We start from the raw sequence: 57,671 nt of genomic DNA on the forward strand, positions 1-57,671 counted from the left end.
TTCTCGCCGTTTGGCCGGCGCGATTACAACGAAGACATGATCCGCGGCCATCAGTCGCTGCTGCATGTACTCGATCACGCCGGCATTTCCACGCTGTGGCGCGACAACCAGTCTGGCTGCAAGGGCGTGTGCGATGGCCTGGAGCTTCAGAAGCTGGACGATGCCACCACACCTGGATTATGTGCCGATGGCCGCTGCATGGACGAGATTCTACTCAGCGACCTTGCCACACAGGTCCGCGCCAAGCCCGGCGATCGCGTCGTAGTGCTGCATCAACTGGGCAGCCATGGACCAAGTTACTTCGAACGCTATCCGGCGCATTTCGAACGCTTCAAACCGGTGTGTAAAACCGCCGATCTGGGCAGCTGCAGCCGCCAGGACATCGTCAATGCCTACGACAATTCCATCGGCTATACCGACCATTTCCTCAATCAGGCCATCCACACGCTGCGCGGTTTGCAGGACTACGACACCGCGATGATCTACGTCTCCGATCACGGCGAATCACTCGGCGAAAAAGGGCTGTATCTGCATGGCGTGCCGTATGCGATCGCGCCCAAGGAGCAGACCCACGTGCCGATGGTGATGTGGTTCTCTCCGGAGTTCGCGCGCGATCGCGGCCTGGATGAAACCTGCCTGCGTCACCGCGCCGGTCAGTACACCGATCACGATGCCTTGTTCCCCTCGATCCTGGGTCTGATGCAGGTCAAAACTAGTGTCTACGCACGCGAGCGCGATCTGTTTGCACAATGCGCAGGATGAACGCAGTTTCGATATTTCCAAGCGGAACCGGTGAGAAGATCACGCCTGCCGCGTTGGTTCGCGTAGGGATAGACGAGTCCAGAGCCCAAAGCAATGAGTCGAGGGCGCGGTGCCCTCGCCGCTCGCGGGACACGCCGCAAGTACGTCCATGTAGGCTCGGTGGCGGCATCCATGCCGCCACACGGTCCCGCAAGCGGCGAGGACACCGCACCAGAAAGTGAGTCGGCTGCTTGTTGAAAGCCTGCCTGTTGATCTCGTTGCGTTGCGAAGCTGATCGGATGCACAGTTATCCAGACAACGCTTGTCATGCCTTGCTTGCAAACATGCACACCGACCATCTCGACTGGTCCTTGCCCGCTCACCGTCGCGGGACCTTACGCGGCATGGATGCCGCGTAAGAGCCTACATGGACGTACTTGCGGCGTGTCCCGCGACGGTGGGCGGGCAAGGGCCCTGCAGCAAACCCGCAGATCTTCGCTCCACAAGTGACCTATCCAAATTGTCCAAGCACTCCGAGACAACCCATATCTCACTGTCTTATCAGTAGTTGATAAGTAGCTGACAAAACGTCGCGCGCAATGAGCAGGTACGTGTGGACGACACGCTCAGAGTCGCAAGGCCCGCGTGATACATCCCGCACCGAGCACAGGCCGCGCCCGTCTGGCAGTGAGCCAGTAGTTTTGTTGGCTGCTCCAATCGCCACACATGGATTGGCAGCTATCCGCATCGCATGCACGGCGACACCGCTTGCCCTGAGTCGCGGCGCGCTCTAGCCTTCGTCGGACTTCACCGCAAGGACCATCCGTGAATCCTCGTTTGCTTTTGCTGGCATTGACTGTCGCTGCCGGCACCCTGTCGTTGTCGGCCTGCCGCCAGGATGCGGCACCGCCGGCCAAACCCGCCGCCACCAAGGCCGCCCCTGCCGAAAGCGCCGACCAGTTCGTTGCGCGCATCAGCGCCGAATACAAAGCCGCATATCCGGAGCTCACCGCAGCGCAGTGGCTGTCGTCGACCTATATCAATGGCGACTCGCAGTTGCTGGCCGCCAAGGCCAACGAACGCCAGCTGGCGCAGCTGGATCGCTGGATCGAACAATCCAAGCAATACGCCGGCCTGCCGATGTCGGCCGACAGCGCGCGCGCGTTGAAATTACTGACATTGATGAGCGCCCTGCCCGCCCCACACGACCCGACCAAGCTGGCCGAACTAACCCAGATCGCCGCCAAGATGGAAGGCGATTACGGCGCGGCGCGCTACTGCATCGGCGAGGGCGAACAGCGCCGCTGCCGCCAGCTGGGCGAGCTGGAACAGGTACTGGCGCGCAGCCGCGACTACAACGAACAACTCGACGCCTGGCAAGGTTGGCACGCCACCGCGCAACCCATGCGCAAGGATTACCAGCGCTTTGTCGAGCTCGCTAATGAAGGCGCACGCGGGCTCGGTTTTGCCGATGTCGGCGTGCTGTGGCGCAGCGGTTACGACATGCCACCTGCGCAGCTGGCCAGCGAAACCGACCGCCTGTGGGAGCAGGTCAAACCGCTGTACGCGCAACTGCAATGCTACGCACGCGGCAAGCTCGATACGCAGTATGGCAAGGACAAGGGCGAGATCGCCGGCGGCATGTTGCCCGCGCATCTGATGGGCAACATGTGGCAGCAGGACTGGAGCAACCTGTGGGATCTGCTGCAACCGTATCCGGGCGCCGGCAGTCTGGACATCACCGCTGCGCTGGAAAAACAGTACCAGGGCAATCTGAGCGCAGTACTGGCACGCAACGTAGCCAATACCGGCGAAGGCGGTAGCGGCGCACGCTTCCAGGCCGAACGCGAAGCGCAACTGCGCACTGCAAAACAGATGACCGAACGTGCGCAGGAGTTCTACACCTCGCTCGGCATGCCCAAACTTCCCGACACTTATTGGCAACGCTCGCAGTTCATCAAACCGCTGGATCGCGACGTGGTCTGTCACGCCAGCGCGTGGGATATGAACATGGGCGGCGAGGCGAACCAAAACATCGGCGCGGACGTGCGTACCAAGATGTGCATCAACCCGACCGAAGAAGACTTCACCACCATCTATCACGAGCTTGGCCACATCTATTACGACCTGGCTTACAACCCGCTGCCGCCGCTGTTTCAAAATGGCGCCAACGATGGTTTTCACGAAGCGATCGGCGACACCATCGTGCTGGCGATGACGCCCAAGTATCTGCAGTCGATCGGCATGGTGGGCGAACAACAAACCGGCCGCGAGGCGCTGATCAATTCGCAGATGCGCATAGCGCTGAGCAAGGTCGCCTTCCTGCCGTTCGGCTTGATGATCGACCGCTGGCGCTGGGGTGTGTTCGATGGCTCGATCACGCCCGAGCATTACAACCAGGCCTGGTGGGAACTCAAGGCCAAGTACCAGGGCGTCGCGCCGGCAAGCGCGCGCGGCGAAGAGTTCTTCGATGCCGGGGCCAAATACCATGTGCCCGGCAATACGCCGTACACCCGTTATTTTCTTGCGCATATTCTGCAGTTCCAGTTCTACAAGGGCCTGTGCGAAGCCGCCGGCCATCAAGGCCCGCTGTACGAATGCAGCTTTTACGGCAACAAGGACGCCGGGCAGAAATTCTGGTCGATGCTGCAGCGTGGCTCCAGCCAACCCTGGCAGACCACGCTGAAGGAACTCACCGGCAACGACCGCCTGGATGCCGGCCCGATGCTGGAGTATTTCGCACCGATGAACGCGTGGTTGAAGCAGCAGAATCAAGGGCAGCTGTGTGGCTGGCAGGCGACTGCGCCCGCTGCCCCCGCCAACGCGCCTGCGCCTGCGCCTGCTGCGATGCACTGACGCGCCGTTTTCCCTGCGGCGTGCGTCACCTCGGCCGCCGCATAACATTCATTTGATAAACGTACAAAACGCCGGCGATATACTGCGCGCCCGCTGCACAGGCGCAGCATGCAGGACGCATCCAATGAACAACGCCTCCACCGGCCCGGACCAGCAGAACCTGGACCCCAACAAACAGTTCATCGACGACGCGAACGATCGCGCGTTCGACCCGATCTACAGCAGCAAGAACACTGAATACTCGGCAGAACTGGGCAGCAGCACAGTCGCGTTGAACTCGACAGAGCAGTCGGTTAAGTATTCGCAGACCAGCGAGCAGAGCAACGGCAGTAAAACCCAGTCGCTGGGCGAGAGCAGCCTGCGCACCAACAGCGCGCTAGGCCTGGGCAAGATCAGCGATGCCGACGCCAAGACCACCACCTTCAACCTTGAGGCCGACGCGCGCACCGGCCAGCAGCAAAGCCTGCAGACCAAGCTCGGCGACGGCAAGTTGAACATCGAAGCCAGCGTCAGTGCCGGGCAGCGCATGCGCTATTCGCTGACGCTGCCCGGTGTCGACCAGCCTGCAGAGGCTGCCACCCGCATCAATCCGCTGCAGCCGGAAAGCCTACCGATCGGCGCGCGCGCAGTGATGGACACGCAGACCTACACCCAGCGCGATACCTCGGCGAGTCTGCACAAACTCAGCATGCAGAGCGAGATCACCGAAGCCAGCGGCCGCAGCTACCTGATCGAGCGCGTGGACGAGCGCCACGTGCGTGTGGTGACCGGGCCCAACGCAGCCATCGAGGCAGTGAACGCGGTTGGCGTCAAGGTGGGACCGGCGCAGGCCCTGCTTGGGCGTGCCGACGCGCTGGGCCAGTCGCAGGTGCACAGCGCGCAGTTCGACCTCGCCGATCCGCGTGCACTCGCGGCCATGGGCGACTTCGTGCGCGAGGGCAAGATTGCACCGGGCGTGCCGGGCGTCGATGAGCTACAGACGGTGGAGCGGATCAGTTTCAGCTCGCAGCAGCGTCTGCAGCTGGAATTGGGCCCGCTCAGTGCCGATCTGGCCGGCAACCGCAACGAAGGCAGCCAGGTGCGCATCAGCACACCGGGCCAGGACGGCTACACGGTGGTACAACAGCTGCAATACGGCGGCAACGTGCCGCTGACGATCGTGCGCCAGTACGACGGCAACGAGACCGAACGCGTGCAGGAACGCAGCTACCGCTTCGAGATCGACGGCGATGTCGCCGCGCCCGGGCTGATGCAGCGCCTGGGTGGCCGCAACGAGGCCAGCGAGGAAAAGGCGATCGCGCAAAATCTCAACAGCGCGCTGAGCGGCGAGATGGTGGGCACCGGTGCGATCAAGCCGGGGCAGAAGACCACGCTGGCATTCAGCGAGGTGCAGATGCAGGCGCTGATGGAGCAGACCCAGGCCAGCGTCGAGGCCAGCAAGATCGGCGGCAGCTCGCTGAGCTCGCTGGTCGGCGACCGCAACGCCCCGCCGCAGTCGCCCGAACACTTCGCGATCGCAATGGCCCGCAATGTGGGCGGCGAGCCTTATGCGTTCGTCGAGCGGCTGCAGCGCATTGCCGACGGCGCCGATGGAAAATACGACGGCCAGTTGCAGCGCATCGACACCGAAGCGCTGCCGCGCCAGGCGCCTGCGACAACCGCGGCTTCGGATCCGCGCCATCCGGCCAATCCGGACCATGCGCTGCTGAAGCAATGCACCGCAGCGGTAGAGCAACTGGAGACCGCGCGCGGCCGCGTGCCCGATGCGGACAGCGAGCGCCTGGCAATGGGAGCGCTGGTCACCGCGCGCGAGCATGGGCTGAAGCGCGTGGACCATGTGGTGCTCGGCCATGACCCGGCCCAGGGCTTCGTGGTCCAGGGAGCGCTGGATTCGCCTGCGCACCTGCGCGCAAGCTTCGATGCCCAGGCCGCGCAGCAAACACCGCTGGAAAGCAGCGTGCAGCGCTTGCAGGCCGTACAGGCCGAGCAAGACCGCCACGCTCCCGTACGCGAGCAGGCGCCGCAGCAGGAACCGTCGCCGCATGCGCCTTCGCGCTGAGACCTACGGTTATTCCCGAAGACCATCCGGCAGCGCCAGCTGGGCTGCCGGATGCGGCGACAACGAGAGCAACCGCTCCGGCCTGACCCAGCTCGGCGCTGCGTCAGGCGTTGCATCGATGGCTCTGGCCACCTTACAGCTGCACCTCAAGAGGCGACCGTCAGGAGGCCGTCATTGCCTGCATCGATGAGCACACCGGCGCGGGCCCATCGCTGGCCCATCATCCGAACACCCCAGTGCGTACGCCCTCAGTGCGTACGCGTCGGCGCCAGCCTCTGCGAGAACTCGATCCGGAATGCCTCGAAATCCCTGCCGTCGGCGGCGGCTTCGGCATGCGCGGCGTCCTTGAGCGCATCCGAATAGGTCAGCCGCACCGGCGTGCCCTGGCGTTCGTGCAGTTCGGCCGCGCGCATGATCAAGGCCAGGACCTGCGCGGCGCTGGTGCTTTCGCCGGCGATGCGGCCGTCCATGCCAAGCACCCATTCGCCGTCGCGGCGGACAATACCGGCCAATAGCGTGCGTTGCTGGTCGCGCAGTTCGGCATGCGCTTCGATCGGCGATTCGGCAGTGACCTTGGCGGCGGCCTGGTTGCGCTGGCGCTCGGCGGCGCGCTTGCGGGCGTCGCGGCGCAGCTTGGAATCGGTGGACATGCAGGCTCCTGTGAGGTCAGAGGTGGTCGGCCGGCTCCAGAGGCACTGCCTCTGCGGCCTGGCGGCGGCGAAGACGGCGGCCGCTGCGGCGCTCCCAGCGCCAGAATAGCCAGCCCAGCAAGAAAAAACCGGTCATGCCGATCGCCAGATGGCGCGGGTGTTCACTCAGCAGCGGCGACAGCACCCCGGCCACCAGCGTGTTGGTCATCAGCTGGGTGAAGGCCTGCAGCGAAGAGGCCAGGCCGCGCTGATGCGGGTACATGTCCAGCACCGCCAGTGCCAGGATCGGGAAGATCAAGGCCATGCCCATACCGGCCAGGAAGATCGGCAGCACCGCCCACGGCAGGCTGATCTGCGCCACCGACAAGGTGTAGCCAAGATTGGCCAGCGCCGCCACGCCGCAGCAGATGAAGCCGATACGGATCTGCCGCACCGGGTCCATGCTGCCGGCCATGCGCCCGGACAGGAACGAGCCCAGCGTCATGCCGCCGATGGTGGGGATGAACAACCAGGCGAAATCGCCCTCGCCCATGTGCAGGTGGCGCATGATCAACACCGGCGCCGAGGCGATGTACAGAAAAATGCCCGCGAAGTTGAATGCGCCGGCTGCGGCCAGGCGCTGGAAACGCGGGTTGAAGCCGATCCGCACGTAGTCGTGCATCAAGCTGCGCAACTGCAGCGGCGTGCGCGCTTCCAACGGATGGGTCTCCGGCAGCCAAGTCACCGTCGCAATCAGCAGCACCAGCCCGAACGCCACCAGAAACCAGAAAATCAGCGGCCAGCCCGCGCCGCTGAGCAGGATCCAGCCGCCGATGATCGGCGCGATCGCCGGCGCGATGCCGAAGATCATCGACACCTGGCTCATCAGCCGTTGCGCATCCGCACCGTGGAACAGGTCGCGGATCACCGCCCGGCCGACGATCATGCCGACACCGGCCGACAGCCCCTGCAACGCGCGGAACGCCAGCAGCGTGGGAAGATCCTGCGACAGCGCACAGCCCACCGAGCCGGCGATGAACAGCACCAGCCCACCCAGGATCACCCGCTTGCGGCCCCACGCATCGGACAGCGGCCCGTGCGCAATGCTCATCACCCCGTAGGCGAGCAGATAGACGCTGATGGTCTGCTGGATCGCCACCTCGTCCACCGCCAGGCTGCGGCTGAGCCGCGAAAACGCCGGGAAGATGGTGTCGATGGAAAAAGGGCCGAACATCGCCAACCCGGCGAGCAGCAGCGCCATGCGACGGGTGGAAGGCGTGGTGGGGGTCATGCAGGAGTCCGAAACGTGGTGCATCGGGGACACACACCAGCATCCGCGAGTCGCGGCGCCGGGATGAGCATAAGGGCGACGATGATAGGCGCTCGCCGTTGCAAGGTTAAGCGGACCCAAGCACAACAGCCGTGACGCGGCAGGCGCGGCGGGTGCGCCCGGTGGCGTGGACGCACGCTATAATCGGCCCGCAACACGGTGGGAGAAGCGGCACTGCCGCTGCCGAAGGCGCAACAGCCCGTAATCGCTCAGGCCCGATACCATCCGCAGTACAACTCTGGAGAGACCGGCCGATGCCGGCGCCGAAGGGGCACGGAACGCAGGCAGGCCCAGCGCCACGCCGCGTTTTTAAACTCTCAGGCAAAAGGACAGAGGGGCGCGAGGAAGACTCTCGCTGCGACAGGAGGTGATGCGCTGTGCGCGTCACACCGGTCGTGGTGCTTGTCGACCATTCGTCTGCCCCTGCCCCGGATGCCCGCCATGTCCCAGACCACGTCTTCCCTGCGCGACCTCGAACACCACAGCGCGTTCGTCGAACGCCATATCGGCCCCAACGACGCAGAAATCGCACAGATGCTGGGCGTGGTCGGCCACGCCTCGCTGGATGCGCTGACCGACGCCATCGTGCCCGGCAACATCAAGTCGCCTGCAGCGCTGGCGCTGCCCGAGGCGATCACCGAAGAAGAAGCGCTGGCCAAGATCCGCGCCATCGCCAGCAAGAACCAGGTGCAGCGCACGTTTATCGGCCAGGGCTATTACGGCACCCATACGCCCAAGGTGATCCTGCGCAACATCCTGGAAAACCCGGCCTGGTACACCGCATACACGCCGTACCAGGCAGAGATTTCGCAGGGCCGCATGGAAGCGTTGATCAACTTCCAGACCCTGTGCGCCGACCTCACCGGTATGCAGATCGCCAACGCCTCGCTGCTGGACGAAGCCACCGCCGCGGCCGAAGCGATGACGCTGGCCAAGCGCTCGGCCAAGTCCAAATCCGACACCTTCTTCGTGCACGACGCGGTACATCCGCAGACGCTGGAACTGCTGCGCACCCGCGCCGAGCCGCTGGGCATCGTGCTGCGCGTCGGCACTCCGGAAGAAGCGCAGCAGGCCGAGTGCTTCGGCGTGCTGCTGCAGTACCCGGACAGCTTCGGTCACATCGGCGACCACGCCGCATTGGCCGATGCCGTGCATGCGCAAGGCGGATTGGTGGCAGTGGCCACCGACCTGCTCGCACTGACCCTGATCGCCGCGCCCGGCGAATGGGGCGCCGATATCGTGGTCGGTAACTCGCAGCGCTTCGGCGTGCCGTTCGGTTTCGGTGGCCCGCATGCGGCCTTCATGGCCTGCCGCGATGCCTACAAGCGCTCGATGCCGGGCCGGTTGATCGGCGTGTCGATCGATGCCGCCGGCAACCCGGCGTATCGCCTGACCTTGCAGACGCGCGAACAACATATCCGCCGCGAGAAGGCCACCTCCAACATCTGCACCGCGCAGGTGCTGCTGGCGGTGATGGCTTCGATGTACGCCGTCTACCACGGCCCCGAGGGCCTGACCCGCATCGCCCGCCGCACGCATCGTCTGGCCGCGATCCTGGCCGCTGCATTGCGCGGCGCCGGCGTCAACGTGGGCGAGCGTTTCTTCGACACCTTGCACGTCAAGGCGATCGATGCCGATGCCATCCACGCCAAGGCCCGTGCAGCCGGCATCAACCTGCGCGCGATCGACAGCGAAGCGGTCGGCATCAGCCTGGATGAAACCAGCACGCGCGCCGACGTGGTTGCACTGGCCGCGTTGTTCGGCGCGCAGGCAGATGTGGATGCACTCGATGCCGCCACCGCCGATGCGTTGCCGCAAGGGCTGCTGCGCAGCAGCGCCTTCCTGACCCACCCGGTATTCAACACCCACCACAGCGAACACGAACTGCTGCGTTACATGCGCTCGCTGGCTGACAAGGATCTGGCGATGGATCGCACCATGATCCCGCTGGGCAGCTGCACCATGAAGCTCAACGCCACCGCCGAAATGATCCCGGTGACCTGGCCCGAGTTCGGCGCGATCCATCCGCTGGCACCGGCCGAGCAGTCGGCCGGTTATGCGCAGTTGATCGACGAGCTGGAAGCCATGCTGGTCGAGTGCACCGGCTACGACGCGGTGAGCCTGCAGCCCAATTCCGGCGCGCAGGGCGAATACGCCGGCCTGCTGGCGATCCGTGCCTATCACCGCGCGCGTGGTGAAGCACATCGCGATATCTGCCTGATTCCCGAATCCGCGCACGGCACCAACCCGGCTTCCGCGCAGATGTGTGGCATGACGGTCGTCGTGACCAAGTGCGATGCCAATGGCAATGTCGACGTCGAAGATATCCGCGCCAAGGCGGAGAAGTATTCCGAGCGCCTGGCCGCGTTGATGATCACCTACCCGTCCACCCACGGCGTGTTCGAAGAGGACGTGGTGGCGATCTGCGAAGCGGTGCACGCGCACGGCGGCCAGGTCTACACCGACGGCGCCAACATGAATGCCCTGGTCGGTGTGGCCAAGCCCGGCAAGTGGGGCTCGGACGTTTCGCACCTCAACCTGCACAAGACCTTCTGCATTCCGCATGGCGGCGGTGGCCCGGGCGTGGGCCCGTGTGCAGTCAAATCGCATCTGGCACCGTTCCTTCCGAAAACGCTGGGCGGCGAAGGTGACGTCGGCATGGTCAGCGCGGCCAGCTACGGCTCCGCCTCCATCCTGCCGATCAGCTGGATGTACGTGACCATGATGGGCAGTGGCGGTCTGCGCAAGGCGACCCAGGTAGCGTTACTCAATGCCAACTACATCGCCAAGCGTCTCAGCTCCCACTACAAGACGCTGTACACTGGGCGTAATGGGTTGGTTGCGCATGAGTGCATCCTCGACATCCGCCCGCTGGAGAAGACCAGCGGCATCGGCGCCGAAGATATCGCCAAGCGTCTGATCGACTTCGGCTTCCACGCACCGACGTTGAGCTTCCCGGTTGCCGGCACGCTGATGGTGGAACCGACCGAAAGCGAATCGCAGCACGAACTGGACCGCTTCATCGACGCGATGATCCAAATCCGCGAAGAGATCCGCGCCATCGAAGACGGCCGCCTGGACCGCGACGACAACCCGCTCAAGCACGCCCCGCACACCGCAACCCAGGTCTCGGCCAGCGAGTGGACCCACGCCTACCCGCGCGAACTGGCCGCCTTCCCGCTGCCCAGCCTCAAGCAGCAGAAGTACTGGCCGCCGGTGGCGCGCGTGGACAACGTCTACGGCGACAAGAACGTGATGTGCGCCTGCATTCCGGTGGATGCGTACAAGGACGACGTGGAGGCGTAAGCGCTGCCCTTTCGCGTTTACGTGTGGCATTGAAACCCAGCCCAGGGAATCCCGGGCTGGGTTTTTCGTTTTTAGCGGCAGCGGCTGCAGTGAAGTGTTTTAGAGACATCACGCGTTCGAGGCAAGCGCCTGCGCCGTACTCGGCCACAGCTCGGGTCGGGAACATCACACGACGCTAAAACGCACTATCCCGGTCGCCTCGATAGGTGATTGAACGGCGTGGAGGCGTCAGTTGCAGAGCGGATGATCTGCGGCCTGGCTGCAGGGTCCTTGCCCGCCCACCATCGCAGGACACGCCGCAAGTACGTCCATGTAGGCTCTTCTGCGGCATCCATGCCGCATAAGGTCCCGCGACGGTGGGCGGGCAAGGACCTGTCGGAATGGTCGGAATGGGCGGTGTGCATGATTGCAAGCACTGCATGACGTGCATTGCTCGGATAACGGCGCGTCCGATCAGAGTTCTTCGATCCGACCAATGTCACTGCCATTGCTGACATCACTCCACTCGTCAGGCAGCCTCCTCGTTTTCCTTCCCTACACGTGCACTCGCGATGATGTGCGTCTGAGATAGGACACAACAGACAGTGATCAAGCTCGACAGACGCTCATTGAGACGCAGCCTGGCCTGCCTGCTGCTTGCAGGCCTGGCGTTGACTGCTTGCACGCCGCGCCGCCCTGGCGAGGTGCCGGCGCTGGTGCATGCGGCGGATGCGCAGGCCGAGGTGGTGCAGACCGATGCCGGTGCGCTACGCGGTGTGCGTAGTGCGCAAGGGCGGGTGTTTCTGGGCGTGCCATTCGGCGCGCCGCCGGTGGGTGCGTTGCGCTTCCGCGCGCCACAAGCTGCGCCAGCCTGGAAGGGAGTCCGCGATGCCACGCAGGCCGGGCCGGCGTGCCTGCCGCGTCATCGCTTCGGGCAAAAGCAGGTGTCCGAGGATTGCCTCACCCTCAACGTCTATGCGCCACCCGGGCCGGCGCCAGCGCATCCGCGCGCGGTGATGGTGTGGATCTACGGCGGCGCGCTGGAGTTGGGCAGCAATGTCGACTACGACCTGAGTGCGTTGGCAGCCCGGCAGAACATCATCGTGGTGGCGCCCAATTATCGGCTGGGGGTGTTTGGTTTTTATGCGCATCCCGCGTTAGGTGGTGAAGGCGAAGGGGCGTACGCGTTGCTCGATCAACAGGCGGCGTTGCACTGGGTGCAGCGCAATATCGCCGCCTTTGGTGGCGATGCGCACAACGTCACCGTGTTCGGCGAATCGGCCGGCGCATGGAGCATCTGTTATCAGCTCGCTTCACCGGGCGCGGCGGGTCTGTTTCAACGTGCGATCCTGCAAAGCGGCAGTTGTCTTGCGAGCGATTCCAGCGTGCCGCGCAGCGAGGCCGAACGTGGTGGCGTGCGCATGGCGCAGACGCTTGGCTGCGAGCGTGCAAGCGAGGTTGCCGCGTGCCTGCGCGCGCTCCCTGCAAACGCATTGGCCGATGCAAAACCGCAGCGACGTGGCTTGACCGGCAGCGATGCGTGGGCACCGATGTCTGGTGGCGACGTCTTGCCATTGCCGCCTGCCGAGGCGATCACCAATGGGCAGCACGCGAAGGTGCCGGTGCTGATCGGCAACAATCGCGACGAAGGGCGCCTGTTCGCGCAACTGCTGTCCTATTTCGGCGCACTCACGTTGCGCAGCGGCTATGAGGCGCGCGTGCAACGCATGCATACCGATCCGACAGCGATCATGACGCAGTACGCAGATGTCGCTGCGCAATCGCGCTGGCACGCCTATGCCGACATCGTCACCGATGGTGGCTTCGCCTGCCCCACGCGTCGGCTAGGCCGGGCGTTGCGCAATCACACAGCGGTCTATGCATACGAGTTCGACGACCCGCAGGCGCCGTACGGTTTGTTGCGCTTGCCGTTTTCGCAGCCACTGGGCGCTTATCACGCCTCCGAACTGGTGTATCTGTTCCAGCGCCCGTGGGTGCTCAGTGGCAAGCCGCAGTTCAGCCCGCCGCAGCAGGCGCTCGCCGATACCTTGCAGGATTACTGGGGCGCGTTTGCGCGCACCGGCGATCCGAATGGTGGCGGCCGGCCGCCGTGGCCGCGCTTCGATGGCGACACGCCGTTGACGTTGTCGCCGGGCAGGATCGGGGCAACGCCCGACTTCGTGCAACGTCATCGCTGTCCGTTCTGGGATGCGCAAGCGCACGCCGCGTCCACATCCGTGCAGCCACCGTTGCATTAGGGCGACCCGCACAGATGGCAAATGGTCGTTACACCAATCCAGCGTTATAGGAGTCACACATGTCCGAATCCACCTTGCAGCACTGCCCGGAGGTGCGCCTGCGCAATGGGCGCAACGTGCCCGCGCTCGGCCTGGGCTCGTGGAATCTGGGCCAGGGTCGACATGCGCCGCAGCAGGAAATCGATGCGCTGCAGACCGGCCAACAGCTGGGCATGCGCTTGATCGATACCGCCGAGATGTATGGCAACGGGCGCTCCGAGCAACTGATCAGCCAGGCCATCGGCAGCGCGCAGCCGCCGTATCTGGTGTCGAAAGTATTGCCAAGCAACGCCAGCACGCGCGGCATTGCGCGTGCCTGCGAAGCCAGCCTGCAACGGCTGGGCGTCCGCACGCTGGATCTGTATCTGCTGCATTGGCGTGGCGGCAACGATCTGCGCGAAGTGGTCGATGCGTTCGAGGCCTTGCGCGATGCCGGCAAGATCCGCGACTGGGGCGTGTCGAATTTCGATGTCGAGGATATGCAGGAGCTGTGGGACATTGAGGGCGGACAGCATTGCCTGGTCAATCAAGTGCTGTATCACGCCGGCAGCCGCGGGATCGAATTCGATCTGCTGCCGTGGTGTGCACAGCACGAGGTCACAGTGATGGCGTATTCGCCGTTGGGAAGCCGCGCGTTGCTGGATCACCCGGTGCTGCACGCCATTGGCGAGCGACGTGGCGTGGCCGCAACTGCGGTGGCGTTGGCGTGGGCGATTCGCAGCGGCAAGGTCATCGCCATTCCCGAATCGGGAACACCTGCACATGTGCGTGTCAATGCAGCAGCGTGCACGTTGCAACTGGATGCCCAGGATCTTGCCGAGCTGGACCGTGCATTTCCACCGCCAACGCGCAAACAGCCGCTGGATCTGTTGTAGCCAGCTCACAACAGTCGGGCTCGTTAGATGTGAGCACGTGCACTGCATCGGCACGTTGCGTGACACACGCAACATCTCGCTGCGATGCATCGCAAACTTCTGGTTGCATGTGAGTATTCGTTCGCATGCAGACACGTGCAATTAACAGCGCCGCTCCCAAGCTCGTTGATCAGCCCGCATCCCAAGAGCGACTAACAACACCACTGCGCAGCCATCAGGCGGGCGCGGCCGGTGCTCCGAATCGGCATGTACCATTCGTACACTCCAGTTCTCCGCGCCGTTCGCATCACCTGACGACCGCTCGCCACCTGTTGTTGGCCGCTCTACGCCCGCCAGAGTGGAGTCCCATGCCCAAGTCCCCCAGCAAGCCCGCGCAAGTTCCTTCCATTGCTCCCGTCAGCGCAACACCCGAAACATTGCGCGGTACGGGCGATGAGTTGCATCAGAAAGCCGGCGGCACGCATCCGCAACTGACCACCAACCAGGGCATTCCGGTTGGCGATAACCAGAACTCGCTGCGCGCAACGCCGCGCGGCCCGACGTTGCTGGAAGACTTCATTCTGCGCGAGAAGATCACCCACTTCGATCACGAGCGTATTCCCGAGCGCATCGTGCATGCGCGCGGTAGCGCAGCGCACGGCTATTTCGAGCTGACCAAGTCGTTGAGCCAGTACACCACGGCCAAGATCTTCACCGAGGTCGGCGAAAAGACCCCGTTGTTTACGCGTTTTTCCACCGTCGCCGGCGGCGCCGGCTCGGTGGACACGCCGCGCGATGTGCGCGGATTCGCGGTGAAGTTCTACACCAAGGAAGGCAACTGGGATCTGGTGGGCAACAACATCCCGGTGTTCTTCATCCAGGATTCGATGAAGTTCCCGGACCTGATCCATGCGGTGAAGATGGAGCCGGATCGCGGTTTTCCGCAGGCCGCCAGCGCGCACGACACGTTCTGGGATTTCATCTCGCTCACGCCCGAATCGATGCACATGATCATGTGGGCGATGAGCGACCGCACGATTCCGCGCTCGCTGCGCATGATCGAAGGCTTCGGCATCCACAGCTTCCGTTTCCTCAACGAAAACGGCGACAGCACCTTCGTCAAATTCCATTGGCGTCCCAAGCTCGGGCTGCAGTCCACGATCTGGGATGAGGCGGTGAAGATCGCCGGTGCCGATCAGGATTTCCATCGTCGCGATCTGTTCGAATCGATTCAAAGCGGCGATTTCCCCGAGTGGGAACTGGGCGTGCAGTTGTTCACCGAGGCCGAAGCTGAGGCATTCCCGTTCGACCATCTGGATTCGACCAAGGTCATTCCCGAAGAGCTGGTGCCGCTGCAAATCGTGGGCCGCATGGTGCTGGACCGCTGGCCGGACAACTTCTTCGCCGAGACCGAGCAGGTCGCTTACTGCCCGGCCAACATCGTGCCCGGCATCGACTTCAGCAACGACCCGCTGCTGCAGGGCCGCCTGTTCTCGTATTTGGATACGCAATTGAGCCGTCTGGGTGGACCCAACTTCCATCAGATCCCGGTCAACGCGCCCAAGTGCCCGTTCGCCAACAATCAGCGCGACGGCCATATGCAGATGGGCGTGCCGAAGGGGCGTGTCGCGTACGAGCCCAGCTCGCTGCAAGCCGATGCACCGCGTGAGGCGCTGCGCGGATTCCCGAGCCATGCGACATCGGCTGAAGACGGCGCGAAAGGCCGCGTGCGTGCAGAAAGTTTTGCCGATCATTACAGCCAGGCGCGCATGTTCTTTCGCAGCCAGACGGCGCCGGAGCAGGCGCATATGGCGTCGGCGCTGGTGTTCGAACTATCCAAGGTGGAAACCGCGCACGTGCGCGAAGCCATCGTGGGCCATCTGCGTCACATCGACCCAGCGCTGGCACAGCGTGTGGCCGATGGCATGGGCATGACCACGTTGCCGCCGGCACCTCCGACTGCGGTTGCGCCAACCGACATGCCGTTGTCGCCGGCCTTGCAGCTGATCGGCAAGATGAAGGACACCTTGCAGGGCCGCACCGTGGGCATCCTCATTCACGATGGCTCGGATGCCGCTGCAATCAAGGCGGTGCGCAAGGCTGCCGAAGCTGCGGGTGCCACAGTGAAAATCGTCGCGCCGAAAGTGGGCGGCGCCAAGCTCAGCGACGGCAAGCAACTGGCCGCCGACGGTCAATTGGCAGGCACACCATCGGTGGTGTTCGATGCGGTGGCGGTGCTGTTGTCCTCGGAAGCGGCCAAGCTACTGACGCGCGAATCGGCTGCACTGGATTTCGTCAGCAACGCGTGGGCGCATCTGAAGGCCATCGCCTACGACGATGGCGCGCAGCTGCTGCTCAAGGCTGGCAATGTCGGCAAGGACGCGGGCGTGATTGCAGCTGCAGATACCAAGGCATTCATCACTGCCGCCAAGACACGCCAATGGGCGCGCGAACCGAAGGTGCGCATGCTGGCGTAACCGCACCAGCGCCATCGAAAGCTGCCTTGGGCGCGAGCGACTTTCCATGTCGTTTCGCGCCCATTGCATTTCATCCGCTACCTACTAACCGTTCTGCTTTGGCGAGGACACCGTGCCACGGCTCACTTAGCTTCTAAGCGCATTTAGATGCCGCTATGACTTTAAATCTTGGTCGTCTCGGAATGGCTGGTTGGATAGCGAGGAGAGATCAGTTGTAGAGCGGATGATCTGCGGCTTGGCTGCAGGGCCCTTGCCCGCCCACCATCGCGGGACACGCCGCAAGTACGTCCTTGTAGGCTCTTACGCGGCATCCATGCCGCGTAAGGTCCCGCGACGGTGAGCGGGCAAGGACCAGTCAAGATGGTCGGTTTGCATGGTGCAAGCAGTGCATGACGTGCGTTGTTCGGATAACGGCGCGTCCGATCAGTGTCCCAAGGCAAGCCGAATAACACGCAAGCTTTCAACAAAGCAACCGACTCACTTTCTGGAGCGGTGTCCTCACCGATTGCGGGACCGTGTGGCGGCATGGATGCCGCCACCGAGCCTCCACGGACGGATTCACGGCGTGTCCCGCGAGCGGTGAGGGCACCGCACGCTCGACCAACTCAGCTTTTGACGCAACTCTCTGCTGCTGCATTGAGGGCACCAGCATTGAGGCACCACACACTCAACTAACTCAGCTGCTGCGCAGTCGTCTTGTTTAGATATTCTCAGACGTTTCGGCAGGAAACTGCGCAGCGTTAGCCAGCGCGCGGTACTCGCGTGGCGTCATGCCGACCGCCAGCTTGAATTGCCGTGCAAAGGCGCTTTGATCGCTGAAACCGCAGGCATGCCCGATTTCGGTGAGGCTCTTGTTTCCGTGCAGCAGATGCATCGCCATCTGCAGGCGTAGTTTGGCCAGCACCTGTTGCGGCGTGAGCTGGAATACCTTGCGAAACGAGCGTTGCAGTTTGGACATCGAAAATCCGGTGATTTCCACCAGCGCCTGCATCCGGACGTTCTGTGCGTAGTTGGCGTTGAGATACGCCAGCGCAAGCCGTAGTTTTTCGTACTGCGATTCATGCCCATCCTGCGGCCCCAGATCGCGCGAGATGCCGATGATGCCCTGTACCTTGCCGTCCACCAGCAGCGGACGTTTGCAGGTCAGGCACCAACCCGGTTCGCGGTTGGCGAACAGATGCAGCTCCAGCAGGTTGTCGATCACCGCACCGGCCAGCACTTGCTCGTCCTGATTGGCGTAATTGGCGCCCAAGCCGCTGGGATAGACCTCGGCAACGCGCTTGCCGATCAGCTCCTTGCGCGACTTCAGCCCCAGCCGCCGCAGCATGGTCTGGTTGACGTGGGTGTAGCGGCCCTCGCGATCCTTGACGAAGAACAGCACGTCCGGCACGGCATCGAACAGCGCTTCCAGATCGGCAGGATCGATGCTCTTCATGCAGGAGGATTCATGCAGGCCAATGGACTCAGGATCAGGAAAGACGCGACTGTGCTAAGCGCACCATCAGTGCACATCGCAACGCACGCAGCGCCATGATACGCCGCGCGCCTGGGCTCTACGGGACCACGCTCAGCGCGGCGTGTCGGCCACGTTTGCCGCCGCCGGTGCGGCCTTGGCATCCACGGCCGATGCCGTGGGGTTGCCGATGCGATTCAACGGCACCTGCCGCGCTTGCCAGCTGCTCGCCACGGCTGCGCCGGCCTGCGACCCGACCTGCACGCGCAGCCGCGCACTCCCGCCGGGGGCAACGAATTCGACAACGCAATCGCCTGCGGCCATGCAGCTGTCGGCGGCCAGCGGGTCCACCGGCTGCCAGCCCTGCTCCATCACCGTCTGCGCGAACGCGCGGTAGCCCATGCCGGACTTCAGCGTGGCCGGCAACGGCACGATCGGGTCGCTGGCCACAGTATCGCCACCGACGGCGGCGGCACCATTCGCAGGCGCCGGCGCCGAAACAGGCGCACGCACAGCCGCAGGCCGCGATGCGGCATGCAAGGCAGGACTACAGAGTAGGACGACTGCCAACAACGAGGGGCGGAATAACGTGCGCATGCAAACGGTCCTTGCGATCCTGGCAGGGAACTGAAGAAGTTAAAGAATCGCTATTTTGACATGGCTTGGGTGCGCTGCGGCAGCCGTGGCCTGCCGGCAGTTAACCGGCCTTCGGCCCCCGAATGGGCTGCCGACCCGGGCCAAGCAGCCCATTGACTCAACGGGTTTCATCGACATGGCCGATCCGCAGTTTGGGCAAGGCCGGCTGCACCTGCGAATGGCGCAGCCATTGCCGTTGCAGGATCGATCGCGCCGACCGACCACAGGATCCAGGCAGTGATCACCCGGCACCCCGCACCAGGCGGGGTGCCGGGTGAAGCATCACTGGCCGATATGCTGCTTCAGCCAGCTGTTGACGGTGTCGTGCCACAGCACGCTGTTGTCCGGCTTGAGCACCCAGTGGTTCTCGTCCGGGAAATACAGGAACTTGGAGTCGATGCCCTTGCGCTGCAGCGCGGTGAACGCGGCCAGGCCTTGTTCGACCGGGATGCGGAAATCCTGCTGGCCGTGGATCACCAGCATCGGCACCTTCCACTTGTCCACGTGCAGCACCGGGTTGAACTTCTCGTAGCCGGCCGGGTTCTGCCACGGCGTGCCGCCGTTTTCCCATTCGCTGAACCACAATTCTTCGGTGGCGTAGCCCATGGTGCGGTTGTCGAACACGCCGTCGTGATCGACCAGGCACTTCCACGGTTGATTCCAGTTGCCCGCCATCCAGTAGACCATGTAGCCGCCGTAGCTGGCGCCCAGCGCACAGGCCTTGTCGCCGTTGAGGAAGCCGTACTGCTTCTGCGCGGCGGTCCAGCCCTTCTGCAGGTCTTCCAGCGGGCGGTCGCCCCAATGCTGGCTGATCGCATCGGTGAAGTCCTGGCCGTAACCGGTAGAACCGTGGAAGTCGATCATCACCACCGCGTAGCCCTGCCCGGCATAGGTCTGCGGATTCCAGCGGTTGCTCCAGCCATTGCCGAAGCTGCCCTGCGGCCCGCCGTGGATCAGGAACGCCACCGGATAGGTCTTGCCTTCCTGATAGTTGTAGGGCTTGACCACGTAGCCATGCACGGTGTCGTTGTTCCAGCCCTTGAACTGGAACTGTTCGTAGTCGCCGAACTGCACGTCGGGCAGCAATTCGCCCGCGTTTTGGGTAATCGCACGCAGGCCCTGGCCCTGCACATCGCTGACAAATACCTGATCGCCGCTCTTCAACGAATTGCGTGTAAACGCCAACGTGTTGCCGGCCAGCGTCGGCGCATGCACGCTGCCCTCGCCTACCAGCTTGGTCGCATCGCCGCTGGCAATATCGATCTTGAACAATGGGTGCTCGCCGAGGTCGTCGGCGCTGGTGTAGAGGCTGGCGCCGTCATCGCTCAATACGATTTCGCCGGCCGAGCGGTCCCATTTGGGCGCGATTTCGCGGGTCTTGCCGCTGGCGACATCCATCGCGATCAGGCCGAAGCGGTCGGCTTCGAAACCGGGGCGTTTCATTGCGCGGTAGTACAGCGTCTTGCCATCGCTGCTGAACACCGGGCCGGCATCCCAGGCCGGGTTGGACGCGGTCAGATTGACCGGTGCGGACTTGCCGGCCGCATCCAGCCGGTACAGATCGAAGTTGGTCTGCCACGGCTCGTCGTTGCCGGTGGGCTTGCTGCCGGCCTTTGCATTCTTGCCTGCCTCAGGACCATGCGGCTGCGGCACGCGCACGCTGGCCACCACGCTGCTGCCATCGGGCGACCAGGTGTAATCGTCATTGCCGCCGAACGGCTTGGACGGCGCATCGCCGGCCAGCGTGGCGCTGATCGCCGAGGCACCGATCACCGCTTTGGCGCCGGCGGCAGGCAGGTCTGCGACGAATAGCGTGTTGCGGCGGCCGTCGTTCCAGGTGTCCCAATGCCGCACGAACAACTGGTCGTACACCACGCCGCTGGCCTTGGCGTTCTTGACGCTGGCGAGCTTGGTCTTGGTGCAACCCAGATCCGAGCCGCAGTCCTGGAACACGCCGGCACTGAAGGCAATGCGCTTGCCATCGGGCGAGAGCTTGTAGCTGTCCACGTCCACCGCAAACGCGGTGAGTTGCTGCGGGGTGCCGCCGGTCAGCGGTTGCGCGTACAGCTGCTGGGTGCCGGATCTGCTGCTGAGGAAATACACCGTCTTGCCATCCGGCGACAGCGCCGGGCTGTTGACATTCCAGCCTTCCGGAGTCAGCCGTTTGGGCGGCGCTGCATCGCGGGTCCGCAGGTTGCGCATCCACAGACCGGTGGCCGGTTTGCCGTTGCTGCTCTTGGCCTGCCGCTTGGCAAATACCAGCACGCTGCCATCGGGGCTGAGCGTGGGTGCGGACACACGGTCCAACGCCACCATGTCGCGCACATCGAAACCGCGCGCGGCGGCAAGACTTGGCAAGGCGGCCAACAGACACAGGGGCAACACGGCGTAACGAAGCTTCATCGAGAGTTCCCGCAACGGCAAAACGTCGATGGTAGGCGTTGCCGTAGCGAGCGCGCAAAGGCTTGCGGTTGGGTCTGCCTGTGTGGCGGCATGTGCATGCCGGACTAGCTGGAAAAATGCGCAGCTAGCGATGCATGTAAAAGTGGAGTGTGCTGCATTGAAGCAAAATCTTGCAGCGGTATCGATATGCGATCGGCCGGGACGCAGGGGTGTCACTGCGCAGCAGAGGCAGGCGGTTAGTCGTGAATCGCACGATGCTTACAGCACGCAGGCAACGTGGTGCCGGTCAACCGGCACCACGCAATGTCTTATCGCACCGCTGCTACCCACGCGGTTTTTATAGCGCAGTGATACTCCGCTTCAACACATCAGAAGCGATGCGACATCCCCACATACACCTGCGCGTCCGGGGTGCGGTCGTTGAGGCCGAAGTTGGCGCCCACATCCAGTTGCAACAGCGGGTTGAGCAGATACGCAGCCGCGATGTCGGCCGAATACTGTTCGATGGTTTCCGCGGGGTCGCGATTGATCGAAGACCACACTTCTACCGCCATCGACAACTTCGAGGTGAGCGGATGCGCCAGGTTGATCGCATTGACGATCGCGACATGGTTGCCGCTGCCATCGCTGTCGGCCAGCCAATCCACCTCTGGCCCGAGGGTCAGCGAGAAGCTATTGGGCAACACGAAATTGATCGGCAATGCGACGCCGCCTTCCCACTCGTCGTTGCCCAAGCCGGTACGCGCGGTCGGTGCCTTGACGAACGGCAGCAGCGCCACGCTGGCGGTGTCGCTTTCGTAGAAACGCGCCTTCATCCGTAGAAAGATATCGCCGCCGCCGCTCAGGCTGCTGCGTGCACCGGTAGCGCGATCGGTGGTTTTGACCTGCAGCTGCGGCGCCCAGTTGAGCTGCAGATCGATGCGGTCGCTGACGCCGTACTTGAGCGTGGGATTGGTGAAATAGGAGGTTTCGATGCGCGTGCCGGGCTGGCTGTCGCGGGTATAGCTGCCGATGTCGGTTTCCAGCTGCCACGCGCCGGTGGGCACGGTACAGGTGGAATTGGCCTTGGTCGGGCGATCGGTACACAACGCCGCCTCGGTGGCGTCTTGTGCCTGCGCCTGCAGCGCCAGGCTGCACAGCACGCCGGCCAGTGCGATGGTCAACAACGGTGCGCGTGGCGCGCGGGTGGAGCGCTTGGAGATAGCAGTCAGCATTGCAGTGGTTCCATGGCAAGACGCTGGACAGATCGTGTGAACGGTCAGCGTTAGGGAGGGGGAAATGCACGTGGAGGTAGAACGACTGCATGGCCGCCGACGGGCGACGTCCTGCCAATCGATCTTATAGGCGTCTGCAGGCCCATAGGGGCCAACCATGACAAAAGCGACCGCAACCGCAAGCCGATGTTGCACAGCGTGATGTGAGTAGCACTTTCACTGACATCCATCGCAGCGTTACGCGGTGCGAGAACCTGCGTCGCGGGGTGTCATCGGGATCGATCGAGGCATGCAGTAGCCGTGGCGCACCATCCGTGCGGGAAACGGCACGATACGGAGCAGCGGCATAAAGTCGCTATGCATGGCGCCTGCGTGTGGCGTAAAGCCGACGCAAAGGAAACGCAATTGCCGAAGCGCTGACAGTCAAATGAGGCCCACTGCCATGCGGTTGCAGCGGTGATTCGATACGCCGTGTCGCGTGGGACTGCTGATGCACGCGCAGTTCCCTGGCAATGCGCTTGCAGTCGACCAGCGTATATCGCGATGTAATCAGCACAGCGGCAAGGCGATCGCAATGCCACAACGAAAAACGGACACGCATCAGCGATGCGTGTCCGTCGGGATGAGGCATGCAAGCGCATGCCTCAATGCTGCATCACGCTCAGGCAGTCTGTTCGCCGCGCTTGCCGACGCGATACAGCAGCCAGCCGACCAGGGCGAGGATCGCCAGGCCGAACCATTGGTTGAGCTGCAAGCCAGCCGGCAATGCCAGCACATCGGCGCGGCTGGACAGCACGATCGGCACCGCAATGGCGATGCCCATCAGCGCCTCGCCGGTGATCAGGCCGGCAGCGAACAGCACGCCCGGGCGGTGCACGCGATCGCGGCCGTCTTCGTCGTCGGCGCGGATCTTGTGGAAGCGCTCCACCAGGTGCGCGATCAGGCCACCGATGAAGATCGGCACCATCAGTTCCAGCGGCAGGTAGATACCGATCGCCGCGGCCAGCACCGGCACGCGGAAGCGCTTGCCGGTTTTCTTCAGCCATTCGTCCAGCGCGATGATCGCCGCGCCCACGCCGGCACCGATGGCGATCATCGCCCAAGGCAGTTCACCACCGAACAATCCCTTGGCGACCGAAGCCATCAGCGTGGCCTGCGGTGCAGCGAGCGAGTTTGGATGCTGCGGGGTGGCCGGGCCGATGCCGTACGCCTGTGCCAACAAGTTCAGCACCGGCGCCATGATCAGCGCGCAGGAGAACGCACCGATGCCCAGCATCAGCTGCTGCTTCCAAGGCGTGGCTCCAACCAGATAGCCAGTCTTTAGATCCTGCAGATTGTCGCCGCCCACCGCCGCCGCACAGCACACCACCGCGCCGATCATGATCGCCGCCACCGCGCCCAGCGGCGCGCCGCCGATACCGGCCGGCACCAGGCCGTCCTTGCCGAGCAGCAGCACCAGCACCGCCGAGGCGAACAGGATGGTGGAGATGGTGATGCCGGACACCGGATTGTTGGATGAGCCGATCAACCCGGCCAGATACCCGGACACCGACACGAACAGAAAGCCGGCCACGATCATGATGATGGTCATCGGGATCGACACGTGCCATTGCTGCACGATCGCCTGATACAGGCCCAGCAGCGGCAAGGTGCACAGCACCAACGCCACCAGCATCCACTTCATCGGCAGGTCGCGCTCGGTCTCGGCGACCACACCGCCACCGCTCTTGCGCGCGGCGGCAAAGCCGCTCTTGACGCCGGACAACAGCGACTTGCGCAGCGAGAACAAGGTCCACACGCCACCGATCAACATCGCGCCGACGCCGAGATAACGGATCTTCGCGCCCCAGATGGCGAATGCCGCGTCGGCCGCCGGTGCATCGATCAGGCTCTGCGCCAATGCCGGATCCGAGCCCATGAAGAATTGCTGATACAGCGGGATGGCGATATGCCAGGACAGGATCGCGCCAGACAACACCACGATGCCGACATTCAAGCCGACGATGTACCCCACGCCCAGCAGCGCCGGCGACAGGTTGGTGCCCAGATACCCCACCAGCCGGCTACTGCCCAGGTACGTGGCCTGCGCCCAGGTGTCCGGAATCACCCGCAGGCCGCTGGCCGCAGCCAGCTTGACCAGTGCGCCGATGGCACCGGAGATGGCCAGGATCTTCAGACCCGGACCGGGGTTTGCACCGGCCTTGAGCACTTCGGCCGCGGCCTTGCCTTCGGGGAACGGCAGCGGGTCTTCGACGATCATCGAGCGCCGCAACGGCACCGAGAACAGCACCCCGAGCAACCCGCCCATGCCGGCGATGCCGAGCACCCACCAGTATTTGAAGTCCGGCCAATAGCCCATGATCACCAGCGCGGGAATGGTGAAGATCACCCCCGCCGCGATCGACGACCCCGCCGAGGCACCGGTCTGGACGATGTTGTTTTCCAGGATGGTGCCGCCGCCGAGCAGGCGCAGCACGCCCATCGAGACGACCGCGGCCGGAATGGCGGTGGCGATGGTCAGGCCGGCAAACAGGCCGAGATAGGCATTGGCGGCCGAAAGCACCACCGCCAGCACGATGGACAGCACGACGGCACGAAAGGTGAGCTGGCGCGGCTGCGCGTCATGGCTCATGGGCAGTTCCCCTGTGGCAAAAAATCCGGACCACGCTAGCGCCTGTGCGCGGTTCCGTCCAGCTGCGTCGCGGCGTGACAGTGTGCCTGTTATGGCGGGTGGAGTACGCGGGACGTTGCACCGGGAGAGTCAGGAGCGCACTGCACGATCGAATCGACCGCAGCACGCGCCTGGCTTGCAAGACGCGTACTGCAGTGACTGGTGACTGCTTGCAAAAACGACCGCGTCTTGATCAGGCGAACGCGGCTGGCGATCGGCGGCGCATGGATCACTCGGATACCGGCGCGCTTGTGTTGCGTCAGCGCGCCGGTCTGATCGCAGTGCGCCTACCGCATCACTGCAACTGCTCGCTCAACGCAGCGCTTCGGCAAACGCCAGGTAGGCCTCAATCACCTCCGGCAGCTCGGCGAACAACGCGTCCAGATCCACCGTGTCCATCAATGGCCCGCGTGCCGATTCCAGTGCCGCCGGGATGTCTCCGTCGTGCGCGCGCAGTGCGTCTGACACATGCACGGCCTGGGCAAGCAGCAGCGGCATCAACGCGCCTTCCGGTGCGGCGGCCGGGCGGACCTGATAGGCGATGGCTTGCTGGATCACGGCCGGCAACTGCCAGCGACGCACCAGCTCGGCGCCCACTTCCGGGTAACCAAACCCCAACTGCAGGGTTTCTTCAGCCGCATGACCGGCAGAGGAGGTGTCGTGATTGATGCGGCTGGCGTATTCCGGCGCGCCGGACTGGATCAGCAACTCGCCGATGTTGTGCATCATGCCGCAGGTAAACGCGGTTTCCGGATCGAGCCCGTGCTGGCGCGCCAGCAACCGGCAGATGCCGGCCACGCCGAAACTGTGCCGCCAGAAGGCGTTGAGATCGAAACTGGGGCCGGCATGAAACGCGCCGGTCATCGACGAGGCCAGCACCAACGTGCGCAGCGTGTTGAAGCCCAACCGCATGGCCGCGTCTTCGACGCTGGTGGAATCGCGCAGGCCATGGAAGCGCGCCGAATTGGCCAGCCGCAACACCTTGGCGGCGATCACCGGATCGCGCTCGATGGTGTGCGCCAACACATCGATGTTGGTGTTCGGATCATCGAACTGACGAATCAGGTCCTGCGCCACCTTGGGCACCGTGGGCAAGGTATGCAACTGGTCAAACAAAACCTCCAACTTCATGATCGCCTCGTGGGAAAGAAATGGGTCAGCGCAACTGCGCCCGCCATGGTGTCGTACAGGCCGCTTGAAAGTCACTAGCCCGCTGCATGCCCTGGCGTGACCACGCCATCGCCATCACTGGGCGCCAAACCGCAGCGCCATTGGATTTTGCGCGCCTGCGTAGGGCGCTGCGCGTCGCGCATGGAACACTGCAACGCCACAGCGAACACAGCGCCATGCGGCGATGCTGGCAGCTGGGCAATGTGGTCGAGGACGGCGATAACTACGGATGATGGATGCCGATAGACCTGGTCTGGAATCGTGACCGTAACGCGATGCCGGTGTTGGTCAATTTTGCCGGCAAAGCCTCAATGAAAATCGCGCGAGGGCAGTTGCATTTCGCCGAGCAGCTCGCTGAGGTCGTACAGATCGCCGGCGATGAGGTGCTCCACGCCATCCACGCGTTCCCAGCGGCCGCGCACCGCCAGCAGGCGCGATTCCAGCAGTGCGCGGCGGCGGCGTAGCGCCAGGTGCGACCAGACGATGACGTTGATCATGCCGTGCTCGTCTTCCAGGGTGACGAAGATGGTGCCCTTGGCAGTGGCCGGGCGCTGGCGCTGGGTGACCAGGCCGGCGACATGCACACCGCTGCCGTGGTTGCGGCCTTGTAGTTCACGCAGGCCGAGGATGCGTCGCTGCCGCATCTGCGGGCGCAGCAGCGCCATCGGGTGCTGGCGCAGGCTCAGGCCGACCGAGCGGTAATCGGCCAGGATGTCTTCGCCTGCGCGCGGCGCCTCGAATTCCACCGGGCGCTCTTCGGGGCTACCAGGCAGCAGCGGCCGCCGCGCTTCCACGCCGGCCATCGCCCAGCGCGCAGCATTGCGATTGCCCACCATGCCTTGCAAGGCGCCGGCTTCGGCCAATGCCAGGCGTGCCTTCTCATCGAGTGCGGCGCGCAGGCACAGATCACCGATGTCGGCGAAGGCTCGCTGCACGCGTGCAGCGACAATACGATGTGCCACCCCTTCCGATAATCCAGCGACCTGACGCATGCCCAGACGGATCGCCGGTTGTTCGCCAGGGTCTTCGTCGCTACACCATGGCCGGCCACCGACCAGCGTGTTGTCCCAGACGCTATGCAGCACATCCACCGGCAACACCTCCACGCGCGCGCGCTCAGGACTGCCGCGGCGCGCGTCCTGCACGATCTGGCTGGCCGAATAGAAGCCCATCGGCTGCGCATTGAGCAAGCCGCAGGCGAAGGCTGCAGGTTCGTGACGTTTGAGCCAGCAGCTGGCGTAGACGAGCTTGGCGAACGAGGCGGCGTGGCTTTGCGGGAAGCCGTAGGAGCCGAAGCCCTTGATCTGTTCGAAGATCTGGTCGATGAAGGTGGAGGCGTAGCCTCTGTTCTGCATGCGTTCGCGCACGCGCGTGCGGTGCTGCTCCATGTCACCGCCACGGCGCCACGCTGCCATTGAACGACGCAGATTGTCCGCTTCGCTCTCTGTGTATTCGGCGGCATGCATCAGCAGCTCCATCACCTGCTCCTGAAACAACGGCACACCCAGTGTTGGCTTGAGGATGTCTTCCACCTCCGGCGATGGATAGTTCACTTCCTCGCGTCCCTGCCGCCGGCGCAGATATGGATGCACCATATCGCCCTGGATCGGGCCGGGACGCACGATCGCCACTTCGATCACCAGGTCGTAAAACACCGCAGGCTTGAGCCGCGGCAGCATCGCCATCTGGGCACGCGATTCGATCTGGAATACGCCCACCGTGTCGGCGCGCTGGATCATCTTGTAGGTCGGCTTGTCGTCGCCTGGCAGAGTGGCAATGGTGTAATCGCGTCCGCGATGACCGCTCACCAACTCCAGCGTCTTGCGGATGCAGGTGAGCATACCCAGCGCCAGGCAATCGACCTTGAGCAGCTTCATGGTTTCCAGATCGTCCTTGTCCCACTGGATGATGGTGCGATCGGCCATCGCTGCGTTTTCCACCGGCACCAGTAGCGACAAGGGTTCATCGGAGATGACGAAGCCGCCGACATGCTGCGACAGATGGCGCGGGTGATCGCGCAAGTGCTCGGTCACCGCAAGAATCTTGTTGATCAGTGGATTGGCAAGATCGAATCCGGCTTCTTCGATGCGCTGCTCCATCGGCGTTTCGCCATTGCCCCAGCCATAGCAATTGGCCAGCAAGGCGATCTGGTCCGGTGGCAGACCGAACGCCTTGGCCACGTCGCGCACCGCGCTTTTACCGCGATAGCAGATCACTGTCGCCGCCAGCGCAGCGCGTTCACGGCCGTATTTGGTGTAGACGTACTGCAGCACTTCCTCGCGCCGCTCGTGCTCGAAATCGACGTCGATATCCGGTGGCTCGTCGCGTTTTTCGGAGAGAAACCTTGCCATCAGCAAACGGGTTTCATCCGGATTGACTGCGGTGATACCCAGCGCATAACACACCGCCGAATTGGCCGAAGACCCACGGCCCTGGCACAGGATGTGCTGATCACGTGCGAAGCGCACCACATCTTGCACGGTGAGAAAGAATGCTTCGTAATTTTTGTGGGCGATCAGCGCCAATTCCTTTTCGATGTCGGCGCGTACCTTTGCCGGCGTTCCATTCGGCCACCGCTCACGCATGCCTGTTTCGGTGAGCTGCCGCAGATAGCTCGCCGGCGTATGCCCTTCCGGCACCAGTTCGCGCGGATAGGTGTATTCAAGCTTGGAAATATCGAAGGTACAGCGCTGCGCTAACTCCACCGTGGCCTGCAACAGCGCATCCGGATAGATGTTGCCCAGGGCCCGGCGCGTGCGCAGATGGCGCTCGCCGTTGCGGAACAGGTGCGCGCCGCACTCGGCCAACGGCAAGCTGTGGCGGATGGCGGTCAAGGTGTCCTGCACGATGCGCTCGCGGCGCTGCGCCATATGCACATCGCCGCTGGCCAGCGCGCTCATGCCCAGCTGCTGCGCCAGCAACTGCAAGGCAAGCAACCGCGCGGCATCGTCCTGTTCGCGATGCAGTTCCACCGCCAGGAATGCACGCTCCCCGAAGACCTGTTGCAACCAGGCACCCTGCTCGGCCTGCGGCTGCGCGCCGGGCATCCACACTGCGAACACGCCGGGTGCGACATCGCGAAACTGCGCCTCCACCTCGGCACGCCCCAGCCGATACGTGCCCTTGCTCGCCGCACGCCGCGCGGTGGTGATCAGCGCGCACAGTTGCGGATAACCATGCGCGTTTTCCACCAGCAGCACAAAGCGGGTGCCATCGACCAGGGTGAATTCGCTGCCGACGATCAGGCGCACGCCGGTGGCGCGCGAGGCTTCCAGGCCGCGCACGATGCCGGCCAGCGAGCATTCGTCGGTGATGGCCAGCGCGCTGTAACCGCAGTGCTGCGCGCGCGCGAACAACTGCTCGGCACTGGAGGCGCCGCGCAGGAACGAGAAGTCCGACAGGCAATGCAGTTCGGCATACGCAGGCAAGCCATCGGCCACCGCCGCATGGGTGATGTCGTCATTGGCCGCGCGCAATCGCGCTGCCACATTCCACGCACGCGGCATGCGCCCGCCGGGCGTATCGCGGTCAACACCGTCGACGGCGTCGTCCCAGCTCATGGGCGCACATCTTCAATATCGCGCTGCCACCACACCATCTTTCCAGTGAGCCGCAGATCGCCTCGTTGCAGATACTCTTTCATTGCGTGGCATCGGAAGCTTGCGGCACCGCTGCGGTGACCAGCCCGACAAGCAGTGCTCCGTTGCCGCAGGGGCATGGGGCGGATCATGCGAACCACCCATGCAACATCCAGCCATCCACACGGCCGGGTGCGGCGAATGCCCAACCACGTCGGCCGCGCGCAGTTTCTACGACGTAATAGTCGCGACGTGCTTCGTCGTCGTCCCACCAGCCGCTTTCCAATCGCTCCGGGCCGGAGACGATGCGTAACTGCGCATCGTGCAAGGGCACCGGCTGTGGCAACAACCAGGTGGGGCGCGGCGGGCGCGGTGGTGCATCGGTTTCGCGCACCGCATCGCCGATGGCGCGCCGCCAGGCGCGTTCCGGGCGCGGGTCGTCGGCCGGCAGCACGCGATACACCGCCTCATCGCCGAGCCGCGCGCGCAGGCGCTCGCGCAGCTGCGGCCACTCCACCGATTGTTGCGCACGCTGATCGAACAGATCGCGCATGGCCGGCACGAACGGCGGCAGTTGCCGCGCCAGCAGGCGCATCGCCACTACCGGGCGCGGAATCTCCACCCGCTCCAGCCGGTTGCGTGCAAGCTCGAACAACAGCGTGGGCGCACGCTCCGGCGTCAGCAGGCCGATCTCGACATCGGTGGCGCCTTGTTCGTGCTCCAGTCGCAGCAAGAACCGTTGCACGCCGCCATCGCGGATGGACAGATACGTGCACAGATCGCCGATCAAACGCCGCAGCGGGAACAACAGCGCCGGATGCATTTCCACCTCGTAGCCCAGTTCCACACGCTGGTCGAAATGATCTGGCGGTGCGTAACACTCCAAGGGGTCGTCGACCTGGCCGTAGAGGCGGTCCAGGTGATCGAGCAGTCCTGCACCGAAACGCCGACGCAGCCCATCGCGCGGCAACGCCCGCACAGCCGCCAACGTGCGCACGCCCATATGCTGCAGGCGCTCACCCACATCGTCAGGCAAGGCGGCACGGCGTACCGGCACTTTGTCGAGCGTGCTGTGCAAGGCCGGCAACTGCGTCACGACCATGCCATCGCGTAAGCCAGCCAGCACGCGCGCGGCGCGCGGCGTAGGCGCCAGTGCAAGCCGGTGCTGGAAGCCCAAGGCCTGCAGTTCATCGCGCAGGCGGCGCTCGAAACGTGGCCACGGACCGAACAACCGAAAACTGGCACCGGCTTCCAGCACGATGGCGCGCGACCATTGCTGGCTCACCAACGAACTATGCCGGTACGCCCACGCCGCGAGAAACCGCTGCGTGCGCGCCTCACTCTGCGCGTCGTAATCGATGGTGCGCACATTGGCCATCAGCGCATGCGCCGCCGATAGCCGCATGCCGGCTTTCAGACCGGCGGCAGACGCCGCTGCGTTGACAGAATGCAGGCTGCGCAACTGCGCCGGCCCTTCCACCAACACCAGCGGCGCGTGCGGCTCTTCCAGACGCCGAAGGACGGCGTCCAGCGCCAGCTGCGGCAGCAGTATGCAGGCCCACAACATGCGCGCGCCTCAATGCGCCAGCCGCAACGGCTGCGAGGGGACCTGCCCACCGCGGCATTTGCGCACCTGCCAGGCATCGCGCTCGGGCAGAAATTCCAGCCGCAAGGCGGCCGGCGATGCATTGACCGCATGCTTGCGGTCGCGCAGCGCGAATGCGCAGCAATTGCCGCTGTCGGCGGCGACTTGCAGCCGCCGCAACGCGCGCGCATCGCCGGTGTGCGGCCAGCCCAATACCGCCGCGCAGGCACCGCTGCGCAGGCATTGTTCGAACGCCCACAAGGCGTCGCGCGGCTCAGCCTGCACCACTTCCAGATGTTCCAGCACCACCCCGCCCGCCTGCCAGGCCGGTGCGTAGGGAATGAACGGCGGCGCCACGAGCACTACGCGGCTGCTGGCGCCGGTCATGCGTGCCAGCGTGGGCAACAACAATGCGATCTCGCCTACGCCGTGCGCGGGCAACAGCAATTCGGTCAGCGCCCGCCGCGGCCAGCCACCATCGGGCAGCAGCGCATCCAGGGCGGCATGCCCGGTGGATTCGCCGCCATGGGCGATCGCCGTGCCATGGCCCGCACGCCACACCGTGCGCGCGGCCAGCAAGGCATCCAGCGGCAAGGCCACTGCCGCGTTGCCGTCCTGCCTGATGCGCGCGGGCTCCTGGCTCATCTCAACCCTGCCGGATCAGACCGCAATACAGCCCTTCGATCGCGAAGTCGGCATCGGCGGCGATCACGATCGGCGCATGCGCGCGATTGCGCGGCAACAGGCGGATGCGCTCGTCGCCGCGCTCCAGCCGCTTGATGGTGATTTCGCCATCCACCCGCGCCACCACGATCTGCCCATCGCGCGCATCGTTGCTGCGATGCACACCGACCAGATCGCCGTCCAGAATGCCGTCGTCGATCATCGAGTCGCCTTGCACCTGCAACAGATAATCCGGGCGCAGCGAGAACAGCGCGCGGTCCAGCCACAGCTGACGATCCAGCCCGATATCCGCCCCGATCGGCACACCGGCCGCCACCCGCCCCAGCACCGGCAAGGCCAGCACCGCATCGCGCGCCGGATCAGGCCTCATCCGGCCTGGCACCCGGATACCGCGCTTTTGATTGGGCAGCAGCTCGATCAACCCGGCCTCGGCCAGTGCCTGCACGTGCTTTTGCGCGGCATTGCGCGAGGCGAAGCCGAATGCCTGCGCAATCTCGGCCAGGCTGGGCGACACCCCTGCGCGGGCCTGTTCCTGCAGGAAGGTCAGCACCGCCGCACGTTTGGGAGAGAGAGGTTCCATGGAAGAAAACGGCCAGCCGGGACTAGGTGTACATTTGTACACCTGTCGGTCGCAGCAGGCGAGATTGGCACATGCAGGTTGCTGAGCCGATTCAGCGGGCGAGCTTGCGACAGACCGGGCACCGAGTTATAACTTACGTAATAACAAGGGGCGCCGCCATGAAACTCAAGATCACCTCCATCGGCAATTCCGCTGGCGTCATCCTGCCCAAGGAACTGCTGGCCCGCCTGCGCCTGGGCAAGGGCGACGAACTGTATGCGCTGGAAACGCCCGACGGCATCAAGCTGACCGCGTTCGACCCTACCCTGGCCGCGCAGATGGAGGTGGCCGAGCAGGTGATGCGCGAGGATCGGCAGGTGCTGCACAAGTTGGCCAAATGAACACGCGCATGGTCGTCTGGATCGAGCGCGCGCTTGCCTTGGCAATACACGAACGTCAGTTGAGCGAGCACGGTGGCGCAGCTGGCGTTCGTGATGAAGCCTTGCTGGATTCGGCGCTGGCGCGCCCGCAACAGTTGTTCTCCTACGGCGATCCCCCGCCCGACCTGGTGGAACTGACTGCGAGCCTGGCCTATGGGCTGGCACGCAATCACCCGTTTGTGGATGGCAACAAGCGCACCGCCCATGTCTGCTATCGCGTCTTTCTTGGACTCAATAGTGCTGAGCTCATTGCATCGCAAGAAGACAAGTACGTCGCCATGATGCAATTGGCCGATGGCGCCTGGAGCGAGAAGCAGTTTGCACAGTGGCTACGGGCAAGGGTGCGTTTGCGTGACGACCGGCATATCCATGAGACACGACCCACCTATGGCTGAGCATCCCTCCGGCTGATAGCACTCTGCTTTGCGCTTGAGCCGTGCAGCCGTGCAGCGCGTTTCTACTTCCGTCATCAGCGGTCTCGTTGCACCGTGCACAGTGAAGAATGCAAGCAAGCAGGGCGTCAATATCGCTGAAGCCTGGGCCTGCAGCCGCTCACGCAACACTGGCCATCCCTGGCCGTGCCGCTGCTACGCAACGCGTTACGCTCGTTACGCTCGTTACGCAGTCTATTGCGTCAGCTACGCTCAGTCCTTCGCATACACCACACCCAGTTTGTCGATCTCGTCGCCGGCGCGGCCGGTGAAACCGGCGATATGCCAGCCGCTGGGCGCAGTCAGCGTATAGGTCTCGCTGCTCGGGGTGCCCACCTGCACGCTGCGGCCTTTGTTGGTGCGCAGGCTCAGTGAGAACACGCGGGTGCGGTCGTTGTACTTGCCCACCGTGAATGTGGCCGAGGACAACGTTTCGTTGGCGCCCAGCGACAACGTGGTCGCCTGCCCACCGCTGCCGCCGTGCGCGAGCAGTTTGCCGCTGTCCAGGATCACACCCAGGCCATCCAGGCGCGCGCCGCCGCGCAGGGTCACCCCGCTGAGCGGGCGACCGCCGGTGTTGCCGGCCAGGTCGTTGAACGGGATACCGTGCGGGCCACCGAACTGGTCGCTGGTGCGCAGTCGATCGCCCACTGCCCAACCGAACTGCGCATGCAGTGGGTAGTGGTCGGACAAGGGCTTGCCTGCGCTGTCGTAGAAGCCGCCGCCATCGAGCTGGTAACGGTTGGCCACCAGGGTCAGTTGCGGCGCATCGCGGTACAGGATCTTGTCGACCACTTCGCAGGCATTGGTGGGTGGCGTGCCGCAGAGCAGCGGCTCAGCGCCGGCCGCCGGTGCGCTGCCCTTGATCAATTCCAGCCACGGATCGGTCAAACCGTTGGAGGCGATCAGCTCGCGGATGTTGTCGTCGCTGCGGGTGTAGCGCGTGTTGGAATCCATCATCACCAACACCGCGTTGCCGGACGACCAGGTCTGGATGAACTGCGCCAGCTGACCGATGTTGGCGCGGCGTGCGGACAGATCGCCTGCTTCGACACCGGCATTGGGATGCGCGTTGTAAACGTCCAGCAACACGCCGTCTGCCAGGCGCACGCGCATGTAACTGAAACCCTTCGGGGTCAGGCAGTCGGTGCCGTTGCACTGATTCCACTTGATCCGCGTGAAGTCGCTGAAGGGATAGTTGCTGAGCGTATTGAGCCCGTCGCCGAAGGCGGCACCACCGCTGGTGGCGGTGCGGTACGGATGCGCATCGCCGGCGTACAGCGCGGCGTGGTAGTTGAAGTCTTCCTGCACATTGACCAGGCCGTAAGGTGCCAGTTTCGGCGCCAGCAGTGCGGTGTTGGTGGCCGGCGTTCCGCTGGACAGCCCTTCGGGCAGGCCGGCGACGTTGTAGGTCAGCACATCTAGGACGCCGACGTTTGTTTGCGCCTGGGCGATGCCGGCACAGGCAAGACTGAGAGTGATTCCGAGACTGACGAGAGTACGTAGCTGGTGGAGCATAAATCGCCTCTTGCAGTGATGAGAAACAGCGGCTGGCACGGTGGCCAGAGAAACGGCGCCAGATGCGCCGATGCAACCACACGCCCCGGTCGTGGCCGGCCGCGTGCAGCGTCATTCGCTCAGGTAATGCGGGTCGATTGCGGCGCCGATCAAGCTGGCCAGGGTCGGCAGTGGGCAGTCGTACTCCGGTGTGGCGCTGCTGCAGCCGGGAATGAACACTGGCGACGAGGGCGGCGGCGCCTGTGGCGTCAGCGCGCGGCGTTCGCGCAGTTGCGCCAGGGTCTGCGCGGTGTAGCGCAAGCGGATCACGCGCTGCCCATCGGCACGGCGCCAGCGCTCGAACACCAGCGCGCCACCGGGCACGGTCTGGTCAGGCTGGTAACCGGGCAACTGCCAATGCAGATCGAACATGCCGGCCAGTAAGGTCAGCGTGCCGTCGTGCCCGGACAGCACTACCAGCCGTGCATCGCCACCGATCGGCGTGGGGTGCGGTGCATTGCTGTTGCCGCTGGCATTGCTGTTGCCGTTGCTGTGAGTATCAGTGCCAGCGTCGGCAGTGCTGCCTTGCTGCAAGGTCGCAAGTAATCGTGCGGCCAGCGGCGAACTGGCCATGCGCGCCACCGTCGGCGCACGCAGACGCAGCGCGAACTCGGCCTGATGCGGTGCGAATGCGCGCAGCAGACTGGCCTCGTTCACGCCTTGCCACCCTAACGCGGCAAAGTCATGTCCATCGGCCCAGCCCATCAGGAGGCTTTCGCTGATGCCCGATGCAGATGGTGCCGGGCCTTCGACACCGGCGATTCCATCGTGGGCATCGCCCATGCGCGAGTGCACCGCATCCAGGCGTTGTTTGCCGGTACCGGCCTGCGCTGGACACGGCCGCTGCGCGCACTGCAGCAGCAATTGCTGCAGGCTGTCGATCGCATCGTGTTGCGCCGCATTCCAGGCCGCAACATCGCCACCGACGCGGCCGGCGATGGCCGCGCGCATCAATGCAGCGGCAGCCGGCTGCCGCAATGCCGGGGCACCGTCGAACAGTGGATCGGACGCGTCAACGGCAACGTGGTGCACCGTGTTCGTGCACCCCGGCGTGAGCGTGCTTGCCAGCGCGCGTGCCGAGGCGATGGTGCGCTGGGTGCGATTGGCCCAGTAATAGACGTTGGCGCAGCCATCGCCATCGAACAGACCGAGAGGTGCGTAATGCGCGCGGTAATAGGCTCCGAACAACGCTTCCAGATGCGCACCGTTCGCGGTCAGGTGGCCGGCCGGCACAGCGAAGCGTGGCCAGGGACGTGCGGAATAGCGGCCCAGCTGCTCCGGGCTGGACATCGCCGCACGCACGCCGTGGCGCTTGAGGATGACGACTTTTTCAAGCGTCTCCGGCGCCGCGGCAGCGGCATGCGCCACTTCCAACGCAGCCGGACCGGCAACGAACAGCACAAAGAAACACATACAGATACGAGGCAGTAATGACATGAGTGGTCTCGAAACGTGGTGCACCCACTGCATTGCGCGAGATCTCGCGCAATGCAGCTGGCAACAGCGCCAATGCGGGCGATGCTGCCTTGCATGCGGCGCCCTGCAGTAGGCGCCGAGTAGCGGCAGTGGCTGCCGCTGACAACCGTGGAACGGCGATCAACGCAACTGCGCAGCTGTCAGGTGGGCGTGGCCGATGCAGGAGCGGCATGCACCGCTCCTACGCTCGGACCACAAGCGCGCCGTCCGCAGCCAGCTGACGACTGCTCGCCAGGTGGTGTCAGCCACCCTCAAAAACGCGCGCGCATCCCCACCGACCAGGTGCGGCCGTAGTCGGTATAGCCGCCGAACAGGTGATCGCCAACGAACTGGCGCTGTACTTCGCCGGTGAGATTGATCGCATTGACGAATACCGACAGCGTGTCGTTGACCTTGTAAGCGACGTTCGCATCCAGGCTGCCGAACTGGTCGCTGTTGAGCGTGGCCACATTGGCGGTGCCGACCGCGTTGAGAATGTCGTCGCTCCAGCTGTAGCTGACGCGTGCCATCAACGGCCCCTTCTCGTAGAACAGCACGGCGTTGTAGGTGTTCTTGGCAACGCCTTCCAGGCTGTCGGTGAAACTGCTGGCGCCGTCGTGATAGGTGGCCTTACTGTCGGTCCAGGTGTAGTTGAGCTGCATGCCCAGGCCATCCAGCGGCGACGGCAAGCCGCTAAACACCTGCTGGTACGCCACTTCCGCGCCCTGCACCATCGCCTTGCTGCCGTTGGTCTTGGACGACAGCAGATAGGTCTGGCCTTCGTAGACAAGGTTGGACATCTGGGTCTGGATAAAGCTGGAAATATCCTTGTAGAACAACCCGCCGGTCAGGGCCGAGGTGCCATCGATGTACCACTCGAAGGTCAGGTCGTACTGCCATGCCTCGAATGGCTGCAACGCAGGATTGCCGCCACTGGCGGTGAAGCGTTCGCCGCTGGAATTGAAGGTGAGCTTGGACGACAGATCGGTGAGGTCCGGGCGCGTGATCACCTTGGCAGCGGAGCTGCGCAGCACCATGTCCTCGCGCACGTCCCAGGCTGCATTGAACGAGGGCAGCACATTGGTGTAGCTGCGCTCGAAGTGCACCGGTTGCGCGCTGCCGTTGACATCGGCATGGCCATCGGTGGCCTGTTCGGTGCGCACCACGCGCGCACCGAGGTTGCCGCGTAGCTCGCGGCCGGCCAGTTCGGTGCCGAAGTTGGTCATCGCGTAGGCCGAGGCGATCTTTTCCTGCACCTCATAGGAATTCTGCAGGTCGGCGCTATTGGGCGTATTGCTGAGATCGGCGCTGGTCGGCCAGTTACCCCAGAACGTGGATTCGATCGGCGCCAGCCATTGCCGCGGCAGGTTGCCGTTGGCATCGGCCAGCATGTCGCCCACCGGCAATGCAGTGAAATTGCTGCCCGGGAAGCGCACGCCGGCGATGCTGTTGAGCAGCAGGTCGGCGCGGTCGTAAGTGCGCGAGCGCTGGCGATACTTGGCGCCCACCTTGAAGTCGCGGAAGAAGTTGCCCTCGAGCGCACGCTTGGCATCGAACTGCAGTGCGTCTTCCTTGTCGCGCGCGTCGATCTCGCGCCATTCCAGCCGGCGCCCTGCCACGGTGGCCGGGTTGGTTGGATCGAAGCCGTTGGTAAAGCTCCAATCGGGCACGTTGTCGCCGTCGGCTTGCGGCATGTCCACACGCATCGACAGGTTGGTGCCGCTGCGCAGACGGGTGCGCCGGATCGGGTCCGAATCGTAGCTGTGCGCCTGCGAGTGGAATGCCACTGCGCCGAGCGTCCAGCGGTCGCCGCTCCAGGTGCTGGACAGGCGCGCACTGCGGTTGTCGTCGGTGATGCCGGAGGTTTCGCGCGAGATCTGTACCTGGCCGTTGCGATAATCGAAACCGGTAATGCCGCCGTTTTCCACGCGCAGATTGCTCAGCTTGGCCAGGCTGTCGAAGCCCACGCCCATGCTGTACTCGTCGTAATGCACGGTCTGCTTGGCATAGAGCAGATCCAGGTTGGTTTCCCATTGTGCGCTCGGCTTCCACTGCAGCGAGGCAGCCACACCGGTGCGTTCGCGCTCTTCCAGCTCCAGCGTCGGGCGCAGACCGGTGGGCACGTAAGTGGCACCGGGCACACCCGGCACGCCGTTGCGGTAATAGTCCCAGCTCACCTCGTTGACGCGGTCCTGGCGCAGCGTACGTTGCGCATACGCGCCGGAAATCAACATGCCGAAGGTGCCTTCGGCATTGACCCAATTGAACAGCCCGGAGACACGCGGATCGTTGGCCTGGGTGCGCTGGGCCTGGCTCGATTCCAGCGACACGTTGGTCAGCGTCTTGCCCAGTTCCAACGGGCGGAACGTGCGTACGTTGATGATGCCGCCGATCGCACCTTCGTCCAGATCGGCGGTGGGGCTCTTGATCACATCCAGCCCGGAGACCAGTTCGGCCGGCAATGTGTCGTAACGGAACTGCCGCCCGGTCTGACCGGAAGTGCGCACGTTTTCGTTGACCGCCATGGTCTGGCCATTGAGCGTGGTGACCTGGAAGTTCGGGCCCAGGCCGCGCACGCGCACGTACACCCCTTCGCCGCGATCGCGCACGATCGACACGCCGGGCACGCGCTGCAGCGCTTCGGCCACGTTCTGCGCCGGCAGCTTGCCGATGTCTTCGGCAGCGATCACATCCACTACGCTGTCGGCGTAGCGCTTCTGCCGCAGTGCGGCGCTGAGGCTGCCGGCGTAACTGCCGAGCACCTGGATGCTGTCCAGCTCCTGCACAGGTGCGTCTGCGCGCGGCACTGGTGCCGTTGCGGTCGTTGCAACGGCCGCGGTTGCAGGAACCGCTTGCGGCGTGCCGGGTGCTGGCTCGGCGGTTTCGATCGTCACCGTGGTCGCATTGAGATAGCGGTAACGCAGGCCGGTGCCATCGAGCAATTGCTGCAAGGCCTGCTCAGGTGCAATGCCGGCAGCGGTGGCGCGGGTCTGCGGGTTGCCGGCCACGCCTGCGGCATAGACAAACTGCAGCCCGGTCTGACGCGACAGCGCATTGCGCGCGCGCCAGTGGCTGTGCAGGAATCGCATCGACCGCGATGGTGGCGGGTGCCGCCTGGGCGCCGGCAGTGCCGGCATGCAGGGCGAGAGCGATCGAAAGAAACAACGTACGGCGCATCGGGGAATCCAGTAGGGGAGGAAGCAATGCGCAGCACCACCGCAAGGCGGGAATGCTGCGTTGTACCCGGACTACGAGGATCGACAGCGACAATCGGGCACCGTTTTTTGATGAATTTTCTGTGACACGTGCGGGAGGTGCGAGCGCTGAGCGCGCGCAGGCGATGCACGCATCGATACGTCACTTGGCACCGCGGCTATCGCGTAAGCGTGTCCTGCGCAGGCCGGCTGCGCACACGCAGAACTCCCGGCGCGCTGACCACGCGCAGGTTCGGCTGGCCCTCGAGGAAGGCGCGCAGCGAGGCGATATCGTCGCCGCGCAGATTGCCGGTGAGCCGCAATGCACCGGCGGCAGCGTCGTCGATCAACAAGCGCGTGCGATTGAGCCGATTGAAGTCTTCGGCCACCGTGGCTAGCGGTGCGTCGCGGAACACGATGCGCCGCTGCCGCCAGGCATGCATCGTGGCCACCTCTTCGCTGGCGAGTTCGACCCGGCCAGTCGCATCGTCGATACGCGCGCTCTGCCCTGCCCCCAGATTGGCGAGCATCGGTTGCCCAGCGCGCTGTTCGTGCCACACGTGTACACGGCCCTCGGCCACCTCGATACGTGCCTGGTGTTGATACAAGGCAATATCGAAGGTGGTGCCGATATCCTCCACACGCAGATGGCCTGCGTGCACTTGCAAGGGGCGCCGGTCCGGTGCGACCACAAAGCTGGCCTGGCCGCGCAACAGCTGCAGGCGACGGCTCCACGGCGTCATGATCGCGCGCACGCTGCTTTGCGCATTCAGATGCACCACGCTGCGATCGGCCAACTGCACGCTGCGCTGCTCTGCGTGCACAGTGGTGTAGGTTTGCGTGCGCGGCCAGGCCCAGCCAGTCAGCACTGCCACCCCGCAGAGTGCTGCGGCAAGCCCCATGCTCCAGCGGCGCACGTGCGCACTGCGTTGGGCTTCGGAGCGGCGCGACTGGGCCGCATGTTGCGGCGTCAATCGTGGCGGCAACGGCAGCGCGATCACGTTACGTGCTACTGCATCAGTGCTCTTGCACCGGTCGGCGTCGAGCAGAGCATCCACGTCCAGTTCCATGCCGCGCAACGCATCGCCCAGTTCGCCAGACACGCGCAGCACGGCCATGTATTCGCGCACGTGCAGCGGCGATACCGTCAGCCATTGCAGAAAGCTGGCCTGTTGCCCCGCATCCAGCGCCTGCATGCGTTGCAGCGCATGCCAATGCGCGGCCTCAGCGACAGCGCTGCGGTTTGGCACTGCAGACTTACTCACCAGCTTTCTCCGCTGTCGGCCACTGCCCGTCTGCACGCCGACAACCCGCGCACCACGTGTTTCTTGACCATATGCGCAGATACCCCCATGCGCTCGGCGATCTGTTTGTAGCTCAGCCCATCGCGGTATTGCATCACCAGGACCGCACAGGTGCGCTCCGGCAATGTTGCCAGCAAAGCCTGCAAGCGTTGCTGGCGCTGCTGCCGGTGCGCGGCGTCTTCCACATCGTCGCCTGCGGCCAACAGCTGCGAAAACTGCTCCATCTCTTCGATGCGCAGCGGCGCCTGTTTGCGTCGCACGGCCTGCTCGCGCGCCAAGTTCAGCGCCACCGTATACAGATAAGCCTCGGGATTGCCGATCGCCTCACCCTGATCCTGATGCGCACGCAACAGGCGTAGATAGGTCTCCTGCACCAGATCCTCGGCCTCTTCCTTGGCACCACGCCGCACGAAAAAGCCACGCAGCACCGATCCATGCTGGGTGAACACCTGCGTCCACGCGCGGGCGGCGTTGGCTTTCATGAGTGGGCGCTCCCCTTGCGCTGGGCCGAGTAGCCTGGCCAATGCAGGTGACACCACGATGACGCGCGGTTGCATGGCGTGCGCCCGCGCATGCAGCGTCGTGCCGCGCCGCTCCAACACGCGTGTCATCCACACAAGCGACGTCATGCGCAGCAAGCGCGTCCCGCTGCACGCGCAAGCATGTTGCGACATCGCGCACGTGTGAAAGATGCATCACCCACCTACACCACACCTTGACCAGGCAGGCATCAAGGTAAGCGTCCTCCTCTCAGCCATCGCCACGGGGGTTCGCATGAATGCCACGCCCGCCACTGCCACTCATCTGGCGCCGGCCACCGCTACCACTGCTGCGCCGACCTACCCGGTCAACCTGCGCATCAACGGTCAGCCCTACCAATTACAGCTCGAAGCCTGGGTGAGCCTGCTCGACCTGTTACGCGACCGGCTCGATCTCACCGGCACCAAAAAAGGCTGCGACCACGGCCAGTGCGGCGCGTGCACCGTGCTGGTGGATGGTCGCCGCATCAATAGCTGCCTCACGCTTGCGGTCATGCAGGATGGGGCCGACATCACCACGGTCGAGGGCCTGGCCGATGGCGAACAACTGCATCCGTTGCAGCGCGCATTCATCGAAAACGATGCCTTCCAGTGCGGCTATTGCACGCCTGGGCAATTGTGTTCGGCTGTCGGCCTGATCAACGAAGGCAAGGCGCACGACCGCGATCAGGTGCGCGAATTGATGAGCGGCAATCTCTGCCGTTGCGGTGCCTATCCGCAGATCACCGATGCGGTGATGGAGGTCTTGGGCAAACCCAGCGACAGCAGCGAGAGCGCCACCACACCGTGGACGCCAGGGACGGTGCCGGCATGATTCCGCTTACCTACACGCGCCCGGACAACGTCGATGCGGCGCTCACTGCACTTGCAGTGCGTGGGGACCCACAGCCGGTGCCTGCCGAAGCCCCCGTGCGTCTGATCGCCGGCGGCACCAATCTCACCGATCTGATGAAGCTGCAAGTGATGCGGCCCAGCCGCCTGGTCGATATCAACCGGCTGCCACTGGACAGCATCAGCACGCAGCCCGATGGCGGACTGCGCTTGGGCGCGCTTGCGCGCAATGCCGACACCGCTTACCACCCGGAGGTGGAAACACGCTACCCCTTGCTGAGCGCCGCGATTCTGGCCGGTGCCTCGCCGCAGATCCGCAATATGGCCAGCAATGGCGGCAACCTGTTGCAGCGCACGCGCTGCGTGTACTTCTACGACCATGCCACGCCGTGCAACAAGCGCGAGCCAGGCACGGGATGCTCGGCCATCGGCGGGCTGACCAAATATCACGCCATCCTGGGCGCCAGTGCGCACTGCATCGCCACGCATCCCTCGGATATGTGCACGGCATTGGCGGCGCTGGATGCAGTCGTGCATGTGCAAGGCCCCTGTGGCGAACGCGATATTCCCTTTGCGCAGTTCCATCGTTTGCCGGGCGATCATCCGGAGCTGGACAGCACCCTGGCGCCGGACGAGCTGATCGTGCATATCGATCTGCCCGATGCGCAGCGCTTCGCCGCGCACAGTGCCTATCTGAAAATTCGCGAGCGCCTGTCGTATGCCTTCGCGCTGGTCTCGGTGGCCGCAGCGCTGGAGTTGGCAGAAGACGGCAGCATCCGCGAGGTGCGCGTTGCACTGGGCGGCGTGGCGCACAAGCCCTGGCGCAATCCCGAGGCCGAAGCACAGCTGGTGGGCAAGCCGGCCACGGCAGAGAGTTTCGGCAGCCTGGCCGATGCGTTGCTGCAAGGCGCGCAATCGCAAGGCGAAAACGCCTTCAAATTGCCGCTGGCCCGCCGCGCGATCGTGCGTGCATTGGACGTCGCCCGCGAGGGCACCACCGACAACCGCGGGCGAACCAGCGCGCTGGAGGAATCGCCATGAACGCACGCAGCACCGATCTATCCAACAGCGACCTGACCCCACCGGTTGCCGACAGCGGCACCGGCTATCGCCCCACCGGCACCGGCGTCACCCGCATCGATGGACGCGCCAAAGTCACCGGCCAGGCGCGCTATGCCGCCGAATGGCCGGTGGCGGATCTGGCCTATGGCGTGGTGGTCAACAGCAGCATCGCCAAGGGCGAGATCGTGGCGTTTCATCTCGCCGCCGCGCGTGCAGTGCCCGGCGTGCTGGAGATCGTCACCCATGAAAACCGCCCGCACATGCGCGGGATGGATCTGTTCTACAAGGACATGACCGCACCTGCCGGCTCGCCGTTCCGCCCCTTGTACGACAACAAGATCCTGTACAGCGGCCAGCCGATTGCCCTAGTGGTGGCCGACACCTTCGAAGCCGCGCGCCACGCGGCGCACCTGGTGGAAGTGGAACTGCTGCAGGAACCGCACGAAACCAACCTGATGACCAATCTGGACCGTGCGCACAAACCCAAGGCCATGAAGGCCGGTTTCTCGCCGCCGCCCAAGGACAAGGGCGAGCCGGAGACGGCTTTCGTCAATGCCGCCGTCCAGGTCCAGGCCGACTATTACAGCGGCGTGGAGCACCACAATCCGATGGAGTTGTTCGCCTCCACCGTGATCCGCGAGGACGATGGCCACTTCACCATCTACGACAAGACCCAGGGCTCGCAGAACAGCCGTTGGTATGTCTCGCATGTGTTCGGTTTGAGCAAGCGCAAGGTCACCGTGCGCAATCCCTACGTGGGCGGTGCGTTCGGCTCCGGGTTGCGCCCGCAGTATCAATTGCCGCTGGCGGTGATGGCCTCGATCCTGCTGGACCGCTCGGTGCGCGTGGTGCTGACGCGGCAACAGATGTTCACCTTCGGCCATCGCCCGGAGACATTGCAACGGCTCAAGCTCGGCGCCGACCGCGACGGCACCTTGCGTGCGATCTGGCACGAAGCCATTGCCGAAACCTCACGCATCGAGGATTACGTCGAGGTGGTGGTCAACTGGAGCGGGCAGTTGTACGCCTGCGACAACGTGCATCTGGGCTACAACCTGGTGAGCCTGGACCAGTTCAGCCCGATGGACATGCGTGCACCCGGCGCCGCACACGGCGTGCATGCACTGGAAGTGGCGATGGACGAGTTGTCCTATGAACTCGGCATGGATCCGCTGGCGCTGCGCTTGAAGAATTACGCCGAGGTCAATCCGGCCGACGACAAGCCTTTTTCCAGCAAGGCACTGCGCGCGTGCTACCAGCAAGGTGCCGAGCGCTTCGGTTGGGCGCAGCGCCCGTTGCAACCGCGTGCACGCAAGGAAGGCAATGAATGGGTCGGCTGGGGCATGGCCACCGGCCAATGGGATGCGATGCAGATGTTTGCGCGCGCGCACGCGGTGTTGCATGCCGATGGGCGGCTGGTGGTCAGCAGTGCGGCCAGCGATATCGGCACCGGCACCTATACGGTGATGGCGATGATCGCCGCCGAAGCGCTGGGCTTGCCGCTGGAACAGGTCACCTTCCAGCTCGGCGATTCCACATTGCCGGTCGCACCGATCGAAGGCGGCTCGTCGCATGTGACCACCGTGGGTTCGGCGGTGGATGGCGCGTGCGGGAAACTGCGCGCGCGGCTGCTGCGGCTGGCGCAGGCGTTACCGAATTCGCGCTTTACCAAGGCCAAGCTGGACGAGGTGGTCTTCGCCGATGGCACGCTGGCATTGCGCGCCGATGCCGGCACCACCATTGCCTTGACCGAATTGTTGCGTGCAGCAGAACTGGAACAGATCGAAGACAAGTTCCTGCTGCTGCCCAATGTGCTCAAGCAACGCAAGTACACCCGTGCCACCCATGGTGCGGTGTTTGTGGAAGTGCGGGTGGATGAAGAGCTGGGCACGGTCCGCGTCACCCGCGTGGTCAGTGCGATTGCAGCCGGGCGCATCCTCAACCCGATCACCGCGCGCAGCCAGATTGTGGGCGGCGTGGTCTGGGGCATCGGCCAGGCATTGCACGAGCACACTCAGTCCGATCACCGTTTCGGCCGTTTCATGAATCATGATTTTGCGATGTATCACGTCTCGGCCAATGCCGACATCCACGACATCGATGTGATCTTCGCCGACGAGGACGACCGCATCGTCAGCAGCCTGGGCGCGAAGGGCGTGGGCGAAATCGGCCTGGTCGGCGTTTCGGCTGCGATCTGCAATGCGATCTTCCATGCCACCGGGAAACGCATCCGCAGTACCCCTATGACGCCAGACAAGGTGATGGCGGACTGAGGCCTGCACTGCAGGTGCCTACGCCCCATCAGGTAGAGCGATCTGCCTGAGGGCGGACGCTGCAGCGTGTTGTCGCTGCAGCATCCGCGGCGACCACTGTCGCAACACTCAGGTCAGCCGCGTGTCCGTGGTGCCGAACCAGCGCAGACGGCGCGTCTAGCTGACTGGAAGATGTGTCTTTCGGAGGATCGAGCGGCAGCGGCACGAAACCTGTGCCGCTAGCGGCCGACGCAGCGCGTCCAACAAACCATCACATGCACTTAGGTGCGCGTGGCCGCCATGAAGTGCGCGCGGTCCTGCTGGGTGCGCCGGCGGATCTCCGCCAGTGCATCGCTTTCGGTCGCTTCCAGCATGGATTCGAACAGGCGCTGGAAGTGGTTGCGCATGGCCGTGCGCGCCGCCACCGGGTCGCGTTGCTGCAGGGCCTGCAGGATGGCGGTGTGCTCGTCCACGCGAGTGGCGCCGTCGTCGTGGCAGACCCGCGCGTACACCTCGCGCACGCGCGGCAATTCGTTGCGCATGCGCCAGATCAACTGCACGCAGTGCGCCACCACCGGGTTGCCGCTGATGCGCGCGATCGCCAGGTGGAATGCACGGTCGTATTCGGCAGCGGCCGCATCGCTGAGCCCTGGTGCGGACAACGCCTGGATCATGCCGCGCAATTCGTCCAGCTCCGCATCGGTGATGTGGCTGGCGGCCAGTGCGGCCGCCTCCGCCTCGATCACCGCCCGCGCGGCGGTCAGCTCGAACGCGCTGACATCCGGCAACGCGCCCTCGTCCGAGGCCAGGCGTGGCTTGACGTACACGCCCGAGCCGATCTTGATCACGATGCGGCCCTGCGCCTCCAGCGCGATCTCGGCCTCGCGCACGGTGACGCGGCTGACGCCGAAGCGCTCGGCCAACTCGCGCTCGCCCGGCAGGCGCGAGCCGACCGGGAATTCGCCCGTGTCGATCAGCGCGCGGATCTTGGCGGCAACGGAGTGGTACAGGCGGTTTTCGGACATCGGCGACTCAAACCCTCAAGGTGATCGGCCCGGCACGCAGATGCCGGACAGGTGGCGCGGCGGAAGCCGTGCCGGTGGGCGACGCTAGAACCGGTAGCGCACCCCCAAATAATAACGTCGCCCGTAAGTGTTGTACTCACGGAAGCTGCCGGGCACCGGCATGTCGGAGATGCGCGGCTCGTTGGTCAGGTTGGACGCCTCCAAAGACACCGACAGCTGCGCATTGAAGCGGTAGCTGGCACGCAGGTCCAGGGTGCCGCTGCCGCGCACGTAACGGTTCTGCGCCGGGGCGCCGACGAACTTCTGGAAATACTCGGAGCGGTATTTGTAGATGGCCTGCAGGTCGACCGCGCCGATGGCGTAATACAGCTGGCCGGAAAACACGTGCCGCGACAGGCCGAAGATATTGGCCGGCGCAACGATGCCGCTGCTCACCAGACCGGTTTCCGGATCGACCTGGTCGCCCAGGCGCAGATCCTGGGTCTTATAGTTGGAATCGGCGTAGTTGTAGCTCAGCTTGACGCCCAGGCCGTCGAACGGCGCCGGCAGGTAGGAGAAGCGGTGGGTGCCGGTCAGCTCCAGCCCGGTGAGATCGCTTTTTTGCCGGGTGGTGACGTCCTGCACCACCGGCACCACCACCGACGTGCCGTCGATGACGAAGCGCTCGTCCACCACCGTGGGCACTGCGCCACCGGTGAACTGCTTGTAGTACACCGCGGCGCTGAGCAGGGAGTCGGCATTGGGATACCACTCCAGCGACACGTCCGCATTGGACGACAACAGCGGCCGCGTGCGCGGGTTGCCGGTGGCGGTGATGCTGCCGATCGCCTCGCCGACGGTAGTGAATTCGGTCCCCGGTTCCAGGATGAAGGTCCGCCCGGCAGACAGCGCCACCAGATCCGGGCGCGCCATGGCCCGGTACAGCCCGAAGCGCAGCTGGGTCTGCTCGGTGAGGCCGATGTTGGCGTTGAAGCTGGGCAGAAACACGCGGTTGGACGCGCGCACCGTCTGCGCGGCGAAGCGCCCGGTTTCCACCAGCTGGATGGTGCCGTCGGGGTTGTCGACCACGTCCAGCTCGCCGCGCAATCCCACCGAGCTCACATCGGTGCGCACCCAGCGCACGCCCAGGTTGCCGTCCACCGGCAGCCCGAACAGCGTGCTGGCGAATTCGCCCATCACATACAGCGCGCGGGTCTTTTCTTCCACGTCGGCGTCGGCGGTGCCGCGCGGGTCGGCATTGCGGCCGGTGTCTTCCACGCCGGTGATGGCACCGAACAGGCAGCGGCTGTCGAAGGTGGCCCACTGCTGGATGGTGTTGCCGCTGGCGCTGGAGAGGAAATCCTCCTGCGGAAACGGTTGCCGGCAGGCCAGGTTGGCGGCGCGGATCGTGGCCGCATCGGTGACATTGCGCTCGACGCGGTCGTCCAGGTCGCGGTAGGTCGCCTCGGACAGGCGCACGCCGCCCTTGATGGAGGTGAGCAGCCCGCTTTCCGGGGTGAAGGCGCCATCGAAACGCCAGGCCCGGATGGTGTGCGCGCGGCGCAACTCGTCGCGGCGCGCGCGCGCGGCCGCGCTGAAATTGTCCGGGTTGTTCAGGTCGAACGCAGGATTGACGACGATCCCCGGCACATCGCCGGCATAGGTATAGGTGTAGTCCACGCGTTGCCCGTTGATCCCGGGCACGCGGTTGCCGTTGATGTCGGTGGCGTTGGAGCGCAGCCGCATCAGGCGGTCGATCTCGCTGCGCTCGGTGCGCGAATACGACAGGTCGGTGGACAGCATCCAGGCCGCGTTCGGGCGCCATTCCACGCGTAGCCCGCCACCGCGATACTGCTCGTCGCGCACCTTGTAGTCGGTGGAGGACTCCACCGTGCTGCTGCCGGTGTGGCCGAGCAAGGCGCCGTTGTCGCCCACCTGGCGGTTGTTGAGGTTGCGCAAGGTCTCGGAGAAATTGAGCTCGGCGCGGTCTTCGGTGACGGTGCGCTGCGAGTCCTGGTAATCCAGTGCCACATCCAGGCCGTCGAACGGCCGCCATTGCAGCGCGGCAAAGGCCGCGTCGCGTTGATCGTGTTCGCTGATCTGGCGGTATACGCGGCTGCCGGGCGCCAGATAATACGGCGTGCCCGCCCGCACCTGCGCCGGGGTTACGGCGGTGCAGTTGCGGCTGGCGCCCACCACTTCATTGGCGTTGCAGGCCGTCCAGGTGGAGCTGCTGCTCATCACTTCTTCCGGGTTGGTGCCCTCCAGCCGCTGCAGGCCAAGCGAGACCCCGAGTTTGCCGGCCCCGCGCAGATCGAACTGGTCCAGGTAGCTGACGGTGCCGCGCCAACCCACGCCATCGGCATCGCGCAACTTGCTGTCGCCATCGGCATAGGTCGCCCGCCCGTCCAGCTGCACACGGCGCTTGCCGAATTCCAGCGGCCGCACGGTCTGCATGTTGACCGTGCCGGCGATGCCGCCTTCGACGAAGTCGGCGCGCTGGGTCTTGTAGATCGCCACGGTGTTGATGAGTTCGGAGGGGAACTGGTTGAAGTTCACCGAGCGGTCGCCGCTGCCGTTGCTGGCCTCGCGCCCGTTGAAGGTGGCCGAGCCCAGGAACGGCCCCAGGCCACGGATGGAAATCTCCGAGGCGCCGCCTTTTTCGCGGTGCGTGGCCGCACCGGTGATGGTCTCGATCGCCTCGCCGATCGACAGCGCCGGCAGATCGCCGATGTCCTCGGCCGACAGCACGTCGGCCACCACCGTCTGCTCGCGCTTGCTGTCGATGGACGACTGGATGGAGCTGCGGATGCCGGTGACCTTGACCTGGTCCAGCGTGGTGGGTGCTTGCTGCGGCGGCGCTTGGGCAGCATCGGTTTGCTGGGCGGCCGCTTGTGCACTCGCCAGTGCAAGGGCGCCCAGCAGCGCCTGAGCCAAGACGTTACGGCGAATTGGTCTAGATGATTGGACTATTTTTAAATACCGCACAATTCCTCCTCCCAAAGGATGCCCGAAATCGAGCAATGCGGAGATTCCACGCGGATAAACTCTAAGTCAATCATTTCCTAGATTTACCGAGCGAGCCACCTGATTAGGCCAATTTCGCGAAATATTTTGTGCGCACGCAGCATGACATCCAGCGTTCCACGCGTTTCAATAGCGAGCAACTGGACTACGCTTTTGGTTGACGATCCAGTCTGCACTGTTACCCTCGGCCATCACCGACGCGCCAGCGTCCAGGAGCATCCCGATGCGATCCCCCGTCTCCCTTGCCTGCCTGTTGCTGCTGTGCGCGCCCGCCTGGGTCGGCTCGGCCCAGGCCACTGCGTACCTGGTGCACGACCAGAGCGAGTACGCCGTGGCGGCGGCCGCGCTGCGTGCCGGTGATCGCATCGTGCTGGCCGATGGGCAGTGGCGGGATTTCGCCATCGTGCTGCGCGGGCAAGGCACTGCCGAGCAGCCGATCACCCTCACCGCGCAAACGCCGGGCAAGGTGATCATCAGCGGCACCTCCGACCTGCGCATGGCCGGCACCTACCTGGTGGTGTCCAACCTGGTGTTCCGCGACGGCCACAGCCCCGGCGATGCAGTGCTGTCGTACCGCATCTCTAGCAAGGAACGCGCGCGCCACAGCCGCATCACTGGGGTTGTGGTGGACGGCTTCAGCAAGCCCACCCGCAGCGATTCGGACAACTGGGTGGCGCTGTACGACAGCGACAACCGCTTCGACCACAACCAGCTGGTCGGCAAGACCAATGCCGGCCCCACCCTGGTGGTGGTGCGCGACGCCACCCAGGGCCTGGACAATCGCCATCGCATCGACCACAACTGGTTCGGGCCACGCCCCAACCTGGGCGCCAATGGCGGCGAGACGCTACGCATCGGCACCAGCAGCGATGCCGACAGCGCCTCCAACTCGGTGGTGGAAAACAACTGGTTCGAAGGCTGCGACGGCGAGGTGGAGGTGGTCTCCAACAAGTCCGGCGGCAACACCTACCGTGGCAATGTATTCAAGCAATCGCGCGGTGCGCTGGTACTGCGGCATGGCGATGGCAACCTGGTCGAGCGCAACGTGTTCTTCGGCGACGGCAAGGCCGACACCGGCGGCATCCGCGTGATCAACCGCAAGCAGACCGTGCGCCACAACTATCTGGAAAACCTGGCCGGGGACGGCTATTCGTCGGCGCTGAGCATCATGTACGGGGTGCCCAACTCGCCCGCCAACCGCTACGTGCAGGTGGACCAGGCGCGCATCGAGCGCAACACCTTCGTCAGCGTCAACCAGCTGTTCTTCGGCGCCGGCATGGATGCCGAGCGCACCGCCGCGCCGATCAACAGCCGCTTTGCCGGCAACCTGATCGTCGCCGCCAACGACCCGGTGCGCGTGTTGGGCGATCTCTCCGGCATTGCGTTTGCCAGCAACCTGCAAAGCCCGCTGGCCTCCACCCGCCTGCCCGGCGGCGTCAACAGCCGCCAGGTGACGATGACCCGCGCCAGCACCGGCTTGCTGGTCGCCGACAACGCCACGGGCGTCGGCGCCGACCCGGCGTTGAGCTACATCGCGCGCACACAGGTGGGCGTGAGCTGGTACCCCAAACAGGCGCCGCAAGCGGTGACCGACAGCGGCCGCCGCACGCGCGTGCGACCGGGTCCGGCCAGCCTGACCGACGCCGTGGCGCAGGCCGGCCCCGGCGATCGCCTGCAACTGGACGCAGGCCGCTACCAGGTCGATGACATCCTCGACGTAGGCCGCCCACTGACGCTGGAAGGCCCGCCACGCGGCCGCGCACGGATCCGCTTTTCGCAACCGGCGCTGTTCCAGATCGCACCCGGCGGCTCGCTCAGCCTGGCCCGGCTCGAGATCGACGGCCGCGCCGCGCCCGCGCGGCCGGGCAATGCGGTGATCCGCACCAAACCCGGCACCTCGGTGGCGCAGTACCAGCTCACGCTGCGCGACACGCACTTGCATCATCTGGACGCGCACCCCGGCTTCGATGTCATCGCACTCGGCAAGGGCAGCCTGGCCGACCACATCCTGCTGGACCGGCTGCTGGTCGAAGACGTCTCCGGCCGGGTGCTGTCCGCGCGCGCCGAAACCGACGACCGTGGCACCTACAACGTCGAACAGGTGACGGTGCGGCAGTCGCAGTTCCACCGCGTCGCCGGGCCGGTGCTGGACCTGTATCGCGGTGGCCGCGACGAAAGCACCTTCGGCCCGGTGCTGCAGCTGAGCGACTCGCACTTCACGCAGGTCGGCCTCGACGCAGGTGCGTCGCTGCGCCTGCACGGCGTACAGCGCATTGCGTTGCGCAATAACCGCTTCCTCGACAGCGCCGCGATCCTGGCGCAGCGCACCACCGGCACGCCCCATCTCATCGCCAGCGGCAACCAGTTCGTCGGCACCCCGGCGTTGCGCGCCGACGCAGCGGAGCCCCTGCTATGACCCGTTCCACCCGCCTGTTGCTGCTGGTCCTGGTCGGCGCCGGCAGCGCCCTGCCCTGCAGCGCCGCCCCGTCACCTGCGGCCGAGCAAGCGGCGCAGCCGCAACAGCGCGCGACCGATGCCGCGCCGGTGCTGGTGAGCGCCCAGCAATGGCGCGACATGGCCAGCGATGGCGCCAAACTGCCGCTGTTCGCCCGCGAACAGGCGCGCGCCGAAGCCAGCGTGCGCGCGGCGATGAAGGCAGGCGTGGACGTGCCGGTGCCCAGAGATCCCGGCGGCGGCGCCAGCCACGAGCAGCACAAACGCAACTACCAGGCCATCCAGGCCGCCGGCGCGCTGTACCGGCTCACCGGCGATCGCGCCTATGCCGACTACGCGCGCGACGTGCTGCTGGCCTACGCACGCCTGTATCCCACGCTGGGCGCACACCCCGCCGGGCGCGGCCAGGTGCCAGGGCGGCTGTTCTGGCAGTCCTTGAACGACTCGGTGTGGCTGGTCTACGCAAGCCAGGGCTACGACGCCATCCGCGACACGCTCAGCGCGCAGGACCGCGCCACCATCGACCGCGATGTGTTCGCGCGCATGGCGCACTTCCTGTGCGACGAAAGCGCCGACAACTTCGACAAGATCCACAACCACGCCACCTGGGCGGTGGCCGCAGTCGGCATGACCGGCTATGTGCTGCGCGATCAGGCGTTGGTGGACAAGGCACTGCGCGGCAGCAAGCGCGATGGCAAGGCCGGCTTCCTGGCGCAGGTGGACCAGCTGTTCTCGCCGGACGGCTACTACGCCGAAGGCCCGTATTACCAACGCTATGCGTTGGCGCCGTTCGTGCTGTTCGCCAACGCGATCGCGCGCAACCAGCCGCAGCAGCGCATCTTCCAGCGCCGCGACGGCGTGCTGCTCAAAGCCGTGGACAGCCTGGTGCAGAGCAGCTACGGCGGCTATTTCTTCCCGATCAACGACGCCATCCTCGACAAGGGCCTGGACACCGAAGAACTGGTGGCCGGCATCGGCATCGCCTATGCACAGACCCACGACGCGCAGCTGCTGTCCATCGCACAACGCCAGCGCCGCGTGCTGCTCACGCCCGAAGGCCTGGCCGTGGCCACCGCGCTCGCGCAGGACCGCGCCCAACCGTTCGCCTTCGGCAGCGTGTTGCTGCGCGATGGCGCACAGGGCGACCAGGGCGCGCTGGCGATCCTGCGCAGCGGTGGCGACGACGGCCAGGCGCTGGTGATGAAGAACACCTCGCAAGGCATGGGCCACGGCCATTTCGACAAGTTGCACTGGCTGTTCTACGACAACGGCCAGCGCGTGGTCACCGACTACGGCGCGGCGCGTTTCTTGAATGTGGAAGCCAAGGCCGGCGGCATCTATCTGCCGGAAAACAGCAGTTGGGCCAAGCAGACCGTTGCGCACAACACGCTGGTGGTGAACGAGACCAGCCACTTCAACGGCGACTGGAAAGTGGGCGAGCAACATGCCCCGACGCAGCGGCTGTTCGCCAGCACTGCCGACACGCAGATCGTGTCGGCGCGCATGCAGCAGGCCTACGACGGGGTCACCTTCACCCGCACTCAGGCGTTGCTGTCGCACCCGGAGCTGCGCCTGCCGGTGGTGGTCGACCTGCTGCGCGTCACCGCCAGCGCTCCGGCACGTTACGACCTGCCGCTGCACTTCAACGGGCAGATCATGCAGGTCGGCTTCACCGCAGAGCACGCACTGACGCAACGTGCGGTGCTGGGCAAGGCCAACGGCTATCAGCATCTGTGGGTCGACGCCTCCAGCGACGCGAGCACCGACACGCGCAGCCTGAGCTGGCTGCTCGCCGGCCGTTTCTACAGCTACCGCTTCGGTAGCAGCATGCCTTCGCGTGCGTTGCTGGTGGAAAGCGGCGCCAACGACCCGAACTTCAACCTGCGCCGCGAACCGGCGCTGATCCAGCGTGTCGATGGGCAGGCCAATGTCAGCTTCTTCGGCGTGCTGGAACCGCATGGCGAATACAACGGCACCGCCGAATACGTGCGCGGCGCCAATAGCCGTATCCGCGCCATCGAGCGCGTACGCGGCGACGATGCCGAGGTGATCGTGCTCACCCTGGTCGGCGGCCAGCGCATCGCGCTGGCGGTGGCCGACGACGCCGATGCACAACGCAGCCACCAGGTGCAGGCCGCCGGGCAGCGCTACAACTGGCGCGGCGGCTACGCGCGCTTCGATCGCACTGCAGGTGCGCAATGAGCACCGCCTCCACCCGCACGCGCCCCACGGGCAAGCGCTCGGCGGTGCGCTGGCTGATCGTGGCGCTGATCGCGGTGGCCACGGTGATCAACTACATCGACCGCAACGCGTTGGCGGTGATGTGGCCGGCGATCTCGCGCGACATCGGTGCCACCAAGGAAGACTACGCGTTGCTGGTCACCATCTTCATGCTGTTCTATGTCGCCGGGCAGTTCGTGTTCGGGCGGCTGTTCGACATCATCGGCACCCGGCTCGGCTTTGCCCTGTCCATCGCGGTGTGGTCACTCTCCATCGCGCTGCATGCCGTCACCCACTCCATCATGGCGTTCTCAGTGGTGCGCGGACTGCTGGGCATCAGCGAAGCTGGCGCCTGGCCGGGCGCGGTCAAGGCCAATGCGGAATGGTTTCCCGCGCGCGAGCGTGCGTTGGCGCAGGGCATCTTCAATGCCGGCGCCTCCATCGGCGCGATTGTCTCGGCGCCGCTGATCGCGCTGCTGTTCCTGTCGTTCGGCTGGAAGGGCACCTTCGTGCTGATCGGCGTGCTGGGCATGCTGTGGTTGCTGCCGTGGCTGGTGATCTACCGCGCCGGGCCGGACCGGCATCCCTGGGTCAACGCGGCCGAGCGTGCGTTGATTCTGGATGCGCCCGAGGCCGGCAGCGCGCCGCCGCCGGCCTACCTGCCCACGCTGCGCCAGCTGATGTCGCACCGGCAAAGCTGGGGGATCGTGCTGGCGCGGTTCTTCCTGGATCCGATCTGGTGGCTGTTCGTGTCGTGGCTGCCGATCTACCTGGCCGAGACCTTCCACTTCGACATCAAGCAGATCGGCGCGTTCGCCTGGGTGCCGTTCGTCGGCGCGATGCTGGGCAGCCTGTGCGGCGGCTGGCTGTCCGGGCGGCTGATCGCGGCCGGCTGGAGCGTGGACCGCGCGCGCAAATGGACCATCACCCTGGGCGGGGCGATCATGGCGCCGGCGCTGCTTGGCGCCGTGCAGGCGGCCGACCCGCGCATGGCGGTGCTGACGATTGCCGCGGTGCTGTTCGGCTTCCAGATCGCCATCGGCAATATCCAGACCCTGCCCGGCGATCTGTTCGCCGGCAAATCGGTCGGCTCGCTGGCCGGCATCGGCGGCATGGCCGCGGTGGCCGGCACCTTGATCACCACCTGGCTGGTCCCGGTGATGACCGCGACCTCGTACGCACCGATGTTCATCCTGGTCGCCGCGCTGGTGCCGGCCTCGCTGGCCGCGCTGTGGCTGGTCACCGGCCGCATCCACCGACTCGACGCGCCGGGCACCTGAACGTGCCCGCTGCCTACTCCGCTTTCCCCACACCAACAGGACACACCCGCATGCAATTCCACGACAAGGTCGCCATCGTCACCGGCGGTGGCCGCGATATCGGCCGCGCCATCTCGCTCAAGCTGGCTGCGGCCGGTGCCAAGGTCTGCATCAACTACGCCAACGACGACGCCAGCGCGCGCGACACGCTGGCGCAGCTGCAGGCCGCCGGCGGCCAGGGCATCCTGCACCGCGCCGACGTCACCGACGCCACCGCCGTGGCCGGCCTGCTGACCGCCACGCGCACCGCATTCGGCCAGCACATCGATGTGCTGATCAACGTGGCCGGCGGCATGCTGGCGCGCAAGCCACTGGCCGACATCGACGAAGCCTTCTTCCATCAGGTGATGGACCTCAACCTCAAATCGGTCTACCTGACCACCCAGGCAGTGGCGCCGCATATGCGCGAGGGCGGCGCGATCGTCAATTTCGCCTCGCTTGCCGGGCGCGATGGCGGCGGACCGGGCGCGGCCATCTACGCCACCGCCAAGGCGGCGGTGATGACGTTCTCGCGCGCGATGGCCAAGGAACTGGGCCCGCGCGGCATCCGCGTCAACGCACTGTGCTGCGGCATGATCTCCACCCGCTTCCACGACGACTTCACCAAGCCGGAAGTGCGGGCCTTCGTCGCCAATGCCACCCCGCTACGGCGCGAAGGCCGCCCCGACGAAGCCGCCGATGCGGCGCTGTACCTGGCATCGGATGCGGCCAGCTTCATCAATGGCGCCAACCTGGACGTCAACGGCGGCGTGTTCTTTTCCTGATCGACAACGGAGTCTTGCGCATGGCCTGGCGATGGATGATGACTGCGACACTGGGCGTCTTGCTGGCGGGCCCGGCCACGGCGCACCCGGCACCACGCTGGGTGCCGGCCTGGATCGCCTCGGCGACGCCGGACCGGCTCGACGGCGGCGCCGAGACGCCGCTGCAATTTACCGATGAAACGGTGCGCCAGGACATGCGCCTGGGCAGTGCGGCAGTGGCCTTGCGCGTGCGCATCAGCAACGAGCTGGGCACCGCACCGCTGACGATCGGTGCGGGCACGGCGCGCCTGCTCGGCGGCGCGGGGGACGCGCAACCGCTGCGCTTCGATGGACGCGCCAGCGTGACCGTGCCGCCCGGTGGCGTGCTGCTCAGCGACCCGGTGCCGTTGCGCGCACCGGCATTGGGCGAGGTGGCGGTCAGCCTGTATTTCCCCACGCCGGCGCGTCCGGCGGTACGCCGTACGGCACTGCGGGTGGTCAAGGGCCAGGCCGAGGTGCCGGACAGCAAGGCATTGGCGTATCGCCAGAACGTCATCTCCGCCCTTTACGTCCAACCGCCGCATCCCCGCCAGACCGTGGTGGTGGCGCTGGGCGATTCGATCACCGAAGGCGCCACCGCCACGCGCGGCGCCAATGCCGATTGGCCGGCCCTGCTGGCCAGGCGGTTGGAGCAGCGTTGCCCCGGCAGCGTGGTGGTGCTCAATGCCGGCATCAGCGGGAACAAGCTGCTCGACGACGGCCGCAGCCCCAGCGCGCTGGCGCGGCTGGATCGCGACGTACTGGCGCTGCCCGGCGTGGACCAGGTGATCCTGTTCGAAGGCATCAACGACATCCGCCACAGCGGTCCGCCGGATGCAATTCCCGGCCGCAATGCCGCCGACATGGTGCTGGGGTATCGCCAGATCGTGACCCGGCTGCAGCAACACGGCATCGCCGTGATCGGCGCCACGCTGACGCCGTTCGGCAACTCCGATCGCTACGAGCCGGTGGCGGCGGCCACACGCCAGACGCTCAACGGTTTCATCCGCGATGGGCAGGCATTCGATGCGGTGATCGACTTCGACGCCGCGCTGCGCGACCCCGCCATGCCGGAGTGGCTGCCCGCCGCGCTGACCCGCGATTTCCTGCATCCCAACGACGCCGGTTATCAACGCATGGCCGCGTCGGTGGACCTGTCGTTGTTCTGCAAGGCCCGCTGAGCATCCGGTCGCCACGCGGTGGCGCGCATGCACCAGGCTGGCTGCCACGGTGATGCGGAGAGGTACCGCGCAAAGCGTGGCGCACCAGCTGGCGAGCCGTCAACGAAGGCTCTATGCCGCCGTGGCAGTTCGAGCGCC

General features: G+C 65.0%; 35 protein-coding genes, 2 other RNA genes, 1 pseudogene and 1 riboswitch (1 of these 39 only partly in view). Of the genes and pseudogenes, 19 read left to right on the plus strand and 19 right to left on the minus strand.

The window, feature by feature from the left end; all coding sequences use genetic code 11:
• The 3 genes from FFY45_RS03340 to FFY45_RS03350 form a co-directional block, all read left to right on the plus strand.
• On the plus strand, positions 1-762 hold the end of the coding sequence (locus FFY45_RS03340; RefSeq protein ID WP_176339412.1) for a phosphoethanolamine transferase. Its footprint begins 894 nt before the window's first position; only the last 762 of its 1,656 coding nucleotides appear in the window; the start codon falls outside the window, past its left edge; its stop codon occupies positions 760-762.
• Between the two features lie 804 nt (positions 763-1,566).
• A complete protein-coding gene (locus FFY45_RS03345) occupies positions 1,567-3,597 on the plus strand; it encodes a M2 family metallopeptidase (RefSeq protein WP_176339413.1) in 2,031 nt (676 codons plus the stop codon).
• 124 nt (positions 3,598-3,721) lie between these two features.
• Positions 3,722-5,656 carry an XVIPCD domain-containing protein gene (locus FFY45_RS03350; protein WP_176339414.1) on the plus strand — a complete coding sequence of 645 codons (1,935 nt, stop codon included), beginning with the start codon at positions 3,722-3,724 and terminating at the stop codon, positions 5,654-5,656.
• 248 nt (positions 5,657-5,904) lie between these two features.
• Here the strand turns inward: FFY45_RS03350 and FFY45_RS03355 are convergent, their stop codons facing one another.
• Positions 5,905-6,306 (minus strand): hypothetical protein, encoded by a 402-nt coding sequence (locus tag FFY45_RS03355; protein WP_176339415.1) that lies wholly within the window; start codon positions 6,304-6,306, stop codon positions 5,905-5,907.
• 16 nt (positions 6,307-6,322) lie between these two features.
• A complete protein-coding gene (locus FFY45_RS03360; RefSeq protein WP_176339416.1) occupies positions 6,323-7,576 on the minus strand; it encodes a multidrug effflux MFS transporter in 1,254 nt (417 codons plus the stop codon).
• Positions 7,577-7,843: 267 nt separating this feature from the next.
• A riboswitch (glycine riboswitch) is annotated at positions 7,844-7,958 on the plus strand.
• An 89-nt stretch (positions 7,959-8,047) separates the two neighbouring features.
• Between FFY45_RS03360 and gcvP the strand changes: the two genes are divergently transcribed.
• The 5 genes from gcvP to FFY45_RS03385 all read left to right on the plus strand — a co-directional run bounded on the left by gcvP (position 8,048) and on the right by FFY45_RS03385 (position 16,528).
• Complete coding sequence (gcvP, locus tag FFY45_RS03365; RefSeq protein ID WP_176339417.1) at positions 8,048-10,921, plus strand: aminomethyl-transferring glycine dehydrogenase; 2,874 nt, start codon at positions 8,048-8,050, stop codon at positions 10,919-10,921.
• Positions 10,922-11,529: 608 nt separating this feature from the next.
• Complete coding sequence (locus FFY45_RS03370) at positions 11,530-13,158, plus strand: carboxylesterase/lipase family protein (protein ID WP_176339418.1); 1,629 nt, start codon at positions 11,530-11,532, stop codon at positions 13,156-13,158.
• Positions 13,159-13,217: 59 nt separating this feature from the next.
• On the plus strand, positions 13,218-14,072 hold the full coding sequence (locus tag FFY45_RS03375) for an aldo/keto reductase (protein ID WP_176339419.1): 855 nt from the start codon (positions 13,218-13,220) through the stop codon (positions 14,070-14,072).
• 246 nt (positions 14,073-14,318) lie between these two features.
• A non-coding RNA gene (locus FFY45_RS03380) (sX9 sRNA) lies at positions 14,319-14,392 on the plus strand.
• A 27-nt stretch (positions 14,393-14,419) separates the two neighbouring features.
• The gene (locus tag FFY45_RS03385) at positions 14,420-16,528 is read left to right on the plus strand and encodes a catalase (RefSeq protein ID WP_176339420.1); all 2,109 of its coding nucleotides are present in this window, start codon (positions 14,420-14,422) and stop codon (positions 16,526-16,528) included.
• A 700-nt stretch (positions 16,529-17,228) separates the two neighbouring features.
• Here the strand turns inward: FFY45_RS03385 and FFY45_RS03390 are convergent.
• The 10 genes from FFY45_RS03390 to lexA all read right to left on the minus strand — a co-directional run bounded on the left by FFY45_RS03390 (position 17,229) and on the right by lexA (position 32,502).
• The gene (locus FFY45_RS03390) at positions 17,229-17,963 is read right to left on the minus strand and encodes an AraC family transcriptional regulator (RefSeq protein ID WP_176339421.1); all 735 of its coding nucleotides are present in this window, start codon (positions 17,961-17,963) and stop codon (positions 17,229-17,231) included.
• A 132-nt stretch (positions 17,964-18,095) separates the two neighbouring features.
• A complete protein-coding gene (locus FFY45_RS03395; protein WP_176339422.1) occupies positions 18,096-18,578 on the minus strand; it encodes a hypothetical protein in 483 nt (160 codons plus the stop codon).
• A 321-nt stretch (positions 18,579-18,899) separates the two neighbouring features.
• A complete protein-coding gene (locus FFY45_RS03400; protein ID WP_176339423.1) occupies positions 18,900-21,020 on the minus strand; it encodes an alpha/beta hydrolase family protein in 2,121 nt (706 codons plus the stop codon).
• Between the two features lie 368 nt (positions 21,021-21,388).
• The gene (locus FFY45_RS03405; protein WP_176339424.1) at positions 21,389-22,234 is read right to left on the minus strand and encodes a transporter; all 846 of its coding nucleotides are present in this window, start codon (positions 22,232-22,234) and stop codon (positions 21,389-21,391) included.
• A 661-nt stretch (positions 22,235-22,895) separates the two neighbouring features.
• Positions 22,896-24,866: an OPT family oligopeptide transporter gene (locus tag FFY45_RS03410; protein WP_176339425.1), complete on the minus strand. Its 1,971-nt coding sequence runs from the start codon at positions 24,864-24,866 to the stop codon at positions 22,896-22,898.
• A 351-nt stretch (positions 24,867-25,217) separates the two neighbouring features.
• On the minus strand, positions 25,218-26,036 hold the full coding sequence (locus tag FFY45_RS03415) for an HDOD domain-containing protein (protein WP_043889015.1): 819 nt from the start codon (positions 26,034-26,036) through the stop codon (positions 25,218-25,220).
• Between the two features lie 347 nt (positions 26,037-26,383).
• Complete coding sequence (locus FFY45_RS03420; RefSeq protein ID WP_176339426.1) at positions 26,384-29,635, minus strand: error-prone DNA polymerase; 3,252 nt, start codon at positions 29,633-29,635, stop codon at positions 26,384-26,386.
• A gap of 166 nt (positions 29,636-29,801) precedes the next feature.
• Positions 29,802-31,220: a Y-family DNA polymerase gene (locus FFY45_RS03425; RefSeq protein ID WP_176339427.1), complete on the minus strand. Its 1,419-nt coding sequence runs from the start codon at positions 31,218-31,220 to the stop codon at positions 29,802-29,804.
• Between the two features lie 9 nt (positions 31,221-31,229).
• Complete coding sequence (imuA, locus tag FFY45_RS03430; RefSeq protein WP_176339428.1) at positions 31,230-31,883, minus strand: translesion DNA synthesis-associated protein ImuA; 654 nt, start codon at positions 31,881-31,883, stop codon at positions 31,230-31,232.
• A gap of 1 nt (position 31,884) precedes the next feature.
• Positions 31,885-32,502: a transcriptional repressor LexA gene (gene lexA, locus FFY45_RS03435; RefSeq protein ID WP_176339429.1), complete on the minus strand. Its 618-nt coding sequence runs from the start codon at positions 32,500-32,502 to the stop codon at positions 31,885-31,887.
• Positions 32,503-32,660: 158 nt separating this feature from the next.
• On the opposite strand from lexA, the gene FFY45_RS03440 reads away from it, so the two are divergent.
• Entirely contained in the window at positions 32,661-32,882 is a 222-nt protein-coding gene (locus FFY45_RS03440; RefSeq protein WP_006450805.1) for an AbrB/MazE/SpoVT family DNA-binding domain-containing protein, read from the plus strand.
• Between the two features lie 8 nt (positions 32,883-32,890).
• Entirely contained in the window at positions 32,891-33,316 is a 426-nt protein-coding gene (locus FFY45_RS03445) for a type II toxin-antitoxin system death-on-curing family toxin (RefSeq protein ID WP_176339658.1), read from the plus strand.
• 249 nt (positions 33,317-33,565) lie between these two features.
• Here FFY45_RS03445 and FFY45_RS03450 read toward each other — a convergent pair whose 3' ends face one another.
• Positions 33,566-34,870 (minus strand): jacalin-like lectin, encoded by a 1,305-nt coding sequence (locus FFY45_RS03450; RefSeq protein ID WP_176339430.1) that lies wholly within the window; start codon positions 34,868-34,870, stop codon positions 33,566-33,568.
• A 111-nt stretch (positions 34,871-34,981) separates the two neighbouring features.
• Positions 34,982-36,322, minus strand: coding sequence for a histidine-type phosphatase (locus FFY45_RS03455; protein ID WP_255171859.1), 1,341 nt, complete (start codon positions 36,320-36,322; stop codon positions 34,982-34,984).
• 233 nt (positions 36,323-36,555) lie between these two features.
• On the opposite strand from FFY45_RS03455, the gene FFY45_RS03460 reads away from it, so the two are divergent.
• A non-coding RNA gene (locus FFY45_RS03460) (sX9 sRNA) lies at positions 36,556-36,632 on the plus strand.
• Between the two features lie 4 nt (positions 36,633-36,636).
• Here the strand turns inward: FFY45_RS03460 and FFY45_RS03465 are convergent.
• The 3 genes and pseudogenes from FFY45_RS03465 to FFY45_RS03475 all read right to left on the minus strand — a co-directional run bounded on the left by FFY45_RS03465 (position 36,637) and on the right by FFY45_RS03475 (position 41,344).
• Positions 36,637-39,541, minus strand: a pseudogene (locus FFY45_RS03465) (TonB-dependent receptor).
• Positions 39,542-39,737: 196 nt separating this feature from the next.
• Positions 39,738-40,823: a FecR family protein gene (locus FFY45_RS03470; protein ID WP_176339431.1), complete on the minus strand. Its 1,086-nt coding sequence runs from the start codon at positions 40,821-40,823 to the stop codon at positions 39,738-39,740.
• Positions 40,820-41,344 carry an RNA polymerase sigma factor gene (locus FFY45_RS03475; protein ID WP_176339432.1) on the minus strand — a complete coding sequence of 175 codons (525 nt, stop codon included), beginning with the start codon at positions 41,342-41,344 and terminating at the stop codon, positions 40,820-40,822. Before FFY45_RS03475 ends, FFY45_RS03470 begins: the two co-directional genes overlap by 4 nt.
• Before the next feature lie 292 nt (positions 41,345-41,636).
• Between FFY45_RS03475 and FFY45_RS03480 the strand changes: the two genes are divergently transcribed.
• The 3 genes from FFY45_RS03480 to FFY45_RS03490 are packed head-to-tail and all read left to right on the plus strand — an operon-like array spanning position 41,637 to position 45,567.
• Positions 41,637-42,215 carry a (2Fe-2S)-binding protein gene (locus FFY45_RS03480; protein ID WP_104550519.1) on the plus strand — a complete coding sequence of 193 codons (579 nt, stop codon included), beginning with the start codon at positions 41,637-41,639 and terminating at the stop codon, positions 42,213-42,215.
• Positions 42,188-43,273 (plus strand): FAD binding domain-containing protein, encoded by a 1,086-nt coding sequence (locus FFY45_RS03485; protein ID WP_176339433.1) that lies wholly within the window; start codon positions 42,188-42,190, stop codon positions 43,271-43,273. The genes FFY45_RS03480 and FFY45_RS03485 overlap by 28 nt, the downstream gene beginning before the upstream one ends.
• Positions 43,270-45,567: a xanthine dehydrogenase family protein molybdopterin-binding subunit gene (locus FFY45_RS03490; protein ID WP_176339434.1), complete on the plus strand. Its 2,298-nt coding sequence runs from the start codon at positions 43,270-43,272 to the stop codon at positions 45,565-45,567. Before FFY45_RS03485 ends, FFY45_RS03490 begins: the two co-directional genes overlap by 4 nt.
• 260 nt (positions 45,568-45,827) lie before the next feature.
• On the opposite strand, the gene FFY45_RS03495 is transcribed toward FFY45_RS03490, so the two are convergent.
• Both FFY45_RS03495 and FFY45_RS03500 read right to left on the minus strand, forming a co-directional pair.
• Positions 45,828-46,571: a FadR/GntR family transcriptional regulator gene (locus FFY45_RS03495; protein ID WP_023903054.1), complete on the minus strand. Its 744-nt coding sequence runs from the start codon at positions 46,569-46,571 to the stop codon at positions 45,828-45,830.
• Positions 46,572-46,655: 84 nt separating this feature from the next.
• Positions 46,656-49,487, minus strand: a complete 2,832-nt coding sequence (locus FFY45_RS03500; protein ID WP_217902440.1) for a TonB-dependent receptor — start codon at positions 49,485-49,487, stop codon at positions 46,656-46,658.
• A gap of 313 nt (positions 49,488-49,800) precedes the next feature.
• Between FFY45_RS03500 and FFY45_RS03505 the strand changes: the two genes are divergently transcribed.
• Genes FFY45_RS03505 through FFY45_RS03525 form a run of 5 tightly spaced genes read left to right on the plus strand, consistent with a single transcriptional unit; the run spans position 49,801 to position 57,533 of the window.
• On the plus strand, positions 49,801-51,993 hold the full coding sequence (locus FFY45_RS03505) for a polysaccharide lyase 6 family protein (RefSeq protein WP_255171851.1): 2,193 nt from the start codon (positions 49,801-49,803) through the stop codon (positions 51,991-51,993).
• Positions 51,990-54,233, plus strand: coding sequence for an oligoalginate lyase (locus tag FFY45_RS03510; RefSeq protein ID WP_176339436.1), 2,244 nt, complete (start codon positions 51,990-51,992; stop codon positions 54,231-54,233). Before FFY45_RS03505 ends, FFY45_RS03510 begins: the two co-directional genes overlap by 4 nt.
• Positions 54,230-55,531: an MFS transporter gene (locus tag FFY45_RS03515; RefSeq protein WP_176339437.1), complete on the plus strand. Its 1,302-nt coding sequence runs from the start codon at positions 54,230-54,232 to the stop codon at positions 55,529-55,531. Before FFY45_RS03510 ends, FFY45_RS03515 begins: the two co-directional genes overlap by 4 nt.
• A gap of 50 nt (positions 55,532-55,581) precedes the next feature.
• A complete protein-coding gene (locus tag FFY45_RS03520) occupies positions 55,582-56,334 on the plus strand; it encodes an SDR family NAD(P)-dependent oxidoreductase (protein ID WP_023903049.1) in 753 nt (250 codons plus the stop codon).
• A 20-nt stretch (positions 56,335-56,354) separates the two neighbouring features.
• The gene (locus tag FFY45_RS03525) at positions 56,355-57,533 is read left to right on the plus strand and encodes an SGNH/GDSL hydrolase family protein (RefSeq protein ID WP_439333506.1); all 1,179 of its coding nucleotides are present in this window, start codon (positions 56,355-56,357) and stop codon (positions 57,531-57,533) included.
• The last annotated feature ends 138 nt before the right edge of the window (positions 57,534-57,671 follow it).

This window comes from Xanthomonas hortorum (assembly GCF_011305375.1).
GTDB classification, from domain to species: domain Bacteria; phylum Pseudomonadota; class Gammaproteobacteria; order Xanthomonadales; family Xanthomonadaceae; genus Xanthomonas; species Xanthomonas hortorum_E.

Bases quoted from the DNA above. Each gene is read 5' to 3' on its own strand.
- FFY45_RS03350 (WP_176339414.1), top strand. From the start codon at position 3,722: ATGAACAACGCCTCCACCGGCCCGGACCAGCAGAACCTGGACCCCAAC.
- FFY45_RS03355 (WP_176339415.1), bottom strand. From the start codon at position 6,306: ATGTCCACCGATTCCAAGCTGCGCCGCGACGCCCGCAAGCGCGCCGCC.
- FFY45_RS03360 (WP_176339416.1), bottom strand. From the start codon at position 7,576: ATGACCCCCACCACGCCTTCCACCCGTCGCATGGCGCTGCTGCTCGCC.
- gcvP (WP_176339417.1), top strand. From the start codon at position 8,048: ATGCCCGCCATGTCCCAGACCACGTCTTCCCTGCGCGACCTCGAACAC.
- FFY45_RS03375 (WP_176339419.1), top strand. From the start codon at position 13,218: ATGTCCGAATCCACCTTGCAGCACTGCCCGGAGGTGCGCCTGCGCAAT.
- FFY45_RS03385 (WP_176339420.1), top strand. From the start codon at position 14,420: ATGCCCAAGTCCCCCAGCAAGCCCGCGCAAGTTCCTTCCATTGCTCCC.
- FFY45_RS03390 (WP_176339421.1), bottom strand. From the start codon at position 17,963: ATGAAGAGCATCGATCCTGCCGATCTGGAAGCGCTGTTCGATGCCGTG.
- FFY45_RS03395 (WP_176339422.1), bottom strand. From the start codon at position 18,578: ATGCGCACGTTATTCCGCCCCTCGTTGTTGGCAGTCGTCCTACTCTGT.
- FFY45_RS03400 (WP_176339423.1), bottom strand. From the start codon at position 21,020: ATGAAGCTTCGTTACGCCGTGTTGCCCCTGTGTCTGTTGGCCGCCTTG.
- FFY45_RS03405 (WP_176339424.1), bottom strand. From the start codon at position 22,234: ATGCTGACTGCTATCTCCAAGCGCTCCACCCGCGCGCCACGCGCACCG.
- FFY45_RS03410 (WP_176339425.1), bottom strand. From the start codon at position 24,866: ATGAGCCATGACGCGCAGCCGCGCCAGCTCACCTTTCGTGCCGTCGTG.
- FFY45_RS03415 (WP_043889015.1), bottom strand. From the start codon at position 26,036: ATGAAGTTGGAGGTTTTGTTTGACCAGTTGCATACCTTGCCCACGGTG.
- FFY45_RS03420 (WP_176339426.1), bottom strand. From the start codon at position 29,635: ATGAGCTGGGACGACGCCGTCGACGGTGTTGACCGCGATACGCCCGGC.
- FFY45_RS03425 (WP_176339427.1), bottom strand. From the start codon at position 31,220: ATGTTGTGGGCCTGCATACTGCTGCCGCAGCTGGCGCTGGACGCCGTC.
- imuA (WP_176339428.1), bottom strand. From the start codon at position 31,883: ATGAGCCAGGAGCCCGCGCGCATCAGGCAGGACGGCAACGCGGCAGTG.
- lexA (WP_176339429.1), bottom strand. From the start codon at position 32,502: ATGGAACCTCTCTCTCCCAAACGTGCGGCGGTGCTGACCTTCCTGCAG.
- FFY45_RS03440 (WP_006450805.1), top strand. From the start codon at position 32,661: ATGAAACTCAAGATCACCTCCATCGGCAATTCCGCTGGCGTCATCCTG.
- FFY45_RS03445 (WP_176339658.1), top strand. From the start codon at position 32,891: ATGGTCGTCTGGATCGAGCGCGCGCTTGCCTTGGCAATACACGAACGT.
- FFY45_RS03450 (WP_176339430.1), bottom strand. From the start codon at position 34,870: ATGCTCCACCAGCTACGTACTCTCGTCAGTCTCGGAATCACTCTCAGT.
- FFY45_RS03455 (WP_255171859.1), bottom strand. From the start codon at position 36,322: ATGTGTTTCTTTGTGCTGTTCGTTGCCGGTCCGGCTGCGTTGGAAGTG.
- FFY45_RS03475 (WP_176339432.1), bottom strand. From the start codon at position 41,344: ATGAAAGCCAACGCCGCCCGCGCGTGGACGCAGGTGTTCACCCAGCAT.
- FFY45_RS03480 (WP_104550519.1), top strand. From the start codon at position 41,637: ATGAATGCCACGCCCGCCACTGCCACTCATCTGGCGCCGGCCACCGCT.
- FFY45_RS03490 (WP_176339434.1), top strand. From the start codon at position 43,270: ATGAACGCACGCAGCACCGATCTATCCAACAGCGACCTGACCCCACCG.
- FFY45_RS03495 (WP_023903054.1), bottom strand. From the start codon at position 46,571: ATGTCCGAAAACCGCCTGTACCACTCCGTTGCCGCCAAGATCCGCGCG.
- FFY45_RS03505 (WP_255171851.1), top strand. From the start codon at position 49,801: ATGCGATCCCCCGTCTCCCTTGCCTGCCTGTTGCTGCTGTGCGCGCCC.
- FFY45_RS03510 (WP_176339436.1), top strand. From the start codon at position 51,990: ATGACCCGTTCCACCCGCCTGTTGCTGCTGGTCCTGGTCGGCGCCGGC.
- FFY45_RS03515 (WP_176339437.1), top strand. From the start codon at position 54,230: ATGAGCACCGCCTCCACCCGCACGCGCCCCACGGGCAAGCGCTCGGCG.
- FFY45_RS03520 (WP_023903049.1), top strand. From the start codon at position 55,582: ATGCAATTCCACGACAAGGTCGCCATCGTCACCGGCGGTGGCCGCGAT.
- FFY45_RS03525 (WP_439333506.1), top strand. From the start codon at position 56,355: ATGGCCTGGCGATGGATGATGACTGCGACACTGGGCGTCTTGCTGGCG.